Source organism: Salipiger aestuarii (assembly GCF_003259905.1).
In the GTDB taxonomy this organism is placed as follows: domain Bacteria; phylum Pseudomonadota; class Alphaproteobacteria; order Rhodobacterales; family Rhodobacteraceae; genus Salipiger; species Salipiger aestuarii.
Genome location: NZ_QLMG01000022.1, coordinates 1 through 56,426, shown reverse-complemented (window position 1 = coordinate 56,426; position 56,426 = coordinate 1). Strand labels below are relative to the sequence as shown.

The following is a 56,426-nucleotide window of genomic DNA, read 5'->3' as shown; positions in this document are numbered from 1 at the left end:
ATGCCTTGCACTCCTGCGGCGTCAGCCAGCGGTTGTCGACCCCGTTCAGGCGGTTGGCATGAACGTGGCGCTTGAAGCTTTGGACGTCATGCACGGTATGGGCCAGCATCAGGCAGCCCCGGTTGGAATACATGACGTTATAGTTCAGTTCCTGGCTCAGCCCCTGCCACAGGTCGACCGAATGGTCGAACATCCGCGCGGATTCGTCGTACAGGTAATTGGACCGGATGATCGTGGTGTTGCGCCCGGTGTTGCCCCCGCCCAGCCATCCCTTGTCGATCACCGCGACATTGGTGATGCCGTGTTGCGTGGCCAGATAATAGGCCGCCCCCAGCCCATGCCCACCGGCCCCGACGATGATCACGTCATAGGCAGGTTTGGGCTGTGCCTCGGGCCACTGCTCGGTCCACCCACGGTGTCCATTCAGGGCATTTCTGAGAAGAGAGAAGGCGTTGAAACGCGTCATGGGGGACTCCGGCGGTGACGGCACGATTCAGGGCTGGAGGCAGAATTACGCTTCGGCACGTCCTGATGCGGGTAGAAATGCGTCGCCTGACCGGGCGATTTGCGTCAAAAGGTCCGCGCCGTGGTCAAACGTCACAAAAGCGCCTGCGCGTCGGGTTTCTGCTGGCCGACAGATTCACGCGGTCCTGCGCATGCAGCAGCATATCGAACTGCCCGTGCCGCTGGCGCAGATCGCGCAGGCGCTGGGGGTGGGGCGACGCAGGCTGGAACGCCGCGTTCTGGCCGATGTCCGCATGACACCGCGCACGGCCTATCCTGACCTGCGGCTGGACCGGGCGCTGCGCGGCACGGGCCAGACCGTCACCGAGATTGCCCATGGCCGCGCGTTCTGCGACGGCCCCAACCCGGCGCGCGTGCTCAAGGCCAGGCGCGGCCTGTCGCCTGCGGAATACCGCCGCGCACAGGCCGCATCCGCAGGGGCCCGTCATGCGGTCGGCGTGTTGTTGCCCCCCGGCGGCACGGCCCACGCTGGGGGCATATCAGCCTGACACGATCATCTGGCGCGGTTCGCGGTGCCATGCCGCGTTGTCGCCCCCCCCCCCCCCGAGGTCCCGGTGTGGCCCTTGGCGTCGGTGCAATGATGAAAACAGAGCGGCATGTTCAAATTCCTTTTGCATTGCAAGGGCGCCCCGATCGCGACACCGCCAGAGTTCACCCCACGGGCGGGTGACGAAAGGGAAATCTGCATGCCCCGCGCCAGCACGACCGGCGCGCCCTGAAACGCCCTTTCCACGCCCCCCCGCGATAGGCTAGCACTTGCCCGAACCAGCGCCTCAGAGGGCAGAGCAGCCATGAAACCCATCCGCCTGATTTCGGGCGTCCTGACCGTCGGCTTCTGGACGCTGGCAAGCCGCGTTCTGGGCCTTGTCCGCGATACGGTGATCCTTGCCCTGATCGGGCCGGGGCCGGTGATGGATGCGTTCGTCGCGGCGTTTCGCCTGCCCAACATGTTCCGCAGGTTCTTTGCCGAAGGGGCGTTCAACGCCGCCTTCGTGCCGATCTTTTCCAAGAAACTCGAAGGCGACGAAGACCCCCTGATCTTTGCCCGCGACGCGCTGAACGGGCTGGCCTTCGTGCTGCTGATCGTCACCGGTTTCGCGCTGGTGTTCATGCCCGCGCTGGTCTGGGCCACCGCCGGAGGCTTTGCCGCCGATGCGCGGTTCGATCTGACCATCGGCTATGGCCGCATCGTGTTTCCCTATATCTTCTTCATCTCGCTGGCGGCGCTGTTTTCCGGCGCGCTGAACGCAACGGGGCATTTCGCCGCCGCCGCCGCCGCGCCGGTGTTGCTGAACCTGCTGGTCATCGCCGCGATGAGCGCCGGCGTCGCGTTCGGAGACGAGGTCATATGGTGGCTGATCTGGGCGATCCCCGTAGCGGGTGTCGCCCAGCTGGCACTGGTCTGGATCGCGGCGGAACGGTCGGGCGTGAAGGTGCGGCCGGGCCTGCCCCGGTTCACCCCCGACATGCGCCGCCTTGTGCGCGTGGCGGTGCCCGCGGCGATGGCGGGCGGTGTCATGCAGATCAACCTGCTGGTCGGCCAGCAGGTCGCATCGCAGTTCGGGCAGGCGGTCAGCTGGCTTTACGCCGCCGATCGGCTGTACCAGCTGCCGCTGGGCGTCGTCGGGATTGCGGTGGGCATCGTGCTGCTGCCGGACCTGTCACGGCGGCTAAAGGCGCGCGACAGCGACGGCGCGCGCCACGCGTTTTCGCGCGCCGGGGAAATGGCGCTGGCGCTGACCCTGCCCGCTGCCGCCGCGCTGATCATCGTGCCGCTGCCCATCGTGTCGGTGCTGTTCGAACGTGGCCGCACCACGCATGCCGATGCGCAGGCCATCGCCATCGCCGTGGCGATTTACGGGCTGGGGCTGCCGGCCTTTGTCCTGCAAAAGGTGCTGCAACCGCTGTTTTTTGCGCGCGAAGACACCCGCACGCCGTTCCGCTACGCGCTCTGGTCAATGGGGGTGAACGCGGTGCTTGCGGTGGGGCTGGTGCCCATTGCGGGCTGGCTGTCGCCGGCCATCGCCACCACAACAGCGGCCTGGGTCATGGTGGTGATGCTGGGCACGGGGGGCCGCAAGCTGGGCGAGACCGCGCGTTTCGATGACCGCTTCCGGCGGCGGGTGCCGCGCATCGCCGTGGCCTCGGTCGTCATGGCGGGAATACTGTGGGGAACTTATCTGCTTCTCGGCAGTATGCTATCCATGAATTACTGGCGTTACATTGCCCTTTTAGTGCTCGTCGCGGTGGGCATGCTGTCCTACGCGCTTGCAGGACAGGCGATTGGCGCCTTCAGGCTGTCGGACTTCCGCTCCGCCCTGCGTCGCAACCGAAACTGAGAGCCTGCATGACACTGACATCCCTGATCACCGCGTCCGAGGGGTTTCCCGCTCTCGAACGTCTCGCCATGAGCGCCCAGCGCGAGCTGGTGATGTCGTTCCGCATCCTCGACCCGACGACGCAACTGCACTGCCCGGAGTTTCTGGATCAGGGTCTGAAGACCTGGGCCGACCTTTTGGCGGCAGTGGCGCAAAAGGGCGTGCGCGTGCGTCTTGTTCTGGCGGATTTCGATCCGATCTTCGCCGAACCGCTGCACAAGCTCGCCTGGCGGTCCGCCAGCGGCTTTGCCCAGGGCATCAAGGGCGATGTGCAGATCCTGTGCGCCCCGCACGGCCAGCTTGCCGGGCCGCTGTGGCGCTGGATGATGCGCAGCCGTGTCGGGGAAAAGCTGCAAGAGCTGCGCGGGCGCGATCACTCGGAACTGACGCCGATCCAGCGGGCGCTCGTCAAAGGACCGATCCTGCTGCGCCCGGTGACCATCCACCAGAAATTCGCCGTCGTCGACAGCGAACGCTGCATCATCGGTGGCCTGGATGTCAACGACCGGCGCTGGGACGATTTCGACCACGATCAGGCGCCCGAGCAAACCTGGCATGACGTGTCCATGCAGGTGGACGACGCGGATTTCGCCGCGGCCCTGCGGCTGCATTTTTCCGAAACCTGGAACCGCGCGCTGGATTGCGGCACCCCGGCGGTGCTGGGCGAGGCCGAGCATATGGCCACCGACATCCGCCCCCAACCGCCCGCCGATCTGCGGCTGCTGCGCACCGTGTCGGTCCCGCGCAGGGGCCTTTCGACCCTTGCGCCCAAGACCTTGGCGACCGAGCACGAAAAGACGCTGATCCAGCTCTTTGGCGAGGCGCGCCACTTCATCTATCTGGAAACCCAGTTCCTGCGGCATCGCCCTCTGGTCGATGCGCTGGTGCGCGCCGCCAAACGCGAACCCGATCTGCAACTGGTGATCGTGCTGCCCCCCGCCGCGGACCGCGTGCTGTTTGACAGCGACGTGGGCTGGGACGCGCGCGCCGCGCATGCGCTTCAGACCGAAGCCGCCGAGCGGCTGAGCCGGGCCTATGGCGAACGGCTGGCGATGATTTCGCCGGCACAGCCCGTGCCAGCCAGGGACGGTCAGGCCGAGGTGTTGCAATCGGGTCCGATCTATATCCATTCCAAGGTGGCGGTGGTCGATGACCGGGTCGGCATGGTCGGATCGGCAAACCTCAACGGGCGGTCGATGCGCTGGGACACCGAAGCGTCGGTGCTGTTCCGTCGGCCCGAGGACGCCAAGGCGCTGCGCGAACGCCTCGCGGAAAAATGGCTGGGTCCGACGATCGGCGGGGCGAGCACATCGCAGGCGCGCACCTGGCGGCAGGCCGCGCTGTCCAACGCCGCCAGGGAACCGGGCGATCGCGAGGGGTTCGCCCTGCCTTATCCGGTGGCCACGGGCAAGAAATTCGCCCGCAAGGTGATCGGGTTTCCCGCCGACATGTTTTAGGCGCGGCGCCGGTTCCGGCTGAAACCCGCGCGCGCCGGTTTTGCCCGGCGCGCCACGGGGGCCGGTCAGCCCAGCAGACGCCGGGCGATCACCTGCGCCTGGATCTCGGCGGCACCTTCGAAGATGTTCAGGATCCGCGCATCGCACAGGATGCGGCTGACGGTATATTCCAGCGCAAACCCGTTGCCGCCGTGGATCTGAAGCGCGTTGTCCGCATTCGCCCAGGCCACGCGGGCGGCGAGCAGCTTGGCCATGCCGGCCTCAAGATCGCAGCGAATGCCCTCGTCCTTCTCGCGGGCCGAGAAATAGGTCAGCTGGCGGGCGACCATGATTTCCACAGCCATCATCGCCAGCTTGCCCGAGACACGCGGAAAGGCGATCAGCGACTTGCCGAACTGCTTGCGGTCTTCGGCGTATTTCATGCCGACATCCAGCGCCGATTGCGCCACGCCGATGGCGCGGGCGGCGGTCTGGATGCGGGCGGATTCAAAGGTTTCCATAAGCTGTTTGAAACCCTTGCCCTCTTCGCCGCCCAGCAGGTTCTCGGCCTTGACCTTGAACCCGTCAAAGCCCAGCTCGTATTCCTTCATCCCGCGATAGCCGAGCACCTCGATTTCGCCCCCGGTCATGCCCTCGGTTGGGAACGGGTTGGCATCGTCGCCCGGCGTCTTTTCCGCAAGGAACATCGACAGGCCCTTGTAGTTGTCGCTGCCGGGGTCGGTGCGGGCCAGCAGCGTCATCACATGGGTGCGCGCCGCGTGGGTGATCCACGTCTTGTTGCCGGTCACGGTCCAGTCGCCGTTTTCGTCCTTGGTCGCACGGGTGCGCAGCGCGCCCAGATCCGACCCGGTGTTGGGTTCGGTGAACACCGCAGTGGGCAGCTTTTCCCCGCTGGCGAGCGCCGGCAGCCACTTTTGTTTTTGCGCGTCGGTGCCACCCGCAAGGATCAGCTCGGCGGCGATTTCCGACCGGGTGCCCAGCGAGCCGACGCCGATATACCCGCGCGACAGTTCCTCGGACACCACGCACATCGACGCCTTGGACAGGCCGAAACCGCCGTATTCCTCGGGGATGGTCAGACCGAAGACGCCCATTTCGGACAGCTCCTCGATGATCTCCATCGGGATCAGCTCGTCCTTGAGATGCCATTCATGGGCAAAGGGTTCGACCTTGTCGACGGCGTAGCGGCGGAACTGCTCGCGGATCATCTCCAGCTCGTTGTCGAGGCCGGTCTTGCCCACGGTGATCTCGGCCGAGCGTTCCTGCATCAGCTCGACCAGCCGGGTGCGTGCGCCCTGGGTGTTGCCGCGTGCCATCAGCGTTTCGACAGCGGGGGTGCGCAGCGTCGCCATGACATCGGGGCCAAGGCCCAGATCCCGCAGGCGCACCATCTCGCCCTGGTTCATCTGGATGCCGCCGGCGATCTGGCTGAGGTATTCGCCGAATGCGATCTGCTGGATGATCTGTTCGATCTCGCCAAAGCTTGCCTCGGACGTCAGCTTGTTCGCCCAATACTGCATCTGGCGCAGCGATTCGACGTAGGTGGCAAGCCAGGCAAGGCCATGGGCGGCGCACTGGTTCGCCTCGACAAGGCGGTTGGACACGCGCCCGTCTTCCGTCGTCATGTCGCGCACCGAGACGCGCGCGGCCTCCAGCACTGCCTCGGCGGGGGCGATGGCGTCGGCGGTGAGGCTCAGCAGATCGTCCAGCAGGATGCCCTGGCCCATCGCCAGGTCGGCTCCGTCATGTGCCATTGTTCGTGTCCTTCCTCTAAGATCGCATCGGGGATAGCCACTTCGCAGTTGCAGCGCAACAAAAAGTCATGCGATGCGGCATCAAGGTTCTATTCTTGCGCAGCCGATTTTCAAGGCAGGCGGATTTCGCCCGTGTTATCAGCGGGTCATGGACAGTATCCTTACCCTGATTTCGCCTTCCCTGCTTGCTATTTCTTTCGCCATCGCAGCGGTGGCGGGGTTGGTGAAAGGCATGGTCGGCTTTGCCATGCCGATGATCCTGATTTCCGGCCTGTCCAGCTTTCTGTCGCCCGAACTGGCGCTGGCCGGGCTGATTCTGCCGGCGCTGGTCAGCAATGCCATTCAGGCGTTGCAGCAAGGCTGGCGTGCGGCGCTGGCGTCGATGCGGCGCTTCGGGCTGTTCCTGGGCGTGGGGCTGGCCTTTCTGCTGCTGTCGTCGCAACTGGTGCGGGTGCTGCCCGCGAACGTCCTGCTGGGGATGATCGGCGCGCCCGTGACGCTGTTTTGCGTGATGCAGCTGGCCGGATGGAAGCCGCATCTGCAACACGGCCCCAGCCGCTGGCTTGAAGGCGTCACGGGCGCGATCGCGGGGTTCATCGGCGGATTGTCGGGGGTGTGGGGGCCGCCGGTCGTGGCCTATCTGACAGCCATCGACACCGAAAAGCGCGAACAGGTGCGGGTGCAGGGGGTAATCTATGGGCTGGGCGCGCTGGCGCTGACCGGCGCGCATGTCGCGTCGGGCGTGCTGAACGCGCAGACCGCGCCATTCTCGGCGCTGCTGCTGATTCCGGGGCTGGCGGGTATGTGGCTGGGCATGAAGGTGCATGACCGCATCGACCAGGCTGCGTTCCGCAAAATCACGCTTTGGGTGCTGCTGCTGGCGGGGCTGAACCTGATGCGCCGGGCGCTGATGGGCTAAAGGCGCGGCTCGTCGAGCGCGTGGGGAAACCGAGGCGGCATCAGCGATTGCTGGAACCACTGCACGAAATTGAAGATCGAGAACACCGGCAGCCCGGTCACCCGCCGCACATCCGCCGCATAAGGCACCATGTTGGTACATTCCAGCACGATCGCGCCAAGCCCCGGGCGGGCCGCGTGAAAGGCGCGGGCGGCGTCGATCATGTTGGCACGGCAGGCGGAAAAGTCGATCTGCGGTTCATCGCCAAGGATTGCGCGGGTGAATTCGCGCCCTGCCCCGGTGCCCCAGACCGGCGTATCGAGGGCCACATTCGCCGCCGCCAGATGCCGCACCGTCAGCGTGGGTTTCCAGATGGTCAGGATGCCCGCCCGCTTGCCCGGCGGCAGCATCGCCTGCACCATCGGCACCTGCATCAGCGACGAGGTCGCGACAGGCACCGGCACGGCGCCGGCAACCTGATCCTGCACGATGGACAGAAACCCGCAATTGGTGGTGATGCCGACGCAGCCATGCGCGACAAGATCAAGCGCCTGTTCGATGAACAGATCCACCAGCACGCGCGCATCCTGTCGCACCACCCTGTCGGGGAGGCCCCGCGCACCACGCGATACTGCACCGGGAACGGCCATGTCAGCGCGTTGCCCATATCGCCGGGGATGCGAGGAAAGCGCGTTTGCAGCATCAAGATGCGGGGAAAGCGCGTTTGCAGCATCAAAATGCCGAGGGTCGCGCCAAAGACGGTCTTGCCGCCGTGGATCTGGGACATGGTGCCTGGCCTTTTCGTGATCGCCCCGGCGGAACGCGCCCGCCCTGCGATCTTGTCAATGGCGCTAGAACGCCTGCGCCGCCTGCACCGCGCGTTTCCATGCCGCGTATTTGTCGTCGCGGGTGGACGTGTCCATCGCCGGATCGAACTGGCGCTCCAGCTCCCAGGTCTGCGCGAACCCGTCCATGTCGGGATAGATCCCGGCGCGCTGGCCCGCCAGCCAGGCCGCACCCATGGCGGTGGTTTCCAGCACCTTGGGGCGGTCCACCGCAGCGCCGGTGATGTCGGCAAGGAACTGCATGGCGAAATCGCTGGCGCTCATGCCGCCATCAACGCGCAGGGTCGGCGCCTCTGCACCAGAGGCCCAGTCGGCGTGCATGGCATCCAGCAGGTCGCGGGTTTGATAGCCGACCGATTCCAGCGCCGCGCGGGCCATTTCCGCCGGACCGCTGGCGCGGGTCAGCCCGAACACCGCGCCCCGGCACTCGGCGTTCCAGTAAGGCGCGCCAAGGCCGGTGAACGCAGGCACCATGACCAGCGTTTGCGCGGGGTCCGCGCGTTCGGCCAGCGCCTGGCTTTCACCGGCGCTGCGGATAATCTGCAACCCGTCGCGCAGCCATTGAACCACCGCCCCGGCGATAAAGATCGACCCCTCCAGCGCATAGGTGCGCTTGCCGTCCAGCTGATAGGCGATGGTCGACAGCAGCCGGTTTTTCGACGTCACCAGTTCGTCGCCGGTATTGAGCAGGGCGAAACAGCCCGTCCCGTAGGTGGATTTCAACATGCCGGGCCGGAAACACGCCTGCCCGATGGTCGCCGCCTGCTGGTCCCCGGCGATGCCAAGGATGGGAATTTCGGCCCCGAACAGATCGGCGCGGGCCATGCCGAAATCGGCGGCGCAATCGCGCACCTCGGGCAGCATTGACATCGGAATGCCCAGCATCTCGCACATGGTGGACGACCAGCGCCCGTGGCGAATGTCATATAGCATGGTGCGCGCGGCGTTGGTGGCGTCGGTGACATGCACATGGCCCGCGGTCAGGTTCCAGACCAGCCACGAATCGACCGTGCCAAAGGCCAGTTCACCCGCTTCGGCCCGCGCCCGCGCGCCATCGACATTGTCGAGCACCCAGGCGACCTTGGTGGCCGAGAAATACGGATCGAGCAGCAGCCCGGTCTTGCGCGTGACCGTTTCCTCATGCCCTTGGGCCTTGAGTTTCTTGCAAAACTCCGAGGTGCGGCGGTCCTGCCAGACGATCGCGTTGTGAATCGGCCTGCCGGTCTTGCGGTCCCAGACCACGGTTGTTTCGCGCTGGTTGGTGATGCCGATGGCGGCGATGTCGCGCGCCTTGACACCGTGTTTTTCCATCACGCCGCGACAGGTCGCCGCCGTGCTCGTCCACAGGTCCATGCAATCATGTTCGACCCAGCCGGAATCGGGGTAGTGCTGGGCGAATTCCTCCTGGCTGACGGCGGCGATCCGAAGATCCTTGTCGAACAGGATCGCCCGGCTGGATGTGGTGCCCTGGTCGATGGCGAGTATATAGGTCATGCGGTCTTCCCCCCGTGTTCAGCCCGGCGCGCGGCGGGCCGTCATGTAGTCTTCGAGCCGTGCCAGCCCCGCCTCGGGCATCGACAGGCCAAGCTTTGTACGCCGCCACAGCACATCGTCGGGCGTGCGGGCGTATTCGCGATCCATCAGCCAGTCTACCTCGGCCGCGGTCAGGGTCGCGCCGAACGCTTCTCCCAGCGCCTCGGCCCCGGCGGACACGCCCAGGATGGCGCGCGCATCGGTGCCGTAGGTACGCACAAGGCGCGTGGCCCAGCGGTCATCCAGAAACGGATGGCTGGCCCGCAAATCGGAGATCAGCGCCGCAACCCCGTCCACCGGGAAATCCCCGCCGGGCATCGCGGCACCCGCGGTCCATTTTTGCGTGCTGCGCCCCAGCGCGCCGTCGATCTTGTCCAGCGCGCTTTCGGCAAGCCGGCGATAGGTGGTGATCTTGCCGCCAAAGACGTTGAGCATGGGCGCGCCGCCTGCGCCTTCGACCTTGATCGTGTAGTCGCGGGTCGCCGCCGTCGCGCTGCTGGCGCCGTCGTCATACAGAGGGCGCACCCCGGAATAGGTCCAGACCACGTCCTCGTCGCGGATGTCGCGTTTGAAATAGCGGTTGGCGAAGGCGATCAGATAGCTTTGTTCCTCGGGGGTGCAGACGGGTTTCTGATCGGGGTCGGTATGTTCGGCGTCGGTGGTGCCGATCAGGGTGAAATCCCGTTCATAGGGAATGGCAAAGATGATGCGCCCGTCGGTGCCCTGAAAGAAATAGCATTTGTCGTGATCGTATAGCTTGCGCGTCACGATATGCGAGCCGCGCACCAGCCGGACCCCTTCGCGCACGTTCAGGTGGACCTTGTCGTGGATGATGTCGCCGACCCACGGCCCGCCGGCGTTGACCAGCATCCTTGCATGGTGGGTGGCGGTGGTGCCGGTGTCGGTGTCCTGCACCTCGATGCGCCACAGCCCGTCTTCGCGCGCGGCCGAGAGCACCTTGGTGCGGGTCATGATGCGCGCGCCACGCGCTTGCGCATCGCGGGCGTTCAGCACCACAAGGCGGGAATCCTGCACCCAGGCATCGGAATATTCATAAGCGGTTTCGAACCGGTCATCCAGCGGCGCGCCTTCGGGGGCGGTGGTCAGGTCAAGCCGCGCGGTTCCCGGCAGGATCTTGCGTTTGCCCAGATCCAGATGGTCGTACATGAACAGACCCAGCCGGATCAGCCAGGCGGGGCGACGGCCTTTCATCCACGGCATGACCGTCGACAGCAGTTTCGACGTCGGCGTGTCGGTTTCGAACCGCATCGACGGGTGATAGGGCAGCACGAACCGCATCGGCCAGGCGATATGCGGCATCGCGCGCAGCAGCACCTCGCGTTCGGCCAGCGCCTCGTGCACCAGACGAAATTCGAAATATTCCAGATAGCGCAGCCCGCCGTGGAACAGCTTGGTCGACGCCGAGGACGTCGCCGAGGCCAGGTCGTTCATTTCGGCCAGCGTCACGGAATAGCCCCGGCCCACCGCGTCGCGGGCGATGCCGCAGCCGTTGATGCCGCCACCGATGATGAAAAGATCGCTCTGCTCTGTCGGTTGGCCCTGCACGAGGTGCCTCCTGTTCGTTGGGTGTCCCACTTGATGCTCACTTGATGCCAAGCCCGCACGCATGTCTCAACCATGCGGGGCGGATTCTGACGTGATCGTGCCGCAATCTAGCACGCGGCGCCTGACAATCGACCCCGCGCGCCATCCCGGCCTGCCGGACGCGGGATCTTGCAAAGGGCTTGTTCTTGACACTTCGGGGCCTGCCGCCCATGAAGCCGAGGTGCGTTTTGCGCCGACACATCATGAAATCAGGGGCTGAGCTTCATGGCGAAAGACAAGGAAACCGGCGGCATTCTGGAGACGATCAAGACGGTCGTCTACGCGCTGCTTATTGCGGGTATCTTCCGGACGCTGTTTTTCCAGCCCTTCTGGATTCCGTCGGGGTCGATGAAGGACACGCTGCTGATCGGCGATTTCCTGTTCGTCAACAAGATGAGCTACGGCTATTCCTATGCATCCTGCCCGTCGATCCGGCTGCCGCAGATTGGCATCGACATCGACGCCACCGACCTGTGCGGCTGGATGGGCGAAGACGGACGACTGTTCGGATCCGACCCCCGGCGCGGTGACATCGCGGTGTTCCGCCATCCCGTGCACGGCACCGATTTCATCAAGCGGGTGATCGGCCTGCCGGGGGATCGCATCCAGGTGCGCGAAGGCTTGCTGTATATCAACGATGACCCCGTGCAGGTCGAACCCGCCGGAATCTTTGCCGAAACCGCCGAACCGCAGGGCCCGCAGCGGCTGCGTCCGCGCTGTGCCAACGGGCCTGTCGGCACCGGGGGCGTGTGCGAAAAGGAACGGTTCACCGAGACCCTGCCCGGCGGCGTCAGCCACAACATCCTGAACATCGCGATGCAGGGATCCGACAACACCCGCGTCTATACCGTGCCTGCCGGTCACTATTTCATGATGGGCGACAACCGCGACAATTCATCGGACAGCCGCGTGCCCAACGCCGCGGGCGGCGTCGGTTTCGTGCCGGTCGAGAACTTTATCGGCAAGGCAAGGCGCGTGGTGTTTTCGTCGGCCGGCAGTTCGATGCTGTATTTCTGGACATGGCGCGCCGACCGGTTCTTTCACAAGCTGCAATGAAGCGGTCCGCCGAAATCACCGCGCTCGAAGAGCGTCTTGGCCACCGCTTCGACACCCCGGACCGGCTGCGCCGCGCGCTGACCCATTCGTCCATGTCCTCGCCGGGGCGCGAAGACAACCAGCGGCTGGAATTTCTCGGGGACCGGGTGCTGGGCCTCGTGATGGCCGAGGCGCTGCTGGGCTCTGACCGACACGCCTCCGAAGGGCTGCTGGCACCGCGTTTCAACGCGCTGGTGCGCAAGGAAACCTGCGCCGAGGTCGCCCGCGAGATCGATCTGGGTGCCGCGCTGAAACTCGGCCGGTCCGAGATGATGTCGGGTGGGCGTCGCAAGATGGCGCTGCTGGGCGACGCGATGGAGGCGGTGATCGCCGCCGTCTATCTCGACGCCGGATTCGACACGGCCAAGGCAATGATCCTGCGCCTGTGGGGCAACCGCATCGCGCAGGTCGAGGAGGACGCGCGCGATCCCAAGACCTCGCTTCAGGAATGGGCGCAGGCGCGCGGGATGCCGCCGCCCGCCTATGTCGAGGTGGGGCGCACCGGCCCCGACCATGCCCCGGTATTCACCATCGAGGCGCGCCTGGCCAATGGCGAAACCGCGCAGGCCACCGCCGGCGCCAAGCGCAAGGCCGAACAGCATGCCGCCGCCGCGCTGCTGGCAAAGCTCGGCGGTGACTGACCGGGGCCACAGCGACGGGGGCCACAGCGACGGGGGCCACAGCGACCGAGGCCACGGCGGCGGGGCCCTGTCCGGCAACACCCTCGGCGCGCTGTTCATGTGTGCGTCGATGTTCCTCTTCGCGGTCGAGGACGCGCTGTTCAAATCCGTGGCCCCCGCCCTGCCGCCGGGCGAGGCGACGCTGATCTTCGGCATCACCGCCACCGCGCTTTACATCGTCGTGACCCTGCGCGCCCGCGAACCCCTGCTGCATCCGGCCATTCTGCGCCCCACGCTGATCGCCCGCACGTCGTTCGAGATCGTCGGGCGGCTGTTCTTTGCGCTGGCGCTGGCCTACACCCCGCTTTCGGTGACCTCGTCGATCCTGCAGGCGGCGCCGCTGGTGGTGACGGCGGGCGCGGCGCTGCTGCTGAAGGAACGCGTCGGCCCGGCCCGCTGGACGGCGATGGCGGTCGGCTTCGTCGGCGTTCTGCTGATCCTGCGCCCCACACCGGAGGCGTTCCGCATCGACGCGCTGCTGGCGGTCGCGGGCATGGTCGGCTTTGCCATGCGCGACCTGTTCACCAGAGCCAGCCCTCCGGCAGTGTCAGCCAACCAGCTTGGCGTCATCGGGTGTTCGGTCATCATCGTCGCGGGGCTTGTCATGTTGCCGTTCGACCCCGACCCGCTGCGGGTGCCCCGGGCCGGCGAACTTGTCCGGCTGGTGCTGACCGGCCTTGTGGGCGCCACCGGCTATTTCGCGCTGACCAAGGCGATGCGCGCGGGCGATGTGTCGGTCATCGCGCCGTTTCGCTATTCGCGCCTGCTGGTCGCACTGGGCTTCGCGTTCGTCTTTTTCGGCGAACGGCCCGACCTGTGGACGCTCGCCGGGGGACTGCTGATCGTGACCAGCGGAATTTACACGCTGATCCGGTCGCGCTAGGGCTGTTTAAGCTTGCAGATCACTTCGACCGCGTCGCCGTTGCCCGGCGACGACATCGCGCTGTCCGCTGCCCGAATCGCCGTGCGGTTCTTTTGTTCCCAGGTGCGCGCCTGCCGGTCGCAATCGCTGCGCAGCATGCCGGCTTCGGTGCCCTTGATCGGATAGGCGTTGTAGCTGCCGTCAATCTGGCGCGCCTGAATGGTCGGCACGAACAGCTCCTGTGCCTGTGTCGCGCCCGCGAGCAGACCCCCTGCCATCGTCGTCATCAGAAAAAACCTCATCGCCACGCTCCTTTCGCGCAAGCCAATAACAATGGATGCTACGCCACAAAACGCGACGCGGGTCCAGCGGTTCGTGTAGATATGGTGTTGGCGCACGAAAAGAAGTATGGGCTGACGGATCATTGATCAACGGACCGCTTACATGACCGACACCGCACCGACCCGCGCAGGCTTTGTCGCGCTCATCGGCGAACCCAACGCCGGCAAGTCGACCCTTACCAACCGGATGGTCGGCGCCAAGGTGTCAATCGTCACCCACAAGGTACAGACCACGCGCGCGCGCATTCGCGGTGTCGCGATGGAGGGCGCGTCGCAGCTGATCTTCGTCGACACCCCCGGCCTGTTCAAGCCGCGTCGCCGCCTGGACCGGGCGATGGTCAAGGCCGCCTGGGGCGGGGCTGCGGATGCCGACATCACCGTGCTTCTGGTCGAGGCGCATCGCGGCATGACCGACGGCGTCAGGGCGATCCTTGACGGCCTGGCAGACCTGCCCAGGGGCACCACCGTCGCGCTGGCCATCAACAAGATCGACCGGGTCGAGGCGCCAAGGCTGCTCGCCCTGACGCAGGCGCTGAACGAGGCCTATGCCTTTGCCGAAACCTTCATGATTTCCGCCGAAAAGGGCCACGGCGTGGTCCAGCTGCGCAAGTGGCTCGCGCAGGCGGTGCCCGAAGGCCCCTGGCTGTACCCCGAAGACCAGATCGCCGATCTGCCCATGCGCATGATCGCCGCCGAGATGACGCGCGAAAAGCTGACCCTGCGCCTGCATCAGGAACTGCCCTATCAGTTGACGGTCGAAACCGAGGCCTGGCAGGAACGCGACGACGGGTCCGCGCGCATCGATCAGGTGATCTATGTCAGCCGGGACGGCCACAAGGGCATCGTGCTGGGTCACAAGGGCGAGACGATCAAATCCGTCAGCCAGGCCGCCCGCGCTGACATCGAGGAATTTCTCGGGCGCAAGGTCCACCTGTTCCTGCAAGTCAAACTGCGCGAGAACTGGCTGGAAGAGGCCGAGCGGTATTCCGAGATGGGGCTGGATTTCAAGGACGGGAACTGATCGCGTGGCGCGCCTGACCACCCGCTTCTGGGTCGATGCCTATCTTGCGCGGCTGTCGCGCGCCAACATCCCCGCCTATGTGACCGCCCATGGCGACGACACGGCGGGGGCTGTGCTGGTCAAGCTGGCAACGCTGGACGGGCAGGCGCGCGCGTTCACGCGGGGGTTCGACCTGACCAGCGGCGCGCGGAAATGGGACGTCCTGGCCAGCGGCGATGAACGCGACGTCGATGCGTCCATCGCGCGCCAGCGTGGATTTGACCCGGATCTCTGGGTGATCGAACTGGAAGACCGCCAGGCCCGGCACCTTCTGGACGAGGCCGGGCTGGCGGACTGAGGCGGGCCTGTCCGCGAGCGGCGCACAGGGGGCGGGACGGTCAGGGGAAAGGCTGCGAAAACGCGACTGCTCTGGCCACGCCCCCCCCTCTCTGTCGATCTGTCGCGGTTTGATGCCGCGCCTTTGATAGCATTTACCGCAACAGGGGAGACGGCCCAAGGGGCGGAAACGGACGGACGAATTTCGCAAGGATGGGGTGCGCACAGCGCTGTCTGGAAGGCGGCGCGCGAGCAGGTGGCTGATGATCCTGGCGTTGGGATGTCGACGCCGAACAAATGGATTACAGCGCGCCCTGACCCCGATGTGGTGCCGAAAGAGCAGCCGAGCCTCGCGCAAGAGAAACGCGTGGTCAACCCAAATGCGGCGGCAATTGATATCGGCTCGACAGCGCATATGGCGGCTGTGAACCCGGATGCCGCCGCCTTAACGCTGCGTGCCTTCGGGACATTCACCCAAGGCCTGCGCGATCTTTCTGCTTGGCTCCGGCCCTGCGATATCACGACCGCTGCAACGGAAACCACGAACGGGTACCGGATACCCGCCTTCGAGATCCCGGAAGAGCACCGCTTCGAGGGCGATCACGGCGAAAGCGCGCGCACCCGGCGGCGTTTCGGCACCGCCCGACAATTTTCGCGGCAAACGAGCGATCGCCCTACTCAGAGCGCGCCTCTCTACAACGTCGGCGAGGTGATTGTCTTCGACAGTGTTTGTGCGGCGTCTGCTACGGCTGGCGCGACAACGTCCAGATCCAGGTCCTCGAAGGCAACCACTCCGACCGAAAATTCCTGTCTTGCAAAACCGACACCCGTGAGAAGAAGGGCACTGGAGACACCCACAGCGCCCCTATGCAATTGGTCCCGCGTTATGCTGTAACCAAGACTGCGGGCAGAACGGACATCTTGGGAGTCTGCGTCCGTTTCGGGGCGCGCCGCAAGAATGGCGATGCCGGCGGCACCACGGGTGATCGGATGCCGCCGTCCAACCCGGTAATGAATGGTGATCGCCACGTCCCGCGGCTCAGCGGTTAGCACAACTACACATTCCTCGCCCTCGGCCATGGACAGAAAAGCGGTGGCCGAGGCGCGCTCGGCAAGGTCTTCCAGTACCGGAAGGGCCATGGTTCGGATGCTGTCCACCGTATGTGCGCCGAGCAGATACGCCCTTGCGCCCAGCACGATACGACCGTCCACCCCCCGTCGGACCATGCCGCGATCCGCCAGCGTCGCGACAATGCGGTAAGTGACCGCGCGGTGCAGTCCTAGCCGAGTCGCAAGATCCCCGACCGTTAGCCCCCCGGATGCCTCGGCGACCAGCAGCAATGCTTCGATGCCACGGTCGAGGGTCTGCAACTTGCCTGTAGCCATGCCGCAATCTGTCCTTTTGATGAAGTCCTGAAACCGCTCATAGCAAGCTTTGGCGCCCATCGACACCCAAAGTCTCGATTAACGTACATCTCGTAACCATATTAGTCATTGCCTGCTCATTCCGCGTAAAGTACAAACAATTACGAACATCGGGGTTGAGCGGAGGCAACGAGATGGTCGGCCAAACCACAAATAATGCGAACGAATGCCCCTTCAGCGGTACGGCCCCTGAAGCGCAGGGCTGTCCCATCAGCGACCCGGCCGCCATGGCCCGCGAATTTGACGCCTTTCAGGGGCCATACCAACTGGACCCTGCTGAAGCCCTGCGCTGGTCGCGCGATCAGCTTCCGGTGTTTTACGCCCCGAAACTGGGGTACTGGGTTGTCTCGCGCTACGATGACATCAAGTCTGTGTTCCGCGACGCCATCCTGTTTTCTCCGCGCAATGTGCTGGAGAAAATCACGCCTGCCACGCAAGAGGCGCAGGAGATCCTCAAGAGCTATGATTATGGCATGGCCCGCACCATGGTGAACGAGGACGAACCCGCGCACATGGTACGGCGCCGTGCGTTGCTGGACCATTTCATGCCCGAAAAGCTGGAACAGCAGCAGGACATGGTCCGCCGACTGACCCGTGAAAAGATGGATGCCTTTATCGACAGCGGACGGGTCGATCTGATCGATGGCATGTTATACGAAGTGCCGCTGCTGGTGGCGCTGCATTTTCTTGGCGTGCCCGAAGATGAAATCGCCACCCTCAAGACCTTTACCCTGGCCCATTCGGTCAACACCTGGGGAAAGCCATCAGACCAAAAGCAGATCGAGGTCGCCCATGACGTGGGGCGTTTCTGGCAGTATGCGGGCGAGATCATCGAAAAGATGCGCGCCCAGCCCGAGGGCACCGGCTGGATGCATCACACCATCCGGATGAACGCCGAGATCCCCGAGGTCGTCACCGACAGCTATGTGCATTCGATGATGATGGCGATCATCGTCGCCGCACATGAGACAACGTCGCTGGCTTCAGCCAATATGTTCAAGACTCTGCTGGCACATCGCGACGCATGGAACGACATCTGCGCCGATCCGACACTGATCCCAAACGCGGTCGAGGAATGTCTGCGCTATGCGGGGTCAACCGTTGCCTGGCGCCGCCAGACCACCGCGCCGACGACTCTGAACGGTGTCGACCTGCCCGAAGGCGCAAAGCTGCTGATCGTTCAGGCCTCCGGCAACCAGGACGAGCGGCATTTCGAGGGCGGCGATACCTTGGACATTTACCGCGACAACGCCATCGACCACCTGACCTTCGGCTATGGCGCGCATCAATGCATGGGCAAGAACATCGGCCGGATGGAAATGCGGATTTTCCTTGAAGAAGTGACCCGCCGCCTGCCGCATCTGCGCTTGGCAGACCAGGAATTCGTCTACATGCCCAACACGTCTTTCCGTGGCCCCGATGAGCTGTGGGTCGAATGGGACCCCGCGCAGAACCCGGAGCGGGCCGACGCGAGCGCCACCAGGCTTTACCGCAGCTTTTCCGTGGGCCCGCCCGCGCGGCGCGACATCGCCCGCAAGGTGCGCATTGCCGAAGTGCGCCGGGAAGCCGACGGCATTCTTGGCCTGACCATCGAGGACGCGCAGCGGCGCGCACTGCCGAAATGGAGCGCCGGATCCCATATCGAGCTATGCGTGGGCGATTATGACCGCAAATATTCGCTGTGCGGATCGCCTGACGATGACAGCTACAGTGTCGCCATCCTGCGCGAGGATCTGGGGCGCGGTGGGTCGCGGCACATCCACGACACCATTCATGCAGGCGCGGAAATCCGTATGCGCGGGCCGTCAAACCTGTTCCGGCTCGACGAAACTGCGCCGCATGTGGTGCTGGTCGCGGGCGGCATCGGCATCACACCGATCCTTGCCATGGCTGACCGCTTGAAAACCCTGGGACGCAGCTATGAGCTGCACTATGCCGGCCGGTCGAGATCCACCATGGCGTTCCTCGACCGCGTGACCCGAGATCATGGCGCGGTGCTGTCGCTGTACCCAAGGGACGAGCGTCGTCGAATGGACCTGCCCGCACTGGTGGCGGGACTGGCGGAGGGCGCGCAGATCTATGCTTGTGGCCCGGAAAGACTGCTGAGCGCGCTGGAGACGCTGACGGATGATTTGCCAGAGGGCACATTCCACTTTGAACATTTCTCGTCCAATGCCGCGGGGATTGATCCCGACAACGAACAGGCGTTCCAGGCAGAGCTGACGGACTCGGGTCTGGTGCTGGATGTCGCCGCCGACACCACGCTGCTGGATGCGATAATGGCCGCGGGCATCGACGTCGCCTGCGATTGTCGCGAAGGGCTGTGCGGCTCTTGCGAGGTGGCGGTTATCGAGGGAGAGATCGACCATCGGGACGTGGTTCTGACACGCGCCGAACGGGCCGAAAGCAAACGCATGATGACCTGCTGTTCGCGTGCCAAAGGCGGGGCACGGATCAAGCTTGCCCTTTGACGAGGCTACTTTAGAAATAACGATGACAAACAGGGGGGGGGACCTAAAAATGTCGCTTAAGAAAACCTTTATGGCCACCATGGCCGCAACGGCCACTTTGGCCACCACCGTTCAGGCGGAAACAACGCTGAAGATCAGCCACTATACGCCTGCCCTGCACGGTATCCAGACCGATTTCATCGAGCCATGGACCGAGCAGGTGACTGAATGCACGGGCGGCGAAGTCCAGTTCGAGATCTTTGCCGCGGGCAGCCAGCTGGGCAATGTAGCGCGCCAGCAGGAACAGGTCATGGCCGGTGTCGTCGACATCGCCCACGGCCTGCACGGCATCCCGCGCGGCCGCTTTCCGCGCACGTCGTTGATCGATATGCCGTTCCTCACCAACGATGCCGGCGCCGCCAGTCAGACATTGTGGGATTTGCTGCCGACGCATCTGGCCGAGGAATACAAAGGTCTCAAGGTTCTGGCGCTGCACGCCCACAACAGCGGGCTGCTGCACACCAACGCGAAAAAAGTCGAGACGATGGAAGATATGGACGGTCTGCGCATCCGCACGCCCAGCCCCGCCGTCTCGCAAATGCTTTCCACGCTGGGCGCCGACCCGCAGGGCCTGCCACCGAGCGAGGTCTATGAAAGCTTGCAGCGTGGCGTCATCGACGGCACCGTGTTTCCCTGGGATCCGGTCAATAGCTTTGGTCTGAACGAGGTCCTGAACTATCATCTGGACCTGCGCGCCTACACCGTTTCGTTTTTCTATGTGATGAACCAGAGGTCCTATGACAACCTCAGCGAAGAGGCGCAGGCCTGTGTCGATCAGGCCTCGGGCGCGGATCTGGTGGCCAAGTTCGGCGACTGGTGGGACGCATGGGACGCGCCGGGCCGTCAGGATGCCATCGACGCCGGCCACGAGATCACCGAACTGTCGGAAGACGAACGGTCCCGCTGGCGCGAAGCCTTGCAGCCGATGATGGACGGCTATCTGCAGTCGGTCAAAGACGGCGGAGTGGACAATGCCGCGGAAATTTATCAGGCGATGCAGGACAAGATCGCCGAATACGAAGCCGCGCAGCAGGACTAGGGCGTCCCGCCTTTTCATTGACACCCGGCACCAGCCTTCGCGTCCGCCCGAACGAAGTGGCCGCGAACAAGCAAAGCAAGGTTCAGCCGGACGTCTGGACCGCGCCGGTTTGCGCATCGGGCTTCGGCCCCGGGCGCGATCCGGGGCGGGGCCTGTTCATGGGAGATCATCATTTGCGACAGGGTGCAAAGCTGGCCGACTGGCTGATCAAGGGGTTGGCCGTTCTGGGCGTTGCCGCCTTCGGCGCGGCGGCTCTTGTGACGGTGGTCGATATTCTGGGCCGGCGCATCGGGTATCCGATCGAGGGCGTGGTGGATCTTGTGCAACTGTCCGTCGTCACCGGCGGTTGGCTGACGATGCCCTTTGCGTTTTATGCGGCGGCGCATGTCACCGTCGATTTCCTGCTGGCGGCACTGCCCACCAGTCTGACGGTTCCGCTAAAGGTGCTGGGCGCTCTGGCCAGTTTCGTGCTGGTCGGCCTGATGCTGTGGCAGGGCTACCTGACGTTTGAAACCCGCACCATGTTCGGCGACAAGTCGCAGCAACTGGGCATTCCCGTCGCTTGGTACTGGTATCCGCTGCTGGTGGGGCTAGCGGTTTCGCTGCTGGCGATCCTTCTGGGTCTGGTGACATCGATAAAGCAGGAGCTGGGCCATGAGTGATCCTACCCTTGGCCTTGTCGGCTTTGTCGCGGCACTGGGGCTTATTGCGCTTGGCCTGCCGGTCGCCATTTCGATGGGCGTTATCGGCGCTTTGGGCTACTGGTATCTGAACGGATGGATGGGCGTCGCCTATATCCTTGGGTCCAGCCCCTTTGAATCGATCTTTCCCTATTCATTTTCGGTGATCCCGCTGTTCGTCATGATGGGGGTCTTTGCGTCGCACGCCGGGCTTTCACGGTCGCTGTTCAATGCCATCAACGCGTTTATCGGGCATCGTCGGGGCGGGCTGGCGGTTACCACCGTCGGCGCCAGCGCATTCTTTGGCGCAATCTGCGGATCATCACTTGCAACCGTAGCCACCATCGGCCGCGTCGCCCTGCCCGAGATGAAACGCCACGGCTATGATCCGTCGCTTTCTACAGCCACTGTCGCGGCAGGTGGCACATTGGGCGTACTGATCCCGCCCTCGGTTCTGCTGGTGATCTACGGGCTGCTGACACAAAGCTCCATCGGCCAGTTGTTTATCGGAGCACTGGTGCCGGGCATTTTGGGCGCGCTGCTATACGCAGGGGCCATCATGATTCAGGTGCGTATGAAACCCGATATGGCGCCCCCGGCTGAACGGACGGCGTGGGGGGCTCGATTGCGCTATCTTGGGCAGGTTTGGCAGGTGCTTGTCCTGTTCGGCTTGGTCATCGGGGGCATCTATATGGGCTGGTTTTCCCCCACGGAAGCGGCGGCGGTAGGCGCAGTGGGCGCCTTCTTCCTGGCGTTGTTTTCGGGCGAGCTGAACCGCCGGTCCCTCAGTGATTCTGTGTTCGAGACGGCGGGTCTGACCGCGATGATCTTTCTCATTCTGATCGGTGCCGCACTTTTCAACTTCTTTCTTGAGAATACCGGACTGCCGCAAATGCTGATCGAACGGATCCAGACTTCGGGCCTCGGACCTATGACAGTCATGATGCTGATCTTGATCTTCTATGTGATCCTTGGCTGTTTCATGGACGCGATGTCGATGATCCTGCTCACGGTACCGTTGCTGGCTCCAGTGGCGCTGGAGCTGGACTTCAATCTGATCTGGTTCGGCATCGTGGTGGTGACGGTCGCGGAAATCGGACTGATCACACCACCCATCGGCATGAACCTTTTCGTCGTACAGGCGGCGTCGCGCGATGTGTCACAGGCCACGGTCATCAAGGGTATCCTACCGTTCATCCTGGCCGACGTCCTGCGGCTGTCGATCCTGGTCGCATTCCCCGCGGTTGTACTATGGCTACCGGGCCAAGCGTTCTGAAACCGGTTTTCTTCGTAGTCAGGGCGCGCTGGGACGTCAGGCAAATGGAAGATTGAAGTTGTCTGGCAACATTGAACTTGACCTGCCCCCCGCGAAGCCCCTCTTCGTGACGCTCTGCTCCCTGCAAACAGGACCGTTTGAAACTGGCGTTTTCCGCTGGGCTTTCCGGGCTGGAAGAGGAGCGGAAACGCATGAAAGCATGGAAACGCCCCGGTTTGGTCGGAGACCTACCGCACCATTTCACCCGACCATATCGCGCCCGCCAGCGACGATCATGCGGTCCGCGTCCAGAGTGGACGGCGGTGCCTGATCGCGATCCCCGACGGTGTAGGTGATCGTGGCCCCCGGATCGTTGACCGCGCCGCCAAAGCCCACCGCCACGGCGTAAAGCCCGCCCAGGATGCGCAGATCGCACCCGACAATCTCGACAAAGCCGCATCCTGCAAGTGGACGGCTATGCGGGCTACAACCGCCTTCTCAAGCAAGGACCTGACATCAGGCTGGCCTACTGTCGGGCGCATGCCCGGCGCAAATTGGTGGAGATCCCCCGGACCGGCCGCGCACCAATCGCCAAGGACGGCGTGCAGCGCATTGGCGAACTGCATCGCATCGAAGCTGGCATCCGCAGCCTTGATCCCGCTACGCGTCTTGCTGCAAGACTGGCGCGTGCAGCGCCGGCCATCGTCGACTTCGAGGTATGGCTCGCCAACCACCGCGCTCGTGTCGCGAGGAGGTCGCCCCTCGGCGAAGCCTCGACCTACATGGCGAAATACTGGGACGGCCTCTGCCTGTTCCCGAGCGATGGTCGGATCGAGCGCGACAACGACACCGTCGAACGTACCATCCGCCCGATCGCGCTGAATCGGAAGAACGCTCTCTTTGCCGACGACGACGCCGGAGTCGAGAACTGGGCTGTCGTCGCCTCGCCAATCGAGACCTGCAAATTGAACGCCGTTGACCCGCAAGCATGGCTCACCAATACGCTCGCCGCTATCGCAGGCGGCCACATGCGGCGCAACATCGCCGACCTCATGCCCTGGAACTGAACCGCCAAGGTGTGACCCGAACGTCGGTTACACACAGCCGGACCCGAGCGGAACGTCCTGCGATGTCCAGGCGCTGGCACCGATGAACCGTGACCTGCCCTCCGGTCGTCCCTCAGTCATAACGAGAGTCCTTGGGTTTGATATTCGTCGGTTCCGGGTGTGGCAAGCGCGCCGGGCGCGGTGCCATCAAGTCGCTCAAGCGCTCGGCGCGCTTCTGCGGGGGTCTTGTTGCCGAGCGATGAATGCGGCCTGACGTTGTTGCAATCGTAGCGCCAGAGGGCCAGCGTTCGGCGGGCGTCGGCAAGGCTGTCGAAGATTTCCTCGTGAGGCATGCGTCGCGCAAGCTGCCGTTGAATGACCCAATATAACCATTGTGCTGCGGCTTGCCGGGATCGATGTAACGCCACTCGACCTCGTTGTCGTTTGCCCATTTCAGGATCGCTTTGCTGGTGAACTCCGTTCCGTTGTCGGAAACCATACAAGCGGGTTTCCCGTAGATCCGAACCAGCGCATCCAGCTCCTTTTGCAACCCTGGCCCCGGAGATGCTGGTGTCGGGGACCAGGCACAGGGTGTCGCGGCAGCAATCGTCATTGACCGCCAGGGCGAGCCATTGTGCGCCATTGGTTCAAGAACAATGGCGAGCGAATTTGCGAAAGGCCCCGAAAGTGTCGGACAGGACGTCCAGGGACCAGCGCCGGTTCGGGCGCAATGACACTGGCATTGGTGTGCGGCTGCCTCGCGCCCGTTGCCGGCCTCTACGGCGGCGCACTGTCAGGCCCTCTTCCCGGTAAATCCGGTAGAGCTTCCTTTCGTTCATAATCATGCCGCCGCGCTCCAGCAGGACGCCAATGCGCCGATAGCCGAACCGGCGCCGCGTCTCGGCAATCTTGTTCATTTCCAGACGGATCTCCGGGGTGTCGGGCGACCTCTCGCGCCGCACGGTCTGCGGATCGACACCGATCAGGACGCAGACCCGGCGTTGAGAGATCGGATGATCCCGCAGCGCCCGCAGCGCTGCGTCCCGCCGTTGCATCGGCGTCGTCAGGGCTTTCCCGGAAGATCCTTCAGCACAACATTTTCCAGCATGACATCTGCCACCGGGCGCTTCAGCTTCGCGTTCTCATCCTAGAGCTGCTTCAGGCGTTTAGCGTCGGACAAATCCATTCCGCCATACTTGGCCTTCAGCTTGTAGAACGTCGCAGGGCTCAGGCCGTGCTTCCGGCACAGCTCCGCCGTCGGCAAACCAGCCTCCTGCTCATTGATCATCCCGATTATCTGCGCTTCAGTGAAACGGCTTTTCCTCATCTCGTCTGCTCCTTCAGGTTGGGCAGACTCTACATCAGACTGAGGGAACTTCGGGGGGACAGGTCAGCCAAAGCCCTGTTTGGGCGCGCCGACATCGCCGAGAAGCTGTCAAGCCTCAGGGGCGGTTCATCCTGCCTGGCACTGAACGACGTTCCGGTGCGACGCAGCCTCTCCGTCGACTTCCATCTTGCCGACCGGAGCACATCCTATGGCATCGCTATTGCTTCGGGGGTGCAGTGCGCGCATCAGGAATTGCTGATATCGAGCTAGGAGCCACCGTTAGAATTCGACCGCAGCACCGTTGATCGCGGCTCCTTTGGGCCTGTCTTCGAGTCTTCGGCCGACGCCCGCTTACGCCACTTGGAAACGAGCGTCGGGTCGATGCCCAGTTCCCGAGCAAGCTCCGCGATCGAAGCTTGTGATCGCTGTATTGCAGCCCTGACGGCGAAGGTGGTCGTGGCGCTCCCAGGGCGACCTTGCCCCGTAATGCTTCCTTCCATTCCAACGAACAGATCGCACCACCAAACCATGGGATCAAACAGCCAGGCGCAATCATCTTGCGCCTCACTTGCCGGTCCAGGGTTTGAGCTTTCTGGCCGAAAAGCCGTTGGCGACGGCCGGCGCCCCAAACTTGGCATGCAAGTCTTTGACCTGCTCTTCATTGACTTCCGGGATCTTCCGGCCGTCGCGCTGAAATACGCCTGACGCGCCTTCAAGTAGAGCCCGCTTCGATTGATGGATCATCGTGGGGTGGGCCCCGAACCGACTGGCCGGCTCGCTGACCGTCTCTTCGTCTTTTTGCGCTTCCAACGTCACCTTGGCTTTGGATTCTGGATGATGTTGCTTCCGTTGCGACATCGGCGACCTCCTTCGTGGTGAAGATCAACAGGCAACAAATCGCAGTCTACGCCAGTGTCCGAATTTCGGGGGGTAGTTCATCGTTCACAGGGTCCTTCCGGCTTTTCGCTTTGGGGATACAGTGGCGTATCTTTTTGTCCTGCGAGATTTCTCTGCATCTTTCCGAATCCTGGCTACGCTCAGCAAGCAGCCATGTGGCTGCGGGCCGCGCATCGGAAAGGGCCTGTGCTCCGTGATCGTCGCTGACCTGTCCTACCCTCATGAACATGCGTAGCGGGCCCCGCCGCATCGCAAATCGCGAACGGCTTGGTGGGCCTCCCACCCTGCACGCGCGCGATCGCACGCACGCGCCCTGTTTGTTTGCGCCCAGGCTGGTAGCGGTTCGGTGTGCTTTCAGGCAGATCAGACCGCAGAGTATTGATTTCAAACCGACCCGCTGCCGGCTTTCAAAAACCCCTTGCCCGACTCGCGAAACATGCGTAGAAGACAAGTGCAGACCTCTTTCTTTATCGACCACTGTCTCCCTTCAAACGGCGTTCAGGCTATCGATCCGGACTGACTACGCCGACCTGTCGCATGTTGCGGACAGACACCAAAAGGAGACTACGGATGGCTACTGGCACCGTGAAATGGTTCAACACCACCAAAGGCTTCGGCTTCATCGCACCCGACAATGGCGGCAAGGACGTGTTCGTGCACATCTCCGCAGTCGAGCGTGCTGGCCTGACCGGCCTGCGTGACGACCAGAAGGTGACCTTTGACATCGAATCCGGCCGTGACGGTCGTGAGTCGGCGTCGAACCTCGCCCTCGCATAAGCTGTTCGGTCCCTCAGCGGATCGAGATCGCAGCGCGGCATCTTCGGATGCCGCGTTTTGCGTTTCCGGGCAGGGCGCGCACCGAGCGTCTTGCGGGGCGCCCCGGTGCATAGGATAACGGCCCCATGGATTGGCGCGACACCGGCATTCTGCTTTCAGCCCGCAAACACGGCGAGACCTCGGCGATACTCGAAGTTTTCACCGCCGAACACGGTCGCCATCTGGGCATCCTGCGCGGCGGCACGTCGCGCCGAATCGCGCCGTCGCTGCAACCCGGGGCCCAGCTTGACCTTTCCTGGCGCGCCCGGCTCGAAGATCACATGGGCGCCTACACGGTCGAACCGCAACGCTCGCGCGCGGCCGCCGCGCTTGGCGACCGGCTGGCGCTGGCCGGGCTGAACGCAGTGACCGCCCTGCTTGGCTTTTGCCTGCCGGAACGCGAATCCCATCCCGCGCTCTACCACCGGACCGAGGCGCTGCTGGACCTGCTGGGCCAGTCCGACCTGTGGCCGCTGGGCTATCTGCGCTGGGAACTGGCGTTGCTGGATGAAATGGGGTTCGGGCTGGATCTGTCCGCCTGCGCGGTCACCGGCACCAACGAGTCGTTGACCTATGTGTCACCGCGCACCGGGCGCGCGGTTTCGGCACAAGGAGCTGGCGACTGGGCTGACCGGCTGCTGCCGCTGCCTCCCGTCCTGCTGGGCGAGGGACCCGCTACCGACGCCGACATCCTCGCCGCGCTTTCCACCACCGGGCATTTCCTGGAAACCCGGCTGGCGTTCGAGTTGCGCGACAAGCCGCTGCCCCCCGCCCGCGCCGTCTGGATCGAGCGGCTCGCCCGCGCCTGATTTCGGCAAGATCGCGCGCCGCCGCCGCCCCCATTTCGCCAACAAGTTAACTATCGCGAAAGCTTGGCTTTCCCCTCGCCAAAAACCGCGCTAACTATCGTTTCATGCGCTGGACCCTGCCCAATACACTCACCGCGCTCCGTCTTCTCGCCGCACCCGGCGTGGCGGTGATGTTCCTGTATTTTTCGCGCCCGCTGGCGGACTGGTTCGCGCTGCTGCTGTTTATCGGCGCCGCCGCCACCGACTGGTTCGACGGATATATCGCCCGTGCCTGGGCGCTTGAAAGCAAGCTTGGGGCCATGCTGGACCCGATCGCAGACAAGGCGATGGTGCTGATCGCCCTGATGGTGATCGTCGGCTATTCGTCGATGTCACCCTGGCTGGTGCTGCCCGCCACGGTGATTCTGTTCCGCGAAGTGTTCGTGTCCGGAATGCGCGAATTTCTGGGCGATGTGGCCGGCACGCTGAAGGTGACGAAACTGGCGAAATGGAAAACCACCTTTCAGATGGTCGCCATCGCGGTGCTGTTCGCACAGGGGGTTTTCGAACATTACCTTGCGGTCAGCGTCGAGGGGCTGGACCCGGTGCAGGTCAGCGCCATCCTCAGCCGTGAGGCCGCCGACGTGCATGGCCTGATCTGGAAGGAACAGGGCATGGTCTATACTGGCTACCTGGGGCTGACCCTGCTTTGGATCGCCGCAACTTTGACGCTGGTCACCGGATGGGATTATTTCATGAAGGCGATGCCGCATCTGAGGGACGGCGCATGATCGACGTTCTGTATTTCGCCTGGGTGCGTGAACGGATTGGCCTGCCAAAGGAACGGATCGACAGCTCTGCCGTGACCGTCGCCGATCTTGTGACCGAATTGCGCGCCCGCGAGGAACGCTATGATCTTGCCTTTTCCGACCTGAGCGCCCTGCGGGTGGCGGTGGATCAGGAACTGGCGGATTTCGATGCGCCGCTTGCGGGCGTGCGCGAGATCGCCTTTTTCCCACCGATGACCGGGGGCTGACCATGGCCATCCGGATCCTGGTGCAAGAAGCGCCCTTCGATTTCGGCGCCGAGGCGGACGGTTTTGCCGCCGGGCGCACCGATCTGGGCGCCGTGGTGACGTTTTCCGGCGTGGTGCGCGACCTGTCAGGATCGCTCGACGGCATGGCGATCGAACATTACCCCGGCATGACCGAAAAGGCGCTGGACGCCATCGCCCGCGAGGCCGAAGCCCGCTGGTCGCTGGGCGAGGTTCTGGTCATCCATCGCTACGGCGAGATGGCGGCGGGCGAGCGTATCATGATGGTCGCCACCGCCTCGGCCCACCGCAAGGACGCGTTCGAGTCCGCACAATTCCTGATGGACTACCTTAAATCCCGCGCGCCCTTCTGGAAGAAGGAAACCGCGGCGGGCGCCCGGTCCTGGGTCACAGCCAGGGATGAGGACGAGGCGGCGCTGAAACGCTGGTAGGCTGGACGCGTGGCCTGTCTGGTCATATGATCTGACCAATTCGACCTTAATCTGAGCTTCTCATGCCCTTTCGCCCCGTGCATTCCGAAAAACTGTCTTCGGCCGTGGTCCGCCAGATCGAAGAGCTGATCCTGCGCGGAATCCTGCGTCCCGGCGAACGACTGCCCTCGGAACGCGAGCTCTCCGAGCGGCTTGGCGTGTCGCGCCCCAGCCTGCGCGAAGCGGTGGCCGACCTGTCCGAACGGGGCCTGCTTGCCGCAAGGGCCGGGGCGGGAATTTTTGTCACCGAAGCGCTGGGATCGGCCTTTTCGGAAACGCTGGTGCAGCTTTTTTCGCGGCACGACGAAGCGGTGTTCGACTATCTGGATTTTCGCAGGGACATGGAAGGGCTTGCCGCCGAGCGTGCGGCCGTGAGCGGAACCGAGACGGATCTTCGCGTCATCGACGCGCTGTTCGTGCAGATGGAGACGGCGCATGGCAAGCGCAATCCCAACGACGAGGCCCGGCTGGACGCGGATTTCCACCTGGCGATCGTCGAGGCCAGCCATAACGTGATGATGCTGCACATGATGCGGTCGATGTATCAGCTCTTGCGCGAGGGCGTGTTCTACAACCGGCAGGTGATGTTCAAGCAGCGCACCACGCGCGAGGCCCTTCTGGATCAGCATCGCAGCATCAACACCGCCTTGCAGGCCCGCGACCCCGGTGCCGCCCGCGCGGCGGTCGTCGCGCATCTAGCCTATGTCGAGACCGCGCTGGCCGCCGACCGGCGCGCCGAACGCGATGAGGACATCGCTCGCCAGCGGTTCGAACGGGTGCGGCCGCGCGGCTGAAGCGTTGGCCTGGCGGGGCGCAGTGACGGAAAAGAGGGGGCCAGCCCCCTCGGCCTTGCGGCCTCACCCCCGGAGTTTATCTGGCAAGATGAAGGGCGGGGGGATGCAAAGGGGCCGCGCGGTGACGCGACCCCGATACATCATGACCCCGAGGGCAGTTTGTAGGCGATCAGCGCATCGCCGACGGGCGCGCGCATGAAGTGGTGCCCGCCCGGTCCGATGACGACATATTGCACGCCGTCGACTTCGTAGCTGATCGGGTTGGCCTGACCGCCCTGATCCATCGCGTCGGACCACAGGGTTTCGCCCGTTTCCATGTCGATGGCGCGGAACAGGTTGTCGGTGGCGGCGCCGATGAAGATCAGGCCACCCCGGGTGATCACCGAACCGCCGTTGTTCGGGGTGCCGATCTTGATCGGCAGCATCGACGGGATCCCGAACGGGCCATTGCGGCGCGCGGTGCCAAGGGGGGTATCCCATACCTGTTCGCCGGTTTCCAGATCGACGGCGGTAATGCCGCCATATGGCGGCGACGTACAGGGCATCCCCGTCAGTTCCGATTGCCAGCCGGCGTTGACCTGGATGGCATAGGGGGCGCCGGTTTGCGGATCGCCGGCACCTTCGGCCCCGCCGGACCCTTCGTTGCCGGACTCGTTGATCGGCCGCCAGCCTGCGGCATCGGCGTCTTCGCGGGGCACCAGACGGTTGTAGTTGGGCACGTCGTTGTAGTTCATCACCATGAGCTTGCGTTCGGGGTCGATGGCGACCGATCCCCAATCGTTGCCGCCGTTATAGCCGGGGTACTGGATGTACCAATCGGTCGATGGCGGCGTCAGGTAGCCGTCGTATTGCGCCATCCGGAACCGGATGCGGCAGAACAGCTGGTCGATCGGGGTAAAGCCCCACATGTCCTGTTCGGTCAGGTCCGGTTTGCGGATACTGAAGAAATCCGACACCGGTTGGCTGTCGGCGATGAAGTCGGGTTCGATGTCGCCCTGCGGCACGCCGGTGATTTCGCCGACCGGGGTCAGCGGTTCGCCGGTTTCGCGGTTCAGGATGTAGACGTCGCCCTGTTTGGACGCGAGCAGCACCGCCGGGGTGCCCCGATAGTCGAGCAGGCTGGCCTGGCTGCCAAGGTCGTAATCCCACACGTCGTGGCGCACGGTCTGGAATTTCCACCGTTCCTCGCCCGTCGTGGCGTCGAGCGCGACCAGCGATGTGGCGTATTCGTTTTCCGCGTCAGAGCGGTTCGAGCCGTAGTAATCGACCGACGAGTTGCCAAGGGGCAGGTAAACCAGGCCGAGGTCTTCGTCGCCGGTTGCGGTGGTCCACATGTTGGGGGTGCCGCGGGTGTAGGTCCTGCCCTCGGGCGGGCCGTTGCGCATCTCGTCCGGCGCGGCGAGATCCCAGGCCCAGACCATGTCGCCGCTGCGCGCGTCATAGCCGCGAACCACGCCAGAAGGCGCGTCTTCGGCCTGGCCGTCCTTGACCTGCGCGCCGGTGACGACAACGCCGCGCACGATGGCGGGCGGGGCGGTCACGGCGTACCAGCCGGGGACCTTTTCCCCGATACCCTCCCACAGATCGACGTTGCCGTTGTCGCCGAAATCGGCGCAGGGCTCGCCCGTCTCGGTGTCGACCGCGATCAGGCGGGCGTCGATGGTGGCTTCTATCACGCGGGTGGCGCAGGCGTCGCCTTCGGCCTTGGCGGGGTCGGTCCAGACCGACACGCCGCGACAGGTCGCGCCATAGGGGATCGCCTCGGCGGGCACATCGGGATTGTAGCGCCAGTTCTCTTCGCCTGTTCTGGCATCGACCGAGATCAGGATGTTCATGGCGGTGCACATCAGCAGGTCGTCGCCGACCTTGAGCGGGGTGTTTTCGGGCGAATACTTGCCCTCGGTCTCGCCGGAGGGCAGATCGCCGGTGTGATACACCCAGGCCCGTTCGAGCTGCGCGACATTTTCGGGCGTGATCTGGTCAAGCGGAGAATATCGTTGCGCCCGTTCATCGCCGCCCCAGGTCGGCCAGTCGGCACCGACCTCGCGGGGAGTATTGGCGGGATAGGGCGCGGCGGCAAGCGGGTCCTCGGCCGGGGCCTGCGCCGAGTCGTCGGCGGCTTCTGGCGGCGCTTCCGGGGGCGCATCGGGCGCGGTCTCGTCGGCGGATGCGCCGGGGGCGGCGTCGGGCGCGGTCTGTTCCGCGGGCGCCGGGGGGGCGGTTTCGTCCGGGGTAATTACTGGAGCGTCCGGCGTGGCCGGGGCCTGTTCGGGCGTCACGCCGGTATCCTGCGCGACGGACGCAAGCGGGCTGACGGCAAGCGCCGCCCCAAGGGCAAGCGCCGAGATTGAGCGGGTGTAGGACTGTGTCATGGGGTCTCCTTGGGCGCGGCGGTTCACGGGCGGCGACGCTGCACACGGCTGATGTTCGGGAGGCAAAGCAGCAGCAGCACCAGGATCACCGTAGGGGCGACCATGCGCGGCACTTGCGCCCACCAGTCGGCGCCGACTTCCCACCAGGCCCAGACCAGCGTTCCGGCCCAGATCAGCAGATACAGCCACAGCGCCGTCGTGGAGCCGTGGTTCAGCAGGATGCCGGTGGCGATCAGCCCCGCCCCGGCGATGCCGTAATACCAGCTTCCGCCAAGCGCGATCAGCCAGATGCCTCCGGCGCAAATCACCAGCCCGAACAGGACGCAGATCCAGCCAAGCAGCAGCACACCCAGACCGGGGCGCGTGCGAGTCTCTTCGCCAGCGGCGGTTCGGTCGCTGCTGGTGTCAAATGTCGTGGTGGTCATACTGACCTCCCCTTCCGTCAATTCGTGCAGTTGCGGGCGGGCGAGATTCTGACATCTTCGCTCCCGCTAAAGGGGAAGGGCGTGAGCACCCGGAAGGTTCCCGCCGGGCCGGAAAAAAATGCGCATCGCGGCGGAACCTTTTGCAACATGCGGAATGTCGGGGGCGCGCCGGCGCAGGGGGGCGCGCACGTGAAAAAAAGGCCCGAGCGCGAACGCCCGGGCAGTTGGTCACGAAAGGCTGAAAGGAAGGAGGAAATCAGCCCTTGGAGAACTCGGGGTAGGCTTCCATCCCCAGCTCGCCCATGTCGAGACCGGTGATTTCCTCCTCTTCGCTGACGCGGATACCCATGACGAGCTTGAGGACGAACCAGGTCACGCCCGAGGCGATCAGGGTGAAGATGCCGACCACGACGATGCCGTAAAGCTGCGTGCCGAAAGACGCATCAGCGTTGGTGAAGGCCACCGCGATGGTGCCCCAGATGCCGCAGACGAGGTGCACCGGGATGGCGCCGACCACGTCGTCGATTTTCATCTTGTCCAGCATCGGGACAACGAAGACCACGATGATACCGCCGATGGCGCCGATCAGAGTCGCGGCCCCCAGGCTTGGGGTCAGCGGTTCCGCGGTGATCGACACAAGACCGGCCAGCGCGCCGTTCAGCACCATGGTAAGATCCGGCTTCTTGTACATGATCTGCGTCAGGATCAGCGCCGCGATGGCACCGCCGGCCGCCGCCGTGTTGGTGTTGGCAAAGATACGCGACACGTCGGCGACATCGCCCACCGTGCCCATCGCCAACTGCGAGCCGCCGTTGAACCCGAACCAGCCGAGCCACAGGATGAACGTCCCCAGCGTGGCAAGGGTCAGGTTCGAACCGGGCATCGGAATGGTCATGCCGTCGCGGTATTTTCCGATGCGCGGACCAAGGATCAGCGCGCCCGCCAGAGCCGACCAGCCACCGACCGAGTGCACGACCGTGGAACCGGCGAAATCAAGGAAGCCAGCTTCGTCCAGGAAACCGCCGCCCCACTTCCAGGATGCCTGAAGCGGATAGATGAACGCGGTCAGCACGATCACGAAGATCAGGAAGGGCCACAGCTTGATGCGCTCGGCCAGGGTACCCGAAACGATCGACGCGGTGGTCGCGCAGAACATCAGCTGGAAGAAAAAGTCGGATCCGGTCGAGGCATAGCCGTAATCGTCGGCCGCATCTGCGGTCACGCCGACGGCTTCCAGCACGCCGGGGCCCCAGACGCCCGAAATCACGCCATCCATCGACCATGTGCCCAGCGGATACATCAGGTTGTAACCGATCAGGTAGTAAAAGATCGCGGCCAACGAAAACAACGCGATGTTCTTCATGCACTGCATGGCGACGTTCTTGGACCGCACGAGCCCCGCTTCGAGCATCGCGAACCCTGCCGCCATGAAGAAAACGAGAAAGCCGCCGACGAGAAAGAGCAGCGAGTTAAGGATGAAGACGGTGTCGGTCGACGCGTTCACGCCCGCGACGGGGCCGTCATCCTGTGCCAGGCCCAGGGTCGGCAGCGCGATCAGCGCGGCAACCGGGGCAAGTACCTTGAGAAGTTTCATGTTCCTGTTGTCCCTTGTATCCGGATGTCCCGAAGGATCAGATCGCGTCCGCGTCGGTTTCGCCGGTGCGCACGCGCACCGCCTGCGCGACGTCCAGCACGAAAATCTTGCCGTCGCCGATCTTGCCGGTCTGCGCGGTCTTGGTAATCGTCTCGACGACCTGGTCGGCCATGGAAGCGGCCACCACGATCTCAAGCTTGATCTTCGGCACGAAGTTCACCGCGTATTCGGCGCCGCGATAAATTTCCGTGTGGCCGGACTGCGAGCCGAAGCCCTTGATTTCGGTCACCATCATACCGCGCACGCCGATACCGGTGAGCGCCTCGCGCACCTCTTCGAGCTTGAACGGCTTGATCGTCGCAATGATCAGTTTCACCTTGGTCCCTTTCGTTTGGCAGACCGCTGCCTGCATTCGCAGCAGCAGAAGGACGCCAGTCATCGGAAATTTGAAAGAATGGGGGCTTGCATGACGTTGGTCGCCTCCCATGATGCACTGTTTATGTGCACAAAGTCCGTCATAGCGCATTTTTTGTGCTTCTTAAAAAGTCGATATTGTGACCCTTTCTGCGTCTACATCCCGGCCCAAAGCCGTTATCCTGCGGCAAAACAGACAAGGCCGGGCAGAGACAGATGAGTGATTCAGGCCGGGGAAAACGACGGCTGGTGGCCGATCGCCGCCATTCCAGCAAGACGCCGCCCCCCCCCCCGAAGACCGCCAAGACATCCGGTGGCAAACCGCCGCGGCGCAAGGCGCCCGCACGCAAGCGCAACCCGATCGCGGCCCTGTTTGCAGGGGTTTTCCGCTGGGTATTCGGGCTGATCTGGAGCGTCGTGTGGCGGGTGAGCGCGGTGATCGCCCTGCTGGTGGCGCTTGGCGTGGGATATTTCTACAGCACGTTGCCCCCCTTGGGCCAATTGCTGGACGGGCGCGCGCGCGGCTCGGTCACGCTGCTGGATCGCAACGACGCGATCTTTGCCTGGCGCGGCGATCAATACGGCGGGGCGGTGACGGCGGACAGCGTGTCGCCGCATCTGCGCAACGCCGTGATCGCAACCGAAGACAGGCGGTTCTACCGTCATTTCGGGGTGTCGCCGCGCGGGGTGGCCGGCGCCATTCGCATCAACCTGTCCGAAGGGCGCGGGCCGCTGTCTGGCCACGGCGGATCGACCATCACCCAGCAAACCGCCAAGCTGCTGTGCGTCGGGCAGGAATTCGACCCCGACGTCTGGAAGACCGAATCCGACTATCTGTCCGACTGCCGCGCAGGGTCGTTGGCCCGCAAGGGCAAAGAGGCGCTTTATGCCCTCGCGATGGAGTTGAAATATACCAAGAACGAAATCCTTTCGATCTATCTCAACCGCGCGTACATGGGCGGCGGTGCCTACGGGGCAGAGGCGGCATCGGAGCGGTATTTCTCGAAACACGCGGGTGAGCTGAACCCGCAGCAAGCGGCGATGCTTGCCGGCCTGCTGACCGCGCCTTCGACGCTGTCGCCCACCAGCAACCTTGAACGCAGCCAGGCCCGCGCCGCGACCGTGCTGCGCCTGATGGAAGATCAGGGCTACCTGACCGCCCGGCAGGCCGAGGCTGCCCGCGCCAACCCCGCCACCCTCTCGGACGAGGCCGAGCGCAAGCTGGGCGGATATTTCGCCGATTGGGTGATGTCGACCGGGCCGGAATATTTCACCCGCGACACCACCGAGGACGTGGTCATCAACACCACGCTCGACCCAAAACTGCAACGCGCCGCCGAGACGGCGATGAACGTGGTCTACAGCGAAAAGGTCACCAAGCCGGGATCCGTCGTCGAGGCGGCGATCGTGGTGATGTCTGCCGACGGCGCGGTGCGCGCCATGGTCGGCGGCAAGAAAACCGGCGTGTCCGGCGTGTTCAACCGCGCCACGCAGGCCAAGCGCCAGACCGGGTCCAGCTTCAAGCCGTTCATCTACGCCACCGCGCTCGACATGGGCTATTCGCCCTATGACACGGTGGTGGACGAACCGTTCTGCATGAACATCCCCGGATCGGGGCAATGGTGCCCCAAGAACTACACCAACAACTTCAAGGGTCGGGTGACGCTGGCCGACGCGCTCAAGAATTCGCTGAACATCCCGGCGATCAAGATTTCCGAAAGCGTCGGACGGGACCTGGTGCAGAAGGTGGCCAGCGGGTTCGGCATCCAGTCCGACCTGAACGACAGCCCCGCCATGGCGCTTGGCACGTCCGAGGCATCGCTGCTGGAAATGACGGGGGCCTACGCGGGCTTTCTGAACGGTGGGTCGGCGGTGGCCCCCTATGGCCTGCGCCAGTTGCGGCTCAAGGGCGATTCGACGCCGCTGATGGGCTCGGGCGGCGGCATCAAGGAACGGGTGATCCAGCCGGAAGCTGCCGGTCAACTGACCTGGATGATGGAAAAGGTCGTCTCCGAAGGCACGGGCCGGCGCGCTCTTCTGCCCGACGGGCGGCCCGCCGCGGGCAAGACCGGCACGTCGAACGACGCGCGCGACGCGTGGTTCATCGGCTTTACCGCCGATTATGTGGTCGGAGTGTGGATGGGCAACGATGACAACTCGCCGCTTTCGGGAGTCACCGGCGGCGGCCTGCCCGCTGACATCTGGCGCGAGACCATGTCGCGGGTCACCGAAGGGCTGCCGATCTCGCCCCTGCCCGCCATCGCGCCCACCCGGCCCGAGCCGCAGGTTGTCGAACAGCAACCCCAGCCACAGCAGCGCGCGCCCGACCCGGAACCCGAACGCCGGCGCCGCGACAACATCATCCAGCAGGTCCTGAAGGATCTGCTTGGCGGGTTCTGACGCGACGACCCGTTGCGCGGGGGCTGGCCTTTGCCGTCCCCGCGCGCTCTAACAGCGTATCGCCCCCTGACGCGGAGGAGACCGGCAATGAGCGTGAAAGAGATTTTCGAGACCATGGAATACGGCCCCGCCCCCGAAAGCGCCGCCGAGGCTCTTGCCTGGCTCGTCGATCAGGGCGCCCGCTTTGGTCCGTTCATCGCGGGCAGCTTTGCGCCGCCGGGCATCCTGTTCGAAACCCGCAACCCGGCCACCGGCGAGGTGCTGGCCTCGATCACGCAAGCGACGCAAGACGATGTGGAGGCCGCCGTCGCCGCCGCGCGCCGCGCCCAGCCAGCGTGGGAAGACATGGGCGGGCCTGCGCGGGCGCGGTTCCTTTATGCGCTGGCGCGGTTGTTGCAGAAACACGCGCGGCTGTTCGCGGTGCTGGAAACGCTGGACAACGGCAAGCCGATCCGCGAGTCACGCGACATCGACCTGCCGCTTGCGGTGCGTCATTTCTATTACCACGCCGGGTCCGCCCAGTTGATGGCATCTGATCGCGCCGCCATGGGTGTCTGCGCGCAGATCATCCCGTGGAATTTCCCGCTGCTGATGCTGGCATGGAAGGTCGCGCCGGCGCTTGCCATGGGCAATACCGTGGTGCTGAAGCCCGCGGAATGGACCTCACTGACCGCCCTGCTGTTCGCCGACATCTGCCGTCAGGCGGGCCTGCCCGACGGGGTGGTCAACATCGTCACCGGCGATGGCCGCGTGGGCGAAATGCTGGTGCAGGCGGAAGTGGACAAGATCGCCTTTACCGGCTCGACCGAGGTGGGCCGCGCCATTCGCACCGCGACGGCTGGCAGCGGCAAGGCGCTGACGTTGGAACTGGGCGGCAAATCCCCCTATATCGTGTTCGAGGACGCCGATCTGGACAGCGCGGTCGAAGGGCTGGTCGATGCGATCTGGCTGAATCAGGGGCAGGTCTGCTGCGCCGGGTCGCGCCTGCTGGTGCAGGAAGGCATCGCCGAGCGGTTTCACGCCAGGCTGCGCGCCCGCATGGATGGGCTGCGCATTGGCGATCCGCTGGACAAATGTATCGACGTGGGCGCGATCATCGACCCCGTACAGCGCGACCGCATCGCGCAGATGGTGGCAGGATCCGATGGCACGATCCACCAGACCGCCGCCTGCCCAGAAGGGTGCTTTTTCCCGCCAACGCTGATCACCGGGCTGTCGTCGGCCTCACCGCTGATGCAGGACGAAATTTTTGGCCCGGTATTGGTCGGCACCACCTTCCGCACCCCATCCGAGGCGGTACAGGTCGCCAATGACACGCGCTACGGCCTTGCCGCCAGCATCTGGTCCGAAAACATCAACACCGCACTGGATGTCGCGCCGAAACTGGCGGCGGGGGTGGTCTGGATCAACGGGTCCAACATGTTCGACGCCGCCGTGCCGTTCGGGGGCTTGCGCGAAAGCGGTTTTGGCCGCGAGGGCGGCCCCGAGGGGCTGGCCGCCTATACCCGCCCCGTGCGCGCCCCCGAACGGCTGGCGCCCATCGCTCCCCTTGCTGGGGACGAGTCCGAGCCGCAGCCGGTGGACCGCACCGCAAAGCTGTATATCGGCGGCAAGCAGGCCCGCCCCGACAGCGGCCATGCCAGCAACGTCTTTGATGCCAAGGGCCGCCTGATCGGTCAGGCCCCCATCACCAGTCGCAAGGACATCCGCAACGCGGTCGAAGCCGCGCGCGCCGCCTCTGGCTGGGCCGCCGCCCCCGCGCATAACCGCGCGCAGGTGCTGTATTACATCGCCGAAAACCTGCACGCGCGAGCGGGCAGCCTTGCCGCGCTCATCGACCGGCTGACCGGTGGCACCGATGGCGCGGACGAGGTGTCGCTCGCCGTCAGCCGCCTGTTCAGCGCCGCCGCCTGGGCCGACAAGTTCGACGGGCGCATCGCGCAGGCTCCGCTGCGTGGCGCGGCATTGGTGACGCGCGCGCCCTGCGGTGTGATCGGCGCCTTCTGTCCCGACGCCGGCCCGCTGCTGGGCCTTGTGTCGGTCATGGCCCCGGCCATCGCCATGGGCAACCGGGTGGTGCTTGTCGCCTCCCGGCCCTTTCCACTGGCGGCGCTGGAATTTGCCCATGTGCTGGAAGGCTCCGACGTGCCGGGCGGCGTGGTCAACATTCTGACCGGCCCGCACGTCGACCTCGCCCCCACCATGGCGCAGCATATGGACATCGACGCGGTCTGGAGCTTTTCCGGCGCCGATATTTCCGAAGCCATCGAACAGGGCGCGGCGGCATCGCTCAAGCGCAGCTGGGTGAATGACGGGTTGGCGCGCGACTGGTGGTCTCCCGAGGGTGAAGGCCCAGAATTCCTGGAACAGGCGACCGAAGCGAAATCGCTGTGGATTCCCTGGGGCGCCTGAGGTATCGCCCCCTGATCGGCACGGCGCCGCCACGCCCGAAGGTCCTGACCTTGCGACAGAAACGGGCGGATGCGCCGCATTCTGCCTTTCGGACAGGCGCAACCCTGGCCGTCATCATTGAGATTTCACATCTTCGATGCTATCTTTTTACTACGCCCGGCGCCGGGGTGGCTTTCGGCGCTTGTCTTAAAGGAGGACGATGTCCTGTCACTTACTGCCGACGCGGCACATGCCGCTGAGCCGGGGCTGGCCATGAACGGCCCCCCCCGATCCGAGGTCACCGGCGAGCAGATCCTCGCGACGATCCTCGCCAGTCTCGACGACAACAAGGCCGAAGAGGTCGTGCAGATTGACCTGCACGGCAAGACCGCTGTCTGTGACCAGATGGTGATCTGTTCGGGTCGCTCGTCGCGCCAGGTTGCGGCCATCGCCGACAACGTGGTCGAAGACCTCAAGCACAAGCTTGGTATTCTGTCCAGAATCGAAGGTCAGGATACCGGCGACTGGGTGCTGATCGACACGGGCGACGTCATCGTCCATGTGTTCCGCCCCGAGGTGCGCGAGTTCTATCAGCTGGAAAAGATGTGGATGCCGCTCGCACGGACCGCAAGCGCCTGATCCGCCGAAAGGACGCCCATGCGCGTGCATCTTTGCGTCGTGGGGCGCCTGCGGGCCGGTCCGGAAAAGGATCTGGTCGATGACTACCTCCGGCGGTTCGATCGCACGGGGCGGGCGCTGGGGCTTGGCCCCGCCTGCCTGACCGAGGTCGACGACCGCAAGGGCGGCGGCATGGCGGGCGAGGCCAATCTGTTGCGCCGCGCCCTGCCCTCGGGCGCGTGGCTGTGCGTTCTGGACGAACGCGGGGCGGTGATGTCCTCGCCCGATTTCGCCGGTCGGCTGGAGTCGCTGCGCGACAACGGCACGCAGGATCTGGCGTTTGTCATTGGGGGCGCGGACGGGATCGACCCCGCGCTGCGCGCCGACGCGGACATGGCCATTTCCTTTGGGCAGATGGTGTGGCCGCACATGCTGGTGCGGGCGATGCTGTGCGAACAGCTTTACCGCGCCGCGTCGATCCTAGCGGGCGGCCCCTATCACCGGGCGTGACGCCGTCCTGGGATAACGATTTTCCGGCTGGTTTCCGCCCAATGCACCGAGCCTGCGGCAGAGTTCCGCTTGCGCCGACGCAAGAGGTATCGGACCACCATTGCCAGCAGCGATCCCTTTGATCTAGCACGGTCTTCAGGACGTGTCGGGCTGCCACTTGCACACGCGCCGCTGTGCCGGCCACCCTGTCCCTTAGCGGTCTATCCCCGGCTGCGCCCGGCGGGCACAGAATTTCAGCCCCGAAAAGCTCCCCAGCTTTTCGGGGCCTTTTCCCGGACGCTCAGGTGTAAACCCACAACAGCAGCCCCGCCCCCAGCAGCACCCGGTAGATGACATAGGGCGTGAAGCTGACCGACTGCAGCAGCCGCATCATCAGAGCCAGCGCCGCCAGCGCCGCGCCAAAAGCGAACACCGCCCCGATCAGCCCGTCGATGGCGACCTGGGCGTTCGCCTGCCCCGCGACATCCGCCGCCAGCAGCACCCCCGACGCAAGGATCGTCGGAATCGACATCAGCATCGACAGCTTCGCCGCATCGTGCCGGGTGTAGCCCATGAACCGCCCCCCGGTGATGCAGATCCCCGACCGCGATGTGCCCGGAAACAGCGCGACCGTCTGCCATAAACCCATCTTGAATGCCTCGCCCAGCGTCCAGTCCGCCTCGGTCTTGATCGCGGCGCCTTTCTGGTCGGCCCACCACAGCAGGATGCCGAAACCCAGCATTGTCCAGCCGATCACCACGACCGAACGCAGCTGTGCGTCGATCCCGGTAAGTTTCAGCACCATCCCCGCGATCACCACCGGGATCGTCGCGATTCCCAGCCCCAGCGCAAGACGCGCACCCGGCGTGTCCCGCCGACCGCGCCCCAGATCGGCCAGCCCCCGCAGCCCCGTGCGCACGTCGGCCCAGAAGTACAGGATCACAGCCGCCAGCGTGCCCAGATGCACCGCGACGTCGATGGCGAGGCCCTGATCGGCCATGCCCGTCAGGTTGGGCAGCAGGATCAGGTGACCCGACGAAGAAATGGGCAGGAATTCGGTGATTCCCTGGATCAGCGCCAGGAGGATCAGTTGCAGCATTGGCATCAGGAATATCCTCCGGATAGGCTCGGGCATGTCTATATCCCCGCCGGGTGACGAGTGGAAGACACCCTATAGGTCCGTATCGGACATATTATTCGTCCGAATTGGCGGAAGCTGCAGCGCAAGCGGTGCAATAATGTGAATATAGGTCAGTCATTCTGACTTTTATTCCCCGCGGGCTTTGTATATGACGCAGTTGACCAAGGACTTGCCCGGAGACCCAGGAACATGGCGAAGCAGCCGATGCTCAAATTCACCAAGATCTCGCGCGGGATGCCCGAAAAGCGGGATGCCTCCGTCAGGAACAAGGATTTTGACGAGATCTACGCCGGCTATGCCGACGCGAAAGCCGAAGAGCAGGCCAGCCGTTGCTCGCAATGCGGCGTGCCCTATTGCCAAAGCCACTGCCCGCTGCACAACAACATCCCCGACTGGCTGCGCCTGACGGCGACCGGCCGGCTGAAAGAAGCCTACGAGATCGCCCAGTCGACCAACACCTTCCCCGAAATCTGCGGACGGATCTGCCCGCAGGATCGCCTGTGCGAAGGCAATTGCGTCATTGAACAATCGGGTCATGGCACCGTGACCATCGGATCGGTCGAGAAATACATCACCGATACCGCCTGGGCCCAAGGCTGGGTCACCCCCGCCGCGCCCGCGGTCGAACGCCGCGAAAGCGTCGGCATCATCGGCGCCGGGCCCGGCGGGCTTGCGGCCGCTGACATGCTGCGCCGTGCCGGCGTGCAGGTCACGGTTTACGACCGTTACGACCGCGGGGGCGGGTTGCTGACCTACGGCATCCCCGGTTTCAAGCTGGAAAAGGATGTGGTGATGCGCCGCGTCAAGCAGCTTGAAGACGGCGGCGCGCGCTTTGTCTTCAACTGCAACATCGGTGAAACCCTGTCGTTCGAGGACATCCGCGATCAGCATGACGCGGTCATCATCGCCACCGGCGTATACAAAAGCCGCGATCTGCATGGGCCCGGCGCCGGGGCGTCCGGCATCGTCAAGGCCATCGACTATCTGACCGCCTCCAACCGCGCCTCGAACTTCGGCGACACGGTTCCCGAATTCGAATCCGGCGAACTGAACGCCGCCGGAAAGAAGGTCGTGGTGATCGGTGGCGGCGACACCGCCATGGATTGCGTGCGCACTGCGATCCGCCAGGGCGCCACGTCGGTGAAATGTCTGTATCGCCGCGACCGCGCCAACATGCCGGGCAGCCAGCGCGAAACCCAGAACGCCGAGGAAGAGGGCGTGGTGTTCGAATGGCTGACCGCGCCCAAGGGCTTCAGGGGCGACACCGTCGAGGCGGTCATCGTGGAAAAGATGCGCCTGGGCCTGCCCGACGCGACGGGGCGCCAGTCTCCCGAGGTGATCGAGGGGTCGGATTACGAAGAACCCGCCGATCTGGTCATCAAGGCGCTTGGGTTCGAACCCGAAGACCTGCCCGGCCTCTGGGGCGCGCCCGAACTCGAGGTCACCCGCTGGGGCACGATCAAGGCCGAATTCACCAGCGGCCGCACCACATTGCCGGGCGTCTATGCGGTGGGCGACATCGTGCGCGGCGCCAGCCTTGTGGTCTGGGCGATCCGCGACGGGCGCGACTGCGCCGAACATGTGCTTCAGGATTTCGACAGGCTGGCGGCGATCGCGGCGGAATGATCCGCCCGATGCCCGTCCGGCCGCGTCACGACCGACAGATGACAAAGCCGCGCCGCGCGGCCAGGGAGGCGTCATGACGGAACAAACAGGATCTTGCATGTGCGGCGCGGTGCGCTTTACCGCGCGGTCCATAGGCGGCTTCGGCGTGTGCCATTGCGAACAATGCAGGCGCTGGACGGGGTCCGCGCTATTCGCCGCAACGGTGCCTGAAACCGACATGGTGATCGCGGGCGGGGCGGTGATCCGCACGTTCCGGTCATCGGCCTGGGCCAGCCGCGCCTTCTGCGGGGTCTGCGGGGCGACGCTTTGGTACCGGTTCGATCAGGGCCGCGACGGCACCGGGAACTACGAGGTGGCCATCGGGCTGCTGGACGACGCCGGCGCGCTGGAACTTGAACGCGAGATATTTGCCGATCAGCAACAGGATTGCTGGCGGCTTGCCGGGGATCACGTCCGCATGACGCGGGCGGAAACCCTGGCGAAATACGGGACGCAGCTCGAAAACGACTGAGCCCCGCACAGAACCCAACCGGCGCCGCGCCGGTCCCGAAGAACCCTGGCCGCGACAGGCGGCCCCGCATGGAGGTGCAATGCCATGACCACATATGACCAGACCACATATGACCAGACCTGGGCCGCCGCCGAGCAAGCCAAGCGCAAGTGGATGGAAGAAAACGCGATGTTCCGCGAGGAACACGAACATTCGTCCTGTGGTGTCGGCCTTGTGGTCAACATCAACGGCAAGCCCTCGCGCAAGGTGGTCGAGGCGGGCATCACCGCGCTCAAGGCGATCTGGCACCGCGGCGCGGTGGATGCGGATGGCAAGACCGGCGACGGCGCCGGCATCCATGTTCAGATCCCCGTCGCGTTTTTCTATGACCAGATCGAACGCACCGGCCATGCCCCGCGCAAGGATGAACTGATGGCCGTGGGTCAGGTGTTCCTGCCCCGCACCAACTTTGGCGCGCAGGAAACCTGCCGGACCATCGTGGAAACCGAAGTGCTGCGCATGGGCTATTACATCTATGGCTGGCGCCACGTTCCGGTGTCGGTCGATTGTCTTGGCGAAAAGGCCAACGCCACCCGCCCCGAGATCGAACAGATCCTGATTTCCAACGCCAAGGGCGTGGATGAGGAAACCTTTGAACGCGAGCTTTATGTCATTCGTCGCCGCATCGAAAAGGCGGCCGTCGCGGCGGGCATCAACGAAGTGTACATCGCATCGCTGTCCTGTCGCAGCATCATCTACAAGGGCATGATGCTGGCCGAGCAAGTCAGCGACTTCTACCCCGATCTGCAAGACGAACGGTTTACCTCGGCCTTTGCGATCTATCACCAACGGTATTCCACCAACACCTTTCCGCAGTGGTGGCTGGCGCAACCGTTCCGGATGCTGGCCCATAATGGTGAGATCAACACCATCAAGGGCAACACCAACTGGATGAAAAGTCACGAGATCCGCATGGCGTCCGCCACGTTCGGGGACATGGCCGAAGACATCAAGCCGATCATCGCCAACGGCGCGTCCGATTCCGCCGCGCTGGACGCGGTATTCGAGGTGCTGGTGCGCGCGGGCCGCAATGCGCCCATGGCGAAAACCATGCTGATCCCGGAATCCTGGTCGAACCAGGCGGTCGAACTGCCGCAGGCGTGGCGCGACATGTATTCCTATGTCAACGCGGTGATGGAACCCTGGGACGGCCCCGCCGCGCTGGCCATGACCGACGGACGCTGGGTCTGTGGCGGGCTTGACCGCAACGGCCTGCGCCCGATGCGCTATGTGGTCACCGGCGACGATCTTCTGATCGCCGGGTCCGAGGCGGGCATGGTCCCGGTGGACGAGGGCACGGTACGTGCCAAGGGCGCGCTAGGACCGGGCCAGATGATTGCCGTCGACATGGAAGAGGGCAAGATCTACCGCGACACCGAAATCAAGAACCGTCTTGCCGCCTCGCAGCCGTTTGGCGAATGGGTCGGACGGATCAGCGATCTGGACGCGGCGCTTGCCGGTGTAAGCGAAAAGGCGATATTCACGGGCACCGACCTGCGCACCCGCCAGATGGCCGCCGGCTACACCATCGAGGAACTGGAACAGGTCCTTGCCCCCATGGCCGAGGATGCCAAAGAGGCGCTCGCCTCGATGGGGGACGACACGCCGTCCGCCGTTCTGTCCAAGAAATATCGCCCGTTGTCGCATTTCTTCCGGCAGAATTTCAGCCAGGTGACCAACCCGCCGATCGATTCCCTTCGCGAATTCCGGGTGATGTCGCTGAAAACGCGATTTGGCAACCTCAAGAACGTGCTGGACGAATCCAGCGCGCAGACCGAAATCCTCGTGCTGGACAGCCCGTTTGTGGGCAATGCCCAGTTCGATGAGCTGTTCCGGCATTTCAACGCCGGTCTGGTGGAAATCGACTGCACCTTCCCGGTGAACGGTGGCGAAGGCGCGCTGCGCGAACATCTGGCGCGCATTCGCGCCGAGGCCGAAGATGCGGTGCGTTCGGGCGGCGGACATCTGGTGCTGACCGATCACCACCAGTCGGCGGACAAGGTGGCGATGCCGATGATCCTCGCCACCAGCGCCGTGCATTCGTGGCTGACGAAAAAGGGGCTGCGCACCTTCTGTTCGCTGGGCGTGCGGTCGGCGGAATGCATCGACCCGCATTACTTTGCCGTGCTCGTCGGCTGCGGTGCCACCATCGTGAACCCGTACCTTGCCGAAGACAGCCTTGCCGACCGTATCGACCGCGGCCTGCTGGACGGCACGCTGACCGAAAACGTCGCCCGCTACCGCGAGGCCATCGACCAGGGCCTGCTCAAGATCATGGCCAAGATGGGCATATCGGTGATCTCGTCCTATCGCGGCGGTCTGAACTTCGAGGCGGTGGGCCTGTCCCGCGCCATGGTGGCGGAATATTTCCCCGGCATGCTGTCCCGGATTTCCGGCATCGGCGTGCATGGCATCCAGCAAAAAGCCGAGGAAATCCACGCGCTTGGCTTCACCGGCAACCGCGACGTGCTGCCCATCGGCGGCTTTTACAAGGCACGCAAGTCGGGCGAGACCCACGCCTGGGGCGCGCAGACGATGCACCTGATGCAGGCCGCCTGCAACAAGGCATCCTATGAGCTGTGGAAGACCTATTCCAAGGCGATGCGGGCCAACCCGCCGATCCACCTGCGCGACCTGCTGGACATCAAGCCGCTGGGCAAGTCGATCCCGATCGAAGAGGTGGAATCCATCACCTCGATCCGCAAGCGGTTCGTGACGCCGGGCATGTCCCTGGGCGCCCTGTCGCCCGAGGCCCACAAGACGCTGAACGTCGCGATGAACCGCATCGGCGCGAAATCCGACTCTGGCGAGGGCGGCGAAGATCCGGCGCATTTCGTGCCCGAACCCAACGGCGATAACCCGTCGGCCAAGATCAAGCAGGTCGCCTCGGGGCGTTTCGGCGTCACGGCGGAATACCTCAATCACTGCGAAGAGCTTGAAATCAAGGTCGCACAAGGCGCCAAGCCCGGCGAGGGCGGCCAGTTGCCGGGCATGAAGGTCACCGACCTGATCGCCCGCCTGCGCCATTCGACCAAGGGCGTCACACTGATCTCGCCCCCGCCGCATCACGACATCTATTCCATCGAAGACCTCGCGCAGCTGATCTACGACCTCAAGCAGATCAACCCGCGCTGCAAGGTGACGGTGAAACTGGTGGCCTCCAGCGGCGTCGGCACGATTGCCGCCGGGGTGGCCAAGGCCAAGGCAGACATCATCCTGATCTCGGGGCATAATGGCGGCACGGGTGCCTCGCCCGCGACGTCGATCAAGCACGCCGGTCTGCCCTGGGAAATGGGCCTGACCGAGGCGCATCAGGTTCTGGCGATGAACAAGCTGCGCGACCGCGTGACGCTGCGCACCGATGGCGGGCTGCGCACGGGGCGCGACATCGTCATGGCCGCGATGCTGGGCGCCGAGGAATACGGCATCGGCACCGCCGCGCTGATCGCCATGGGCTGCATCATGGTGCGCCAGTGCCAGTCCAACACCTGCCCCGTCGGCGTGTGTACCCAGGACCCGGAACTGCGCGAAAAGTTCACCGGCAACGCCGACAAGGTGGTGAACCTTATCACCTTTTATGCCACCGAAGTGCGCGAGATCCTTGCCAGCATCGGCGCGCGCAGTCTGAACGACGTGATCGGGCGCGCCGATCTGCTGCATCAGGTGTCGCGTGGATCGGAGCATCTGGATGACCTCGACCTCAACCCGCTGCTGATCCGCGTGGATGGGGCCGACGACATCGTCTACGACCGCAACAAGCCCCGGAACCCGGTACTGGACACGCTGGATGCGGAAATCGTCCGCGACGGGCACCGCTTCCTGGAAGACGGCGAAAAAATGCAACTGTCCTATGCGGTGCAGAACACGCACCGCACCGTGGGCACGCGCACCTCGTCGCATATCGTGTCCAAGTTCGGCATGCGCAACGCGCTGCAACCCGACCACCTGCACGTCAAGCTGACGGGCAGCGCGGGACAATCGCTGGGGGCCTTTGCCGCGCCGGGGCTGAAACTGGAAGTGTCCGGCGATGCCAACGATTATGTCGGCAAGGGCCTGTCGGGAGGCACCATCGTGGTACGCCCGCCGATGATGTCTCCGCTCAAGGCCGAGGCGAACACGATTATCGGCAACACCGTCCTGTACGGAGCGACCGATGGCTACCTGTTCGCCGCCGGGCGCGCGGGCGAACGGTTCGCGGTGCGCAACTCGGGTGCCAAGGTCGTCGTCGAGGGCTGCGGCACCAATGGCTGCGAATACATGACAGGGGGAATCGCGGTGATCCTTGGTCCCATCGGCGCCAACTTCGGCGCGGGGATGACCGGCGGCATGGCGTATCTGTACGACCCCAGCGACGAAGCCAGCGACATGATGAACCTTGAAAGCATCGTCACCTGCCCCGTCACGGTCGCCCATTGGGAAGCCGGGTTGAAGGATCTGATCGAACGCCACGCGGCTGAAACCAACAGCCGCAAGGCGCTGGACATCCTGCAAAACTGGGCACTGGAAAAGGACAATTTCCTTCAGGTCTGCCCCAAGGAGATGCTGAACAAGATCGCGGCGCCGCTGAGCATCGAGGGCGATCTGGCGATGCCCGCGGAGTAGACCGCGCAACAGACCTCAGACGAACCGCCTGAACGCCCGAAGCCTGCTTCGGGCGTTTGCCGTTTCAGGGCTGCGATTGCGGCCCCTGACGGCCGGATGTTTGCGCGGCGGGCCCCGGTGTCGGGATCATAAAGGATTTGTTCCGATTCCATCGCCTAATATGAGGACGGTGTAAGGTAACAGGTAACGTTCTGGCCGGTCCTTTGTTTTCCGGCCTGGACCCCGGCGCGCTTCGGCGTGCCGGGTCTTTCGGGAAACGACCGGCCTCCCTGTTTGCCCGATGCGGTTGCTGGGTGCTTTCCCGTCGCCGCGACGGCGTGTACATCTGGGCCCATGGCGCGAGCGGCAAAACCAAAATCATCCCCGGCGAAACCGGCGCGGACTGCGCGCAAGGCGGTGCCCGCACCGCGTCCGCGCCCCGGACGCTGGCTGATGGGGATGCTGACGCGTCTGCTGCTGATTGCAGTCGCGCTGCTGCTGTTGGTCGTGCTGCTGTTCAAGGTCGTGAACCCGCCGATAACCTACACCATGTGGTCCGAAGGCAAGCGGCTGGGCGCCCCCGTGGATCACGCCTGGGTCGCTGCCGATGACGTGGCCCCGGTCATGCTGCGATCCGTCGTCGCCGCCGAGGATGCCAATTTTTGCACCCATTGGGGATTCGACATGACCGCCATCCGCGCCGCCATCGAATCGGGCGGCAACCGCGGTGCATCGACGCTGTCACAGCAGGTGGTCAAGAACGTCTACCTCTGGCAGGGGCGCAGCTGGGTTCGCAAGGCGCTTGAGGCGCTGACGACCCCCGTGGTCGAGGCCGTCTGGTCCAAGCGCCGAATTCTCGAAGTCTATCTGAACGTGGCGGAATTCGACGAAGGCGTGTTCGGCATCGAAGCGGCGGCGCGCCATTATTTCGGCGTTGCACCGGACGCGCTGAGCGCGACGCAGGCCGCGCGACTGGCGGCGATCCTGCCCGACCCCAAGCGGCGGTCGGCCGCGCGCCCGTCGACGTTCGTGCAACGCCGGTCGGGCCAGATCCGCGACGGCGCCGCGACAATCCGGGCGGACGGGCGCGCGGCCTGTTTCGAAGACTGAGGCGCCGGGCCTGCATGACGCAGACACAAGACCCGGATCGCACCGGGGTCTTGGCGATCTGGCCGGCCTGTGATCTGGCCGACCTGATCGGGAGGGCGCGGCTAGCGGCGCCGGTCGCGGCGCGACGACATCGGCTGGAACGCCACGCCCACATGCGCCTCGCAATAGGGCTTGCCCTGTTGCACCGGCAGACCGCAGAACCAGAAGTGATCGGTTGCCGGGTCGCCGACCGGCCATTTGCAGGTGCGTTCGGTCAGTTCCATCAGCGTCAGCTTCTTGGCCTTCTTTTCGATCTCGCTGACCTTGGCCAACGCCTCGGGGCTGATCTCGTTGGCCGAGGGCTGCGGCGGCAGGGGCTGGCCCGCCGGGATGATCCTGTTGCGCGCGGACACCGAAACCGAAGGAACGGTCACCGTCTCCTGGTCCGTTTCGGGGGCGGCTTCGGCTGGCTTGGGCGCGGGGCGCGGGCGCACGGCTTCTTTCGGAGCGGGCGCCTTGGGCTTTTCGACGGGGGCCACCGGGGCCGCCGCAGCAGATGCGGCCGCAGCCGCTCCGGTGCCGCCGGTTCGGTTCGACAGGCCCAGCCGGTGGACCTTGCCGATCACCGCGTTGCGCGTGACGCCGCCAAGCTCCTTGGCGATCTGGCTTGCGGACTGGCCTTCCGACCACATCTTCTTCAGGAGCTCGACGCGCTCATCGGTCCAGGACATCGTTCTTCCTCATTGAAAAAGGCGGCCCGACTGCTGGGGCCGCCTGGAAATTCCGCGGGTCACGCTATTGTAGTCATCACAATCCGAGTTACAAGCCACGCGCAGCGATGAAAGGCCCCACAATGACCGAGATTCCGCAACGCGAACCCGGAGAACGGCGGTTCGGCGCCGTCAACTGGCTAGGACTGTACACGCTTTGCCGCCGCGAGGTGTTGCGCTTTACCACCGTCTGGACCCAGACGCTGCTGGCGCCGCTGGTGACGGCAGGGCTTTTCCTGGTGATTTTCACCATCGCTCTCGGGCCGGGACGGGGGGCTGTGATGGGCGTGCCGTTCACCAGCTTCATCGCGCCGGGCATCCTGATGATGACAGTGATCCAGAACGCCTTTGCCAATACGTCGTCGTCCCTCGTGATTTCAAAGGTCCAGGGCAACATCGTCGATACGCTGATGCCGCCGCTTGCCCCGTTCGAGCTGGTGCTGGGCTATCTGGCGGGCGGCATGGCGCGCGGGCTGTTCGTGGCTGCGGCGATTTCCGCGGGGCTGGCGATTTCCACAGGGCTGGTCCCGCATCACCCGCTGGTGTTGCTGGTGTTCGTGCTGCTGGGCGCTGCGTTCATGTCGGCGCTGGGGATGCTGGCGGGGCTGTGGTCGAACAAGTTCGACCAGATGGCGGCGATCACCAACTTCATCATCACGCCGCTGGCGTTCCTGTCGGGCACCTTTTATTCGGTCGAGGCGCTGCCCGCCGGAATGTACGAAGCGACGCATTTCAACCCGGTGTTCTATTTGATCGACGGGGCGCGCTACGGCATGCTGGGCGTGTCGGATGCCAACCCGGCGACCGGATTCGTCATCGCGGCGGGCGCGACTCTGGTGGTACTGCTGGCGGCATGGGCACTGCTGCGGACCGGCTGGCGGCTGAAGGCATAGCACGCGGCCTGGCCCGCGACTCGCGCCAGGCCAGCAGCCCTGCCCCCGCGACGATGACGCAACCGCCCAGCACCGACACCGCGTCGGGAAGCACACCAAAGATCGCCGCATCATAGCCCGTGGCGAACACCAGCGTCGCGTACCAGAAGGGCGAGACAAAGCTGGCATCCGCCCGCCGCAGCGCCTGAATGAAACAGGTCTGCGCGCTGGCCATCAGCGCGCCGATTCCCGCCAGCGCCACCCATTGGCCGGGGGTGGGCATCTGCCAGACCGCCAGCGCGGCGGTACTGGCGATACCCGTGCCGACCAGGTTGTTGACCAGCAGGATCTGGAACGGCCCCTCGCGCCCGGTGAGCCGCTTCGTCACCACCAGTTCCGCCCCCAGACACAGCGCCGCCCCCAGCGCCAGCAGGGCGGCGGGCTGGAACGCCTGCGGTGTGGGACGCAGCAGGATCATCGCGCCGGTCACCGCGATCACCGCGGCGGCAACCCGCCAGCGCCCGACCTTTTCCCCCAGAAACGGGATCGCCAGCAACATCCCCACCACGGGATTCAGAAAACTGATCGCGGTGGCATCGGCGAGCGGGATGAAGGCGGCAGCGGCGAACAGGAAACTGATCCCGCCCCAGCCCAGCACCACCCGCCCCGCGTGAACCGCCCAGGCGGGCCGGGTAAAGCGCGGGCGCAGCACCAGTGCCGCCGCCGTAAACGTCAGCAGCGCAAAGACGAAACGCCCCTGACTGATCTGTAGCGGGTGCAGCGGGGGGCCCAACACTTCGGTGCCGAGCGTCTTGGCAAGCAGCGTCGTGCCCGCGACAAAAGCAGACGCACACAGCGTCAGCAGCGCCGCCAGGGATGGGTTCTGTGTCATCCGCCCTGATCTGCGCCGGTTCGCGCACCAAGGCAAGCGGTTACGCCTCGCGCGAGTTGTAACGCGGCTTGAGCAGGCATTGCAGAATGGCCTTTTCGCCGATGTACAGTTCGGCATCGGCCATCATGCGGGGGCCGACTTCGACGCTGACGTGTCCGTTGCTCATGGCGGACAGGTTGACCTTGACCGTTGCCTTGCAATGGAGGCCCGGCTCGGGGGGGCGGTCATCCCCGAAGGTGTTCGCATTGATGACGTCGACCCGCCCCATGAGCCCGCCGCAGATGGTGCAACCATGGGCGGTCAGCTTGATCGTCGCCTGTTGGCCGGGGCGGATATTGGCGATGTTTCCGGGCTTTACCTGTGCTTCGACGTACGGCTCGCCGTCCAGCGGAGTGATCTTCATGATCTCTTCGCCGGGGCGCACGACGCCGCCAACGGTGGTCACGTTCAGCCCTGTCACAACCCCAAGCAAGGGCAACAGCAACACCTTCCGGTTCAGCTGATCGCGCGATGCCTTGAGGTTCTGGCGCAGCGTCACCAGTTCCTTGCGCATATCGGAGAGTATTCCTGCGCGCGCGTCAGTTCCGCCCGCGTGACGATTTCATCGTGGCGAGCACGGGCATCGGCGTATTGCGTGCGGGCCCGGGTGGCCTGTCAGCCTGCGGGCGCCAAGGTTGGCGACTGCGGGGCCGATGCGGCCCGGTGGTCGAACTCGGCCAGATCCTTCGAGGCGCGTTGGGTGGCCCAGTCTTCCATCGCCGGCGTCAGCTTGCCCGCGTCGCGCGCGGTCTGCAGATCGGTAACGGTGCTGACCGCAAGCGTCACGACCTTGCGACCGCGGCTGTCCTTCAGCCGGAACGACCCGACGGGGATCAATTCGATCCGGTCGGTAGTCTCGGCGGGCAGCGGCGCGAGATCGGGTTCTGGGCGGATGATGATCTTCATGACGACAGCCTTTCGATCAGGCTGGCAAATCGCGCGAAAAGATCGCGCATCCGGCCCGTGATGCTGAAATCGTAACGGATCACGCCCCGCCGCTCAAGGTAAAGCGCAAACGCATGAAGGCTAACATGGTCGCGGTCCACCTGATCGAGATCCGGAGCTTCCGCCGCGAGCAGACCGATGGCCCGGTGTGCGAACGCGGGCGGATGCGCGCCCAGCAGCTCCTTGCCGGGGCGGGCCCGCCAGTTCGAACCGCCGGGGGAGACAGCCAGTATCGATCCCGCGCGGGGATTGCCGAGCACTCTTAGATCCTGAAGCGAAAGCGGCGTTTCTGTCTGGTGGCTGTGAAGCAAATCCGCGCGACCGGCACCCAGCTCGGTAAGTGCAGCGTCGACGGAAACCCGATCCGGGGTCTCGGGATCCGCATCCTTCAGCACCACCCGATCCGGGGCGTCCGTGACGACAAGGCTCTCGCGGCCAAGGCTCGTCTGGCGCAGGCGCATCGCCTGAACGATCCCGCCGATCCGGGCGCGGTCTTCGGGGTCTGCGCCGGGCATGACCTCGGCCACGCGGTCCCTGATGTCCAGCCAGGCGGCGCCAGGATTGCTGTCGAAACCGGGGGGAATGCCCTTCGCCACCAGCTGCTCTTCGCCGGTGCGCTTGTTGGTCCAGGGCTGTTCCTCAAGGTCGATCGGATCCGACACGCTGCGCCCGTTGCGTTTCATCCAGCCTTCGGTGCGCTGGATCACGGTGCAGCCGCAGAAATAGCCGTTGGGGGGATAGATCCGGCGCCAGATCGGATCGTCGACGCGCCAGATCTTGTCATGATACCGTTCGTGATCGTGGCGTTTGGACGGACGTTCGATCTGGATGTAGTGCAGGTAGGGAAAGGCTTTCTTCGTCCGCTCGATGCGCGCCCAATGCCCAGCGGCATGGGCGGTGCGCATGTTGGTGTCGAAGATCGTGCGCAGCCGGCGCATCGAGCCAAGCTGAACCTCTTGGGTCTCTCCGGTCAGCGGATCGTCCATGAGGGCGCGGCCCCACCAGCCCGCCTTGACCAGTTCGGGTTTCAGATCGGCCTGGAACTGCGCCAGCGTGCGCCCCTCGGACAGGGAGCAGTCGAACTGGGCGCGGATGGTTTCCAGCACGTCGTCGCGCATGGCCTTGGCCACCACGAAATCCCGCGCATGATCCTCGCGCCAGTGGTCGCGATAATCGAATCGGTTCAGCTGCGGCGCCAGCCCCTTGGAGCGCCAGAAGGCGATGGCATCGCGCGGGGGAAGCGGCTCGAGCGTGATCACCTGGTTACCTGCGCGCCCAGCTCGCCCGCCAGCCGCGCGGCATAGGTCGAGCGGGTCAGCAGATCCTGCATCGGGCCCGCGGCGGGATCATCGGCGAAGGCGGACAGGATGTCCCGGACCTCTTCGATCGACTGCGCCCCGGCCAATGCTTCGAGAAGTGGCCCGATCTCGCTTTGCATCGCCTCTTCCAGATCGCCTTCGGAAATCAGCGCGTCGACCAGGGCGTCGATGCTGTCTTTCGGGGCTGGCGTGTCGTCACGCGAGGCGGCGATGCGCACCGGCGGATCTGCCGGCGGCGTTGCAACGGCCGGATCGCCCAGCACCTCCTCGTCGTCGTCGGGTTGGCGCAGATTGAAGGCGCGATAGACATCGGCGGTGGCGATGCGCAGCCCCGGCGGGCGCTTTTCGATCAGGTTCAGCAGCGCCTGCGCATCGACCGCATCTTCCATCTCGAAGCGGATGTTCGGCAAAGGCACGGCGCGATCGGCGCGGAACAGCACCCGGCGCAACGCCCCCGCGATGTCGCGCTGAAGCGTTGCCGCCAGCTGCTCGGCGTCCGCGTCGCGGATGTCGTCGCGCACAGCCTCGTGGATCTTGCCGACCGCATGCCCGCCCGCGATCGCGTCGGTGGTCGCAACCTGGCCAAGCACGCCCTTTGACAGCTGCTCATCCCACCAGCGGGCGTTGCCTTCATAGAGCTTGTCGGATCCTGCCTGCGACGCGCTGACGATATCGACGTCCATCGACTGCGGAATGATCGCCGCCATGTCCACGCCGATCTGGCGCACGGCGCGCAGCAGGGTCTGGCGATCCTGCGGCGAGGCTGAGGCGTCATATTTGCCCAGGCGCAGCGGGTGGCCGTAAGCCTCGCAGAAGATGTGCCAATCCTTGATCGTGTAGTTCTTGAACAGGTAGCCCCAGGCGGCAAGTCGGGCGAGCCCGCCGCGGATCGGCAGGCCGGATTTTGCCTTGGCCATATGGATCACATAGCTGTCGGGGCGCAGTGGCTGCGGGCCGGCATTGTCGCGCAGATAAAGATGCCGCCCGTTGTCCTTGTCGAATTCGAACCAGCGCGGATCGACCCATTCAAGATCGGCGATGGTCAGCGCGCCGCCGATCCGGGCCCAGACGATCTCGCAGACCGAGTAGCTCTTGCCGATCGCGTCCATGACGTCGATCAGCGTGGTACGCACCGCCGCCGAGTTCAGCACCTTGCGCGTGACCTCTGCCAGCTCGGCGGCCCCATCGGTTTCATCTCCGGGCTCGACATGCAGCTCGAGCGAGCGGATCGCGCGTTTGCGCACCCCCAGCACGGCCGAATAATGCAGATCCTTTTCTTCCATCTGCTCGGCCAGTTCGAGATAGGCGGTGGCATCGCCCATCTCGGCCGCACGCAGGATTGCCGCCAGGCGCGGCGGTGCCGGTCAGGGTCACGCCAACCGTATCTTCCCCGTGGTTGACGACATTGTCGCTCTCATCCGGATCAGTGGATAGCGTCACCATGGTTTCGCTTTCCACTGCGGACGCGCCCACAGTGCTTGCGATGTTTTCCCCCGCTTCCGTCGCGGTGGTGCCGTAGCTGCCCGGTTCAAGCCCGGTGCAGGTTGCGGTCCAGCTGCCGGCTTCTGTCATCTCGGCCTGTTGCACGAGGCCCCCCAGGTCGACCATCACCGTCGCGCGCAGCTCGGCTGCGCCCGACCGCAAAGGCCATCGGTTAGCTCCTGGACGTTGACCGTGTCATCGCCCGTGGTCGGGATATTGGTGATCGTGACCGAGGTGATCGTGTCCGCATAGAGGCGGCCCGTGGCGCTGGCGGCGTTGCCCACGGCGTCGGTCGATGCCACCGTCAGATCGGACGCATAGGCGCCGGGGGGATGCGGCCTCCGGGCACGAGCACCGCCCTGGTGGCGCCCTCGCCCACGGTCGTGGACGGCGTCCGTCCGAACACCCCGACCGACACGCTGTCGCCCGAGGTCGCGGTGCCGGCGATGGCAATGCCGCCTTCGGCTTCGGCAGCGTTGATCCGGTCATCTCCGGTCAGTGGTAGGCCGGGCAGCGCAAGGCTTCCCACGGTGTCGATCTGCGGCGGCCGAGGTGGTTTGCAACACGTTGCCCGCCCGGTCGACCGTGGTGGCGCCGATCTTGACCAGGTGTTCGCCGCCCTCGATGGCAGCGCGGACGATAATGACCGCCCACGCGCCGTCATCGCATGCCACGGTCTGGTAATCGGAGGCGCCAAAGATCAGCGTGACCCCGGCGCCCGGCGTGCCGCCGCCGGTGACCGGCGTTGTTGCAGACCTCCCGCCTGAGGCGTGATTTTCCGTTATCCCGCTGACGTTATGCCACGCGGATGATCGCGGCGGTGCCGAGGGCGTTGAAGCGGTTCATAAGGGCGACACGAATGTGGATCTCGGCGGTCTGGCGGTCGGGGTCTCTTGTGGCGATGCGTTCGCCGAATGCCTTAGAGTCCGTCCGAGATCATATCCTTTCTTGGCAAAGCCTTCGCAGCATTGATCGAATGGACGCCCATCGCAGGAACGCCAATGCGT

Annotated in this window: 51 protein-coding genes and 5 pseudogenes (1 of these 56 running past the window's edge); 29 read left to right on the top strand and 27 right to left on the bottom strand. The window is 64.6% G+C overall.

Going from position 1 to position 56,426, the window contains the following annotated elements:
• On the bottom strand, window positions 1–466 hold the beginning of the coding sequence (locus ATI53_RS12650; RefSeq protein ID WP_009505685.1) for a sarcosine oxidase subunit beta family protein. 788 nt of this gene lie to the left of the window's left edge; the window shows 466 of its 1,254 coding nt (coding positions 1–466); its start codon is at window positions 464–466; the stop codon falls past the left edge of the window.
• A gap of 190 nt (window positions 467–656) precedes the next feature.
• Here ATI53_RS12650 and ATI53_RS23295 point away from each other — a divergent pair, with 190 nt between their 5' ends.
• The 3 genes from ATI53_RS23295 to ATI53_RS12635 all read left to right on the top strand — a co-directional run bounded on the left by ATI53_RS23295 (window position 657) and on the right by ATI53_RS12635 (window position 4,360).
• Window positions 657–1,013, top strand: coding sequence for a helix-turn-helix domain-containing protein (locus tag ATI53_RS23295; protein ID WP_170134573.1), 357 nt, complete (start codon window positions 657–659; stop codon window positions 1,011–1,013).
• 303 nt (window positions 1,014–1,316) lie between these two features.
• Window positions 1,317–2,864, top strand: coding sequence for a murein biosynthesis integral membrane protein MurJ (gene murJ / locus ATI53_RS12640; RefSeq protein WP_111550556.1), 1,548 nt, complete (start codon window positions 1,317–1,319; stop codon window positions 2,862–2,864).
• A gap of 8 nt (window positions 2,865–2,872) precedes the next feature.
• A complete protein-coding gene (locus ATI53_RS12635) occupies window positions 2,873–4,360 on the top strand; it encodes a phospholipase D family protein (RefSeq protein WP_111550555.1) in 1,488 nt (495 codons plus the stop codon).
• A gap of 65 nt (window positions 4,361–4,425) precedes the next feature.
• Here ATI53_RS12635 and ATI53_RS12630 read toward each other — a convergent pair whose 3' ends face one another.
• Window positions 4,426–6,114 (bottom strand): acyl-CoA dehydrogenase family protein, encoded by a 1,689-nt coding sequence (locus ATI53_RS12630; RefSeq protein WP_009505691.1) that lies wholly within the window; start codon window positions 6,112–6,114, stop codon window positions 4,426–4,428.
• Between the two features lie 148 nt (window positions 6,115–6,262).
• Here ATI53_RS12630 and ATI53_RS12625 point away from each other — a divergent pair, with 148 nt between their 5' ends.
• Window positions 6,263–7,033 (top strand): sulfite exporter TauE/SafE family protein, encoded by a 771-nt coding sequence (locus tag ATI53_RS12625; RefSeq protein WP_170134572.1) that lies wholly within the window; start codon window positions 6,263–6,265, stop codon window positions 7,031–7,033.
• On the opposite strand, the pseudogene ATI53_RS12620 reads toward ATI53_RS12625, so the two are convergent.
• The 3 genes and pseudogenes from ATI53_RS12620 to glpD all read right to left on the bottom strand — a co-directional run bounded on the left by ATI53_RS12620 (window position 7,030) and on the right by glpD (window position 10,956).
• Window positions 7,030–7,799, bottom strand: a pseudogene (locus tag ATI53_RS12620) (aspartate/glutamate racemase family protein). The gene ATI53_RS12625 and the pseudogene ATI53_RS12620 overlap by 4 nt on opposite strands.
• A 64-nt stretch (window positions 7,800–7,863) precedes the next feature.
• Complete coding sequence (glpK, locus tag ATI53_RS12615; protein ID WP_111550553.1) at window positions 7,864–9,351, bottom strand: glycerol kinase GlpK; 1,488 nt, start codon at window positions 9,349–9,351, stop codon at window positions 7,864–7,866.
• Between the two features lie 18 nt (window positions 9,352–9,369).
• Entirely contained in the window at window positions 9,370–10,956 is a 1,587-nt protein-coding gene (gene glpD, locus ATI53_RS12610) for a glycerol-3-phosphate dehydrogenase (protein WP_111550552.1), read from the bottom strand.
• A 264-nt stretch (window positions 10,957–11,220) separates the two neighbouring features.
• On the opposite strand from glpD, the gene lepB reads away from it, so the two are divergent.
• Genes lepB through ATI53_RS12595 form a run of 3 tightly spaced genes read left to right on the top strand, consistent with a single transcriptional unit; the run spans window position 11,221 to window position 13,653 of the window.
• The gene (gene lepB, locus ATI53_RS12605) at window positions 11,221–12,051 is read left to right on the top strand and encodes a signal peptidase I (RefSeq protein WP_009505696.1); all 831 of its coding nucleotides are present in this window, start codon (window positions 11,221–11,223) and stop codon (window positions 12,049–12,051) included.
• Window positions 12,048–12,731, top strand: a complete 684-nt coding sequence (rnc, locus tag ATI53_RS12600; protein ID WP_111550551.1) for a ribonuclease III — start codon at window positions 12,048–12,050, stop codon at window positions 12,729–12,731. The genes lepB and rnc overlap by 4 nt, the downstream gene beginning before the upstream one ends.
• Window positions 12,691–13,653, top strand: coding sequence for a DMT family transporter (locus tag ATI53_RS12595; protein ID WP_240778619.1), 963 nt, complete (start codon window positions 12,691–12,693; stop codon window positions 13,651–13,653). Before rnc ends, ATI53_RS12595 begins: the two co-directional genes overlap by 41 nt.
• Here ATI53_RS12595 and ATI53_RS12590 read toward each other — a convergent pair.
• Window positions 13,650–14,057 (bottom strand): hypothetical protein, encoded by a 408-nt coding sequence (locus ATI53_RS12590; RefSeq protein WP_146609917.1) that lies wholly within the window; start codon window positions 14,055–14,057, stop codon window positions 13,650–13,652. The genes ATI53_RS12595 and ATI53_RS12590 overlap by 4 nt on opposite strands.
• Before the next feature lie 19 nt (window positions 14,058–14,076).
• Between ATI53_RS12590 and era the strand changes: the two genes are divergently transcribed.
• Both era and ATI53_RS12580 read left to right on the top strand, forming a co-directional pair.
• Window positions 14,077–14,994, top strand: a complete 918-nt coding sequence (gene era / locus ATI53_RS12585) for a GTPase Era (protein WP_009505700.1) — start codon at window positions 14,077–14,079, stop codon at window positions 14,992–14,994.
• Between the two features lie 4 nt (window positions 14,995–14,998).
• Window positions 14,999–15,331, top strand: coding sequence for a DUF1491 family protein (locus ATI53_RS12580; RefSeq protein WP_009505701.1), 333 nt, complete (start codon window positions 14,999–15,001; stop codon window positions 15,329–15,331).
• Between the two features lie 671 nt (window positions 15,332–16,002).
• On the opposite strand, the gene ATI53_RS12570 is transcribed toward ATI53_RS12580, so the two are convergent.
• Window positions 16,003–16,695 carry an IclR family transcriptional regulator gene (locus tag ATI53_RS12570; protein WP_009505702.1) on the bottom strand — a complete coding sequence of 231 codons (693 nt, stop codon included), beginning with the start codon at window positions 16,693–16,695 and terminating at the stop codon, window positions 16,003–16,005.
• Window positions 16,696–16,961: 266 nt separating this feature from the next.
• Between ATI53_RS12570 and ATI53_RS12565 the strand changes: the two genes are divergently transcribed.
• From ATI53_RS12565 to ATI53_RS12550, 4 genes are all read left to right on the top strand, one after another.
• Window positions 16,962–19,205 (top strand): cytochrome P450/oxidoreductase, encoded by a 2,244-nt coding sequence (locus tag ATI53_RS12565; RefSeq protein ID WP_223865925.1) that lies wholly within the window; start codon window positions 16,962–16,964, stop codon window positions 19,203–19,205.
• Window positions 19,206–19,254: 49 nt separating this feature from the next.
• Window positions 19,255–20,283, top strand: coding sequence for a TRAP transporter substrate-binding protein (locus ATI53_RS12560; RefSeq protein ID WP_009505704.1), 1,029 nt, complete (start codon window positions 19,255–19,257; stop codon window positions 20,281–20,283).
• A gap of 158 nt (window positions 20,284–20,441) precedes the next feature.
• Entirely contained in the window at window positions 20,442–20,945 is a 504-nt protein-coding gene (locus tag ATI53_RS12555; protein WP_083840662.1) for a TRAP transporter small permease, read from the top strand.
• The gene (locus ATI53_RS12550; protein WP_009505706.1) at window positions 20,938–22,239 is read left to right on the top strand and encodes a TRAP transporter large permease; all 1,302 of its coding nucleotides are present in this window, start codon (window positions 20,938–20,940) and stop codon (window positions 22,237–22,239) included. The genes ATI53_RS12555 and ATI53_RS12550 overlap by 8 nt, the downstream gene beginning before the upstream one ends.
• A gap of 240 nt (window positions 22,240–22,479) precedes the next feature.
• On the opposite strand, the gene ATI53_RS23290 is transcribed toward ATI53_RS12550, so the two are convergent.
• Window positions 22,480–22,620, bottom strand: a complete 141-nt coding sequence (locus ATI53_RS23290; RefSeq protein ID WP_009505707.1) for a hypothetical protein — start codon at window positions 22,618–22,620, stop codon at window positions 22,480–22,482.
• A gap of 56 nt (window positions 22,621–22,676) precedes the next feature.
• Here ATI53_RS23290 and ATI53_RS12545 point away from each other — a divergent pair.
• Window positions 22,677–23,285: pseudogene (locus ATI53_RS12545) on the top strand (IS66 family transposase); the annotation flags it as partial.
• 116 nt (window positions 23,286–23,401) lie between these two features.
• Here ATI53_RS12545 and ATI53_RS24395 read toward each other — a convergent pair.
• The 5 genes and pseudogenes from ATI53_RS24395 to ATI53_RS12530 all read right to left on the bottom strand — a co-directional run bounded on the left by ATI53_RS24395 (window position 23,402) and on the right by ATI53_RS12530 (window position 25,449).
• Window positions 23,402–23,763: pseudogene (locus ATI53_RS24395) on the bottom strand (integrase core domain-containing protein).
• A 148-nt stretch (window positions 23,764–23,911) separates the two neighbouring features.
• Window positions 23,912–24,319: an IS3 family transposase gene (locus tag ATI53_RS24390; protein WP_375342739.1), complete on the bottom strand. Its 408-nt coding sequence runs from the start codon at window positions 24,317–24,319 to the stop codon at window positions 23,912–23,914.
• 92 nt (window positions 24,320–24,411) lie between these two features.
• Window positions 24,412–24,591: a transposase gene (locus ATI53_RS24385; protein WP_375342738.1), complete on the bottom strand. Its 180-nt coding sequence runs from the start codon at window positions 24,589–24,591 to the stop codon at window positions 24,412–24,414.
• 293 nt (window positions 24,592–24,884) lie between these two features.
• Window positions 24,885–25,091 (bottom strand): annotated as a pseudogene (locus ATI53_RS12535) (transposase); the annotation flags it as partial.
• A gap of 64 nt (window positions 25,092–25,155) precedes the next feature.
• Window positions 25,156–25,449, bottom strand: a complete 294-nt coding sequence (locus tag ATI53_RS12530) for a hypothetical protein (RefSeq protein ID WP_111550548.1) — start codon at window positions 25,447–25,449, stop codon at window positions 25,156–25,158.
• Window positions 25,450–26,058: 609 nt separating this feature from the next.
• Here ATI53_RS12530 and ATI53_RS12525 point away from each other — a divergent pair.
• From ATI53_RS12525 to ATI53_RS12500, 6 genes are all read left to right on the top strand, one after another.
• Window positions 26,059–26,265 carry a cold-shock protein gene (locus ATI53_RS12525; RefSeq protein WP_009505711.1) on the top strand — a complete coding sequence of 69 codons (207 nt, stop codon included), beginning with the start codon at window positions 26,059–26,061 and terminating at the stop codon, window positions 26,263–26,265.
• A 125-nt stretch (window positions 26,266–26,390) separates the two neighbouring features.
• Window positions 26,391–27,113 carry a DNA repair protein RecO gene (recO, locus tag ATI53_RS12520; RefSeq protein ID WP_009505712.1) on the top strand — a complete coding sequence of 241 codons (723 nt, stop codon included), beginning with the start codon at window positions 26,391–26,393 and terminating at the stop codon, window positions 27,111–27,113.
• Window positions 27,114–27,217: 104 nt separating this feature from the next.
• Entirely contained in the window at window positions 27,218–27,883 is a 666-nt protein-coding gene (pgsA, locus tag ATI53_RS12515; RefSeq protein ID WP_009505713.1) for a CDP-diacylglycerol--glycerol-3-phosphate 3-phosphatidyltransferase, read from the top strand.
• Window positions 27,880–28,128 (top strand): molybdopterin converting factor subunit 1, encoded by a 249-nt coding sequence (gene moaD / locus ATI53_RS12510; protein WP_111550547.1) that lies wholly within the window; start codon window positions 27,880–27,882, stop codon window positions 28,126–28,128. Before pgsA ends, moaD begins: the two co-directional genes overlap by 4 nt.
• A 2-nt stretch (window positions 28,129–28,130) precedes the next feature.
• Entirely contained in the window at window positions 28,131–28,577 is a 447-nt protein-coding gene (locus tag ATI53_RS12505; protein ID WP_205912160.1) for a molybdenum cofactor biosynthesis protein MoaE, read from the top strand.
• A 62-nt stretch (window positions 28,578–28,639) separates the two neighbouring features.
• Window positions 28,640–29,410 (top strand): FCD domain-containing protein, encoded by a 771-nt coding sequence (locus ATI53_RS12500; RefSeq protein WP_009505716.1) that lies wholly within the window; start codon window positions 28,640–28,642, stop codon window positions 29,408–29,410.
• Window positions 29,411–29,550: 140 nt separating this feature from the next.
• Here the strand turns inward: ATI53_RS12500 and ATI53_RS12495 are convergent, their stop codons facing one another.
• The 4 genes from ATI53_RS12495 to ATI53_RS12480 form a co-directional block, all read right to left on the bottom strand.
• Window positions 29,551–31,782: a pyrroloquinoline quinone-dependent dehydrogenase gene (locus tag ATI53_RS12495; RefSeq protein WP_009505717.1), complete on the bottom strand. Its 2,232-nt coding sequence runs from the start codon at window positions 31,780–31,782 to the stop codon at window positions 29,551–29,553.
• Window positions 31,783–31,805: 23 nt separating this feature from the next.
• Complete coding sequence (locus tag ATI53_RS12490; RefSeq protein WP_111550546.1) at window positions 31,806–32,207, bottom strand: glucose dehydrogenase; 402 nt, start codon at window positions 32,205–32,207, stop codon at window positions 31,806–31,808.
• A 256-nt stretch (window positions 32,208–32,463) separates the two neighbouring features.
• Window positions 32,464–33,801 (bottom strand): ammonium transporter AmtB, encoded by a 1,338-nt coding sequence (gene amtB / locus ATI53_RS12485; protein ID WP_009505719.1) that lies wholly within the window; start codon window positions 33,799–33,801, stop codon window positions 32,464–32,466.
• 37 nt (window positions 33,802–33,838) lie between these two features.
• Window positions 33,839–34,177, bottom strand: coding sequence for a P-II family nitrogen regulator (locus ATI53_RS12480; protein ID WP_007794645.1), 339 nt, complete (start codon window positions 34,175–34,177; stop codon window positions 33,839–33,841).
• 254 nt (window positions 34,178–34,431) lie between these two features.
• Here ATI53_RS12480 and ATI53_RS12475 point away from each other — a divergent pair, with 254 nt between their 5' ends.
• The 4 genes from ATI53_RS12475 to rlmH all read left to right on the top strand — a co-directional run bounded on the left by ATI53_RS12475 (window position 34,432) and on the right by rlmH (window position 40,134).
• A complete protein-coding gene (locus ATI53_RS12475; protein ID WP_085953233.1) occupies window positions 34,432–36,615 on the top strand; it encodes a transglycosylase domain-containing protein in 2,184 nt (727 codons plus the stop codon).
• An 87-nt stretch (window positions 36,616–36,702) separates the two neighbouring features.
• Window positions 36,703–39,027: an aldehyde dehydrogenase family protein gene (locus ATI53_RS12470; RefSeq protein ID WP_111550545.1), complete on the top strand. Its 2,325-nt coding sequence runs from the start codon at window positions 36,703–36,705 to the stop codon at window positions 39,025–39,027.
• Between the two features lie 252 nt (window positions 39,028–39,279).
• A complete protein-coding gene (gene rsfS / locus ATI53_RS12465) occupies window positions 39,280–39,645 on the top strand; it encodes a ribosome silencing factor (protein ID WP_111550544.1) in 366 nt (121 codons plus the stop codon).
• Window positions 39,646–39,663: 18 nt separating this feature from the next.
• A complete protein-coding gene (rlmH, locus tag ATI53_RS12460; RefSeq protein ID WP_111550543.1) occupies window positions 39,664–40,134 on the top strand; it encodes a 23S rRNA (pseudouridine(1915)-N(3))-methyltransferase RlmH in 471 nt (156 codons plus the stop codon).
• A 280-nt stretch (window positions 40,135–40,414) separates the two neighbouring features.
• On the opposite strand, the gene ATI53_RS12455 is transcribed toward rlmH, so the two are convergent.
• Window positions 40,415–41,218, bottom strand: a complete 804-nt coding sequence (locus ATI53_RS12455; protein ID WP_111550542.1) for an undecaprenyl-diphosphate phosphatase — start codon at window positions 41,216–41,218, stop codon at window positions 40,415–40,417.
• Window positions 41,219–41,443: 225 nt separating this feature from the next.
• On the opposite strand from ATI53_RS12455, the gene ATI53_RS12450 reads away from it, so the two are divergent.
• From ATI53_RS12450 to mtgA, 4 genes are all read left to right on the top strand, one after another.
• Window positions 41,444–42,880: an NAD(P)-dependent oxidoreductase gene (locus tag ATI53_RS12450; protein ID WP_111550541.1), complete on the top strand. Its 1,437-nt coding sequence runs from the start codon at window positions 41,444–41,446 to the stop codon at window positions 42,878–42,880.
• Between the two features lie 73 nt (window positions 42,881–42,953).
• Window positions 42,954–43,391, top strand: coding sequence for a GFA family protein (locus ATI53_RS12445; RefSeq protein WP_034453047.1), 438 nt, complete (start codon window positions 42,954–42,956; stop codon window positions 43,389–43,391).
• Between the two features lie 84 nt (window positions 43,392–43,475).
• Window positions 43,476–48,032, top strand: a complete 4,557-nt coding sequence (gene gltB, locus ATI53_RS12440; protein WP_009505727.1) for a glutamate synthase large subunit — start codon at window positions 43,476–43,478, stop codon at window positions 48,030–48,032.
• A gap of 432 nt (window positions 48,033–48,464) precedes the next feature.
• Window positions 48,465–49,121, top strand: a complete 657-nt coding sequence (gene mtgA / locus ATI53_RS12435; RefSeq protein WP_111550540.1) for a monofunctional biosynthetic peptidoglycan transglycosylase — start codon at window positions 48,465–48,467, stop codon at window positions 49,119–49,121.
• A 101-nt stretch (window positions 49,122–49,222) separates the two neighbouring features.
• Here mtgA and ATI53_RS12430 read toward each other — a convergent pair whose 3' ends face one another.
• Entirely contained in the window at window positions 49,223–49,831 is a 609-nt protein-coding gene (locus ATI53_RS12430) for a GcrA family cell cycle regulator (RefSeq protein ID WP_009505729.1), read from the bottom strand.
• Between the two features lie 122 nt (window positions 49,832–49,953).
• On the opposite strand from ATI53_RS12430, the gene ATI53_RS12425 reads away from it, so the two are divergent.
• Window positions 49,954–50,763, top strand: coding sequence for an ABC transporter permease (locus ATI53_RS12425; protein WP_111550539.1), 810 nt, complete (start codon window positions 49,954–49,956; stop codon window positions 50,761–50,763).
• Here the strand turns inward: ATI53_RS12425 and ATI53_RS12420 are convergent.
• From ATI53_RS12420 to ATI53_RS12390, 8 genes and pseudogenes are all read right to left on the bottom strand, one after another.
• A complete protein-coding gene (locus tag ATI53_RS12420; RefSeq protein ID WP_111550538.1) occupies window positions 50,684–51,634 on the bottom strand; it encodes a DMT family transporter in 951 nt (316 codons plus the stop codon). The genes ATI53_RS12425 and ATI53_RS12420 overlap by 80 nt on opposite strands.
• A 40-nt stretch (window positions 51,635–51,674) precedes the next feature.
• Entirely contained in the window at window positions 51,675–52,187 is a 513-nt protein-coding gene (locus tag ATI53_RS12415; RefSeq protein ID WP_111550537.1) for a beta-barrel domain-containing protein, read from the bottom strand.
• Between the two features lie 101 nt (window positions 52,188–52,288).
• The gene (locus ATI53_RS12410) at window positions 52,289–52,579 is read right to left on the bottom strand and encodes a phage protease (protein ID WP_009505733.1); all 291 of its coding nucleotides are present in this window, start codon (window positions 52,577–52,579) and stop codon (window positions 52,289–52,291) included.
• Window positions 52,576–53,877 carry a phage head morphogenesis protein gene (locus tag ATI53_RS12405; protein ID WP_111550536.1) on the bottom strand — a complete coding sequence of 434 codons (1,302 nt, stop codon included), beginning with the start codon at window positions 53,875–53,877 and terminating at the stop codon, window positions 52,576–52,578. The genes ATI53_RS12410 and ATI53_RS12405 overlap by 4 nt, the downstream gene beginning before the upstream one ends.
• On the bottom strand, window positions 53,874–55,259 hold the full coding sequence (locus tag ATI53_RS12400; protein ID WP_111550535.1) for a DUF935 domain-containing protein: 1,386 nt from the start codon (window positions 55,257–55,259) through the stop codon (window positions 53,874–53,876). The genes ATI53_RS12405 and ATI53_RS12400 overlap by 4 nt, the downstream gene beginning before the upstream one ends.
• A 285-nt stretch (window positions 55,260–55,544) precedes the next feature.
• Entirely contained in the window at window positions 55,545–55,721 is a 177-nt protein-coding gene (locus ATI53_RS23285) for a hypothetical protein (RefSeq protein ID WP_170134571.1), read from the bottom strand.
• A gap of 2 nt (window positions 55,722–55,723) precedes the next feature.
• A complete protein-coding gene (locus ATI53_RS12395) occupies window positions 55,724–55,948 on the bottom strand; it encodes a hypothetical protein (protein ID WP_111550534.1) in 225 nt (74 codons plus the stop codon).
• Between the two features lie 266 nt (window positions 55,949–56,214).
• Window positions 56,215–56,340 (bottom strand): annotated as a pseudogene (locus tag ATI53_RS12390) (IS5/IS1182 family transposase); the annotation flags it as partial.
• Window positions 56,341–56,426: the final 86 nt, after the last annotated feature.

What these genes read in the sequence shown, in the direction of transcription:
- ATI53_RS23295 (WP_170134573.1), top strand. Translation starts at nt 657, where the DNA reads ATGCAGCAGCATATCGAACTGCCCGTGCCGCTGGCGCAGATCGCGCAG.
- murJ (WP_111550556.1), top strand. Translation starts at nt 1,317, where the DNA reads ATGAAACCCATCCGCCTGATTTCGGGCGTCCTGACCGTCGGCTTCTGG.
- ATI53_RS12635 (WP_111550555.1), top strand. Translation starts at nt 2,873, where the DNA reads ATGACACTGACATCCCTGATCACCGCGTCCGAGGGGTTTCCCGCTCTC.
- ATI53_RS12630 (WP_009505691.1), bottom strand. Translation starts at nt 6,114, where the DNA reads ATGGCACATGACGGAGCCGACCTGGCGATGGGCCAGGGCATCCTGCTG.
- ATI53_RS12625 (WP_170134572.1), top strand. Translation starts at nt 6,263, where the DNA reads ATGGACAGTATCCTTACCCTGATTTCGCCTTCCCTGCTTGCTATTTCT.
- glpK (WP_111550553.1), bottom strand. Translation starts at nt 9,351, where the DNA reads ATGACCTATATACTCGCCATCGACCAGGGCACCACATCCAGCCGGGCG.
- lepB (WP_009505696.1), top strand. Translation starts at nt 11,221, where the DNA reads ATGGCGAAAGACAAGGAAACCGGCGGCATTCTGGAGACGATCAAGACG.
- rnc (WP_111550551.1), top strand. Translation starts at nt 12,048, where the DNA reads ATGAAGCGGTCCGCCGAAATCACCGCGCTCGAAGAGCGTCTTGGCCAC.
- ATI53_RS12595 (WP_240778619.1), top strand. Translation starts at nt 12,691, where the DNA reads ATGCCGCCGCCGCGCTGCTGGCAAAGCTCGGCGGTGACTGACCGGGGC.
- ATI53_RS12590 (WP_146609917.1), bottom strand. Translation starts at nt 14,057, where the DNA reads ATGATCCGTCAGCCCATACTTCTTTTCGTGCGCCAACACCATATCTAC.
- era (WP_009505700.1), top strand. Translation starts at nt 14,077, where the DNA reads ATGACCGACACCGCACCGACCCGCGCAGGCTTTGTCGCGCTCATCGGC.
- ATI53_RS12570 (WP_009505702.1), bottom strand. Translation starts at nt 16,695, where the DNA reads ATGGCTACAGGCAAGTTGCAGACCCTCGACCGTGGCATCGAAGCATTG.
- ATI53_RS12565 (WP_223865925.1), top strand. Translation starts at nt 16,962, where the DNA reads ATGGCCCGCGAATTTGACGCCTTTCAGGGGCCATACCAACTGGACCCT.
- ATI53_RS12560 (WP_009505704.1), top strand. Translation starts at nt 19,255, where the DNA reads ATGTCGCTTAAGAAAACCTTTATGGCCACCATGGCCGCAACGGCCACT.
- ATI53_RS12555 (WP_083840662.1), top strand. Translation starts at nt 20,442, where the DNA reads ATGGGAGATCATCATTTGCGACAGGGTGCAAAGCTGGCCGACTGGCTG.
- ATI53_RS12550 (WP_009505706.1), top strand. Translation starts at nt 20,938, where the DNA reads ATGAGTGATCCTACCCTTGGCCTTGTCGGCTTTGTCGCGGCACTGGGG.
- ATI53_RS24390 (WP_375342739.1), bottom strand. Translation starts at nt 24,319, where the DNA reads ATGCAACGGCGGGACGCAGCGCTGCGGGCGCTGCGGGATCATCCGATC.
- ATI53_RS24385 (WP_375342738.1), bottom strand. Translation starts at nt 24,591, where the DNA reads ATGAGGAAAAGCCGTTTCACTGAAGCGCAGATAATCGGGATGATCAAT.
- ATI53_RS12530 (WP_111550548.1), bottom strand. Translation starts at nt 25,449, where the DNA reads ATGTCGCAACGGAAGCAACATCATCCAGAATCCAAAGCCAAGGTGACG.
- ATI53_RS12525 (WP_009505711.1), top strand. Translation starts at nt 26,059, where the DNA reads ATGGCTACTGGCACCGTGAAATGGTTCAACACCACCAAAGGCTTCGGC.
- recO (WP_009505712.1), top strand. Translation starts at nt 26,391, where the DNA reads ATGGATTGGCGCGACACCGGCATTCTGCTTTCAGCCCGCAAACACGGC.
- pgsA (WP_009505713.1), top strand. Translation starts at nt 27,218, where the DNA reads ATGCGCTGGACCCTGCCCAATACACTCACCGCGCTCCGTCTTCTCGCC.
- moaD (WP_111550547.1), top strand. Translation starts at nt 27,880, where the DNA reads ATGATCGACGTTCTGTATTTCGCCTGGGTGCGTGAACGGATTGGCCTG.
- ATI53_RS12505 (WP_205912160.1), top strand. Translation starts at nt 28,131, where the DNA reads ATGGCCATCCGGATCCTGGTGCAAGAAGCGCCCTTCGATTTCGGCGCC.
- ATI53_RS12500 (WP_009505716.1), top strand. Translation starts at nt 28,640, where the DNA reads ATGCCCTTTCGCCCCGTGCATTCCGAAAAACTGTCTTCGGCCGTGGTC.
- ATI53_RS12495 (WP_009505717.1), bottom strand. Translation starts at nt 31,782, where the DNA reads ATGACACAGTCCTACACCCGCTCAATCTCGGCGCTTGCCCTTGGGGCG.
- ATI53_RS12490 (WP_111550546.1), bottom strand. Translation starts at nt 32,207, where the DNA reads ATGACCACCACGACATTTGACACCAGCAGCGACCGAACCGCCGCTGGC.
- amtB (WP_009505719.1), bottom strand. Translation starts at nt 33,801, where the DNA reads ATGAAACTTCTCAAGGTACTTGCCCCGGTTGCCGCGCTGATCGCGCTG.
- ATI53_RS12475 (WP_085953233.1), top strand. Translation starts at nt 34,432, where the DNA reads ATGAGTGATTCAGGCCGGGGAAAACGACGGCTGGTGGCCGATCGCCGC.
- ATI53_RS12470 (WP_111550545.1), top strand. Translation starts at nt 36,703, where the DNA reads ATGAGCGTGAAAGAGATTTTCGAGACCATGGAATACGGCCCCGCCCCC.
- rsfS (WP_111550544.1), top strand. Translation starts at nt 39,280, where the DNA reads ATGAACGGCCCCCCCCGATCCGAGGTCACCGGCGAGCAGATCCTCGCG.
- rlmH (WP_111550543.1), top strand. Translation starts at nt 39,664, where the DNA reads ATGCGCGTGCATCTTTGCGTCGTGGGGCGCCTGCGGGCCGGTCCGGAA.
- ATI53_RS12455 (WP_111550542.1), bottom strand. Translation starts at nt 41,218, where the DNA reads ATGCCAATGCTGCAACTGATCCTCCTGGCGCTGATCCAGGGAATCACC.
- ATI53_RS12450 (WP_111550541.1), top strand. Translation starts at nt 41,444, where the DNA reads ATGGCGAAGCAGCCGATGCTCAAATTCACCAAGATCTCGCGCGGGATG.
- ATI53_RS12445 (WP_034453047.1), top strand. Translation starts at nt 42,954, where the DNA reads ATGACGGAACAAACAGGATCTTGCATGTGCGGCGCGGTGCGCTTTACC.
- gltB (WP_009505727.1), top strand. Translation starts at nt 43,476, where the DNA reads ATGACCACATATGACCAGACCACATATGACCAGACCTGGGCCGCCGCC.
- mtgA (WP_111550540.1), top strand. Translation starts at nt 48,465, where the DNA reads ATGGGGATGCTGACGCGTCTGCTGCTGATTGCAGTCGCGCTGCTGCTG.
- ATI53_RS12430 (WP_009505729.1), bottom strand. Translation starts at nt 49,831, where the DNA reads ATGTCCTGGACCGATGAGCGCGTCGAGCTCCTGAAGAAGATGTGGTCG.
- ATI53_RS12425 (WP_111550539.1), top strand. Translation starts at nt 49,954, where the DNA reads ATGACCGAGATTCCGCAACGCGAACCCGGAGAACGGCGGTTCGGCGCC.
- ATI53_RS12420 (WP_111550538.1), bottom strand. Translation starts at nt 51,634, where the DNA reads ATGACACAGAACCCATCCCTGGCGGCGCTGCTGACGCTGTGTGCGTCT.
- ATI53_RS12415 (WP_111550537.1), bottom strand. Translation starts at nt 52,187, where the DNA reads ATGCGCAAGGAACTGGTGACGCTGCGCCAGAACCTCAAGGCATCGCGC.
- ATI53_RS12410 (WP_009505733.1), bottom strand. Translation starts at nt 52,579, where the DNA reads ATGAAGATCATCATCCGCCCAGAACCCGATCTCGCGCCGCTGCCCGCC.
- ATI53_RS12400 (WP_111550535.1), bottom strand. Translation starts at nt 55,259, where the DNA reads ATGGGCGATGCCACCGCCTATCTCGAACTGGCCGAGCAGATGGAAGAA.